The following is a 55,194-nucleotide window of genomic DNA, read 5'->3' as shown; positions in this document are numbered from 1 at the left end:
CCGGAGCGGCCGGTTCTCGATCAAGTCGGGCGCCGGCAAGACGATCGCGGAGGGCCGGATCACGGTCGTCGCGGCCCTGGACGGCTATCGCACCGCCCGCACGACCGTACGGGGCTCCGCCGGTGGCACCGCGACCGTGCGGCTGACCTTGGCCGCCGTGGCCGCGCCCGCCGAGACCTCGCCGTCTCCCACCGCAACGGCGGCAGCGGACGAGGCGCCCGGGCCGGAGACCAGCGTAGCCGCGGAGACACCCCTCGCCCTCGAAGCTGTCAGCGACGAGGACAGCGGTTCGCTGCTGCCGTTCACCCTGGGCGGCCTGCTGGTCGTCGCCGGCCTGGGCACGCTGGCCCTGATGCGGATCCGCCGCCGGAACACGCCGGACGAGCCGGCTCCGCACGCGGCGACTCAGCTGACGGCGCCGGCCGGAGCGGGCATGAGCGACGCACCGACTGCGGTGCTGCACACGAGGCCGCCGGCCGACGGGTTCGCCGGCCCGTACAGCGGGCCTCCGCAGGGCGGCATCCAGCAGCTCAGCCACGACAGATACGGCGGGCCCGCCCTTTAGGGAACCCCTCGGCGAGCGGCGACGGCGAGTCTCGGCAACGGCACTGTCGATGGGGGCGTCGCGAAACGTCCCGGACTCGAGCCGCCGAGCTTCTACCATTCACTGTCAGGATCGCGAGGGTCCCAGCGCGCGGATGTGTGGCGGCCGGCCGGATCGGCTCGACGCTTGCGTGGAGCAGGCGACGAGACCAGGAAGGTACGGAAATGGCGGACGCGATCGGCCGGGACGATCTGGGCCGGCTGGCCGCGGAGGTCGCGGGCCCGGTTTCGCTCCCCGGCGACGAGGCGTACGCGGCGGAGACCGCCACCTGGAACACATCGCTGGTGCAACGCCCGGCCGTCGCGGTCGGTGCCGCCTCGGCCGCCGACGTGCAGGCTGCCGTCCGCTTCGCCGACGCGAACGGTCTGCCGGTCGCCGTGGTCGCCACGGGGCACGGCGCGGTCGTGCCCGCGGACGGCTCGATCATGATCAACCTGCGCCGGATGAACAGTGTCAATGTCGACGCCGAGTCGCGTACGGCGACGATAGGCGCGGCCGTCACCGCCCAGCACCTGATCGACGCGGCGGCCGCGGCCGGCCTGGCGCTGCCGACCGGCTCGTCGCCCAACGTGGGCGTGGTCGGCTACGCCCTCGGCGGTGGGATCAGTCCGACACTCGGGCGCCAGTACGGCTTCGCCGCCGATCATGTGCACGGCGCCGAGATAGTCCTCTCGGACGGCTCGCTTCGACGGATCGACGCGGACCATGAACCGGACCTGTTCTGGGCGATCCGGGGCGGCATGGGGAACTTCGGCGTGGTCACCTCGCTCACCATGGAGCTGGTGCCGGTGACGCGACTGTACGGCGGCGGGCTCTATTTCGCCGGCGAACACGTCGAGCAGGTGGTCCACGCGTTCCGCAGGCTGGTTGCCGACGCCCCGCAGGAGCTGTCGGTCTCGCTCGCCTTCGTGCGGCAACCGTCGTCGCCGTCGGTGCCGGAACCGCTGCGCGGGCGCTTCACCGTCCACGTGCGGATCGCGTACCTGGGGACAGCCGTGCAGGGTCAACGGCTCGTCGCGGACCTGCGCGCCGCCGCGCCGGCCCTGCTCGACACGGTGACCGAGATGCCGTACACGGGGGTCGGCGGCATCCACGCGGACCCGCCCGGGCCGGCGCCGACCTACGAGATGTCGGCCCTGCTCCGCGACTTTCCCGCGGAGGCCGCTCAGGCGCTGATCGCCACCGCCGGCCCCGGCGTCGACACCCCGGTGGGGCTGGTCGAGATCCGCCAGCTCGGCGGGGCGCTCGCCCGCGAACCGCGCGTACCCAACGCCGTCGGCAACCGGGACGCCGCCTTCCAGCTGTCCGCCGCCGCGTTCGGCGCGCCCGGCATGGCGGAGGAGTTCCGTGCGCCGTTGGCCGCGCTCGCCGACGCGACGGCCCCCTGGGCCACGGGCCGTCAGCAGGCCAACTTCCTGACCGGCTACGACACCACGGTCGAGGCGGTGGCACGGGCCTACGACCCGGAGACCTATCGCCGTCTGGCGGAGGTCAAGGCTGCCTTCGACCCGCGCAACATGTTCCGCGTCAACCACAACATCGCCCCGCGGTCGTGAACCCTCGTCGCGAACGTCCCGGGCCGCCGCCGCTCTACCGGCGGCGCCGGGCGTCGGCCTCGACGTCGAGCAGGTCGTTCAGCGTCAGCGCCGAGTTGATCAGGGAGAGGTGGCTGAACGCCTGCGGGTAGTTGCCGATCTGCTCACCGGTCGCGGCGATCTCCTCGGCGTACAGGCCGAGGTGGTTGCTGAAGGTGAACATCTTCTCGTAGGTGAGCCGGGCGTCGTCCAGGCGACCGGCGCGGGCCAGCGCCTCGACGTACCAGAACGTGCACATGTTGAAGGTGCCCTCGTGCCCGGGAAGGCCGTCGGGGGAGTGGATCGGGTCGTACCGGTGGACGAGGCTGTCGGAGACCAGCTCGCGCTCGATCATCTTCAGGGTGGACTGCCAGAGCGGGTCGCTCGGCGTCACGAAGCCGAACGCCGGCATGGCGAGCAGCGCCGCATCCAGCACGTCCTCGTCGTACGCCTGCACGAAGCTGCCGCGTTCCCGGTGGTATCCGCGGGCCATGACCTGGTTGTAGATCCGGTTGCGTTGCTCGGCCCACTGGGTGACGTCCCCGGGGCGGCCGGTGCGGGTGGCGAGGCGGATGGCCCGGTCCAGCGCGACCCAGGACATCACCCGGCCGAAGGTGTAGTTGCGGGGGTGGTGGCGGCTCTCCCAGATGCCGGCGTCGGGCCGGTCCCAGTGGTGGCAGAGCCAGTCGACGAGCCGTACGGTGCTCTTCCAGACCTGGTGTGAGACGCGGATGCCCTGCTCGTCGGCGAGGTGCATGGCGTAGAGGGCCTCGCCGTGGATGTCGAGTTGGAGCTGGTCGGCGGCGCCGTTGCCGATCCGCACCGGCCGGGAGCCGCGGTAGCCCTCCAGGTGGTCGAGGGTCTCCTCGTGCAGGTCGGAGGAGCCGTCCACCCGATACATGATCTTCAGCGGGTCCTGGTGGTCGCCGGCCTCGCGGATCCGCTCGTCCAGCCAGGTCATGTACCGGCTGACCTCCTCGGTGAAGCCGAGGCCGAGCAGCGCGTGCACCGAGAACGAGGTGTCACGTACCCAGGTGTAGCGGTAGTCCCAGTTGCGGGTGCCGCCGACCAGCTCCGGCAGCGCGGCGGTGGGCGCGGCGATCATCGCCCCGGTCGGCGCGTACGTCATGAGCTTCAGCGTGATGGCCGACCGTTCGACCATCTCCCGCCACCGCCCGGTGTAGCGGGAACGTTCCACCCAGCGCCGCCAGTAGTCGCGGGTCCACTCGAACATGCCCTCGACCTCGGCCGGCGGGATGATCCGTGGCTCTGTGCTGGCCGTCTCCAGGACCACGCCGCCGGTGTCACCCTCGTTCAGAATTCCGTACGCGACCAGGTCGCCGTCCTCCAAGCGGATGTCGCCTCGCTGCGAGAACAGCCGCCGCACCGGGTCGACCGGGTTGAAGGCGAGCGTCGCCGACCGGCTGCGGAAGACGTACCCATTCGGGTGCCGCTCCAGGTCGTGCTTCTCCCGTGCGTAGTCGAACCGGGGCCGGCACTCCACCCGGAACCGCATGCTGCCCCGCACCATGTTGACCATGCGGACCAGGCGGTGCGTGTCGGTGACCAGATCGCCGGTGACCGGCATGAAGTCCATCACCTCGGCGACGCCGTCCGCGCTGATGAACCGGGTGATCAGGATCGGAGTGCCCGGCAGGTAGAGCTGCTTGGTGACGTACCGGACGTCGTGCGGGGCGATGCGAAAGTAGCCGCCGCGCTCGCGGTCCAGGATCGCGGCGAAGATGCTCGGCGAATCGAAGCGCGGCGCGCAGAACCAGTCGACCGTCCCGTCGCACGTCACCAGAGCGGCGGTCTGCAGGTCGCCGATGAGCCCGTGATCTTCGATCGCCGGATAGCTCTCCACGCCGCCTCCCGGTCTCCACCGCCTCCTACCCAGTAACCTAGGGGAGGGAATGTCGAGTTCGGCCCGATTCGCGGCCAGCCACCCGCTCGCGCGGCCCGGCGCGCCGCGACGGCCAAGGCCCGATCGGCGAGCCCGTCCGGGTCCCTCTGGCGACGGCCGCGCTTCGGGCTACCTCTCGACCGTCTTCGGCGTCCTCCGGCACCCCGCCGAGCAGGCACGCTCGGCCGACGACCTCGTCTCCGACGGGATCGTCGACCGGTTGTGCCTGCCCGGCCCGGCGTCCGTGCGCCCGTAAACCAGCCACGCCGAGCGCGGTGGTGCTCGCTGTCAGTCGATGGCCTGGTAGACCGTCGCCCAGAAGTCGTGGATGAGCCGCGACGAATCCGGGGTGGACATCCCGACCTGGGTGAGCAGGACTCCGGTGAGCTGGTTGTCCGGGTCGGCGTACGCCGAGGTGCCGGTGCCGCCGTCCCAGCCGAACTGGCCGATGGGCGCGTAGCCGCCACGGTGGGTGCAGACCGCCATGCCGAAGCCCCAGCCGCCGTGTGATCCCTGGCCGGCCGACAGATGGACGATGTCGCGGTACATGGCGCTCCGCGCGGCCTGTTGCGCCGGCGTGAGGCGATTGGTGGTCATCAGCTCGACGGCGGGCCGGGACAGGATCCGATCGCCTCCGTGCACACCGTGGTTGAGCAGCATCTGGAAGTAGGCGTGGTAGTCGTCGACGGTGGAGACCAGCGCACCGCCAGCGCCCTGGAAGGCCGGAGGCTCGCTGAAGCGGCCGCCCGCCGGCTCGTCCCACACGTGGAACTCTCCGGTCTGCGGGTCGGGCCCGTAGAGGGTCGGCAGCCGATCGATCGCCCCGGCGGGCACGTGGAAACCGGTGTCCTTCATGCCCAGCGGATCGAGGACGCGCTCGCGCAGGAACGCCTCCAGCGGCTGGCCCGTCACTCTGGCGACGAGTACGCCGACCACCTCGTTGCTGAGGTCGTACTGCCACCGCTCTCCGGGCTGGTACGACAGTGGCAGCTCGCCGAGGCGGCGCATCCACTCGTCCGGCTCGGGCGCCGGCCCGGAGGCCACGCTGTAGTCGGTCCGCTCGAAGGTCGCGGCCCTGATCGGGGAATCCATCAACTCGAAATCCACCCCGAGCCCGAACGTGGAGGTCAACAGGTCCCGTACGGTGATCGGCCGCCGCGCCGGAACGGTGTCATCCAGCGGGCCGTCGGGCCGCTTGAGAACCTGCCGGTTGGCGAGTTCGGGCAGCCACGGATCCACCGGGTCGTCCAGCCGCAGCCGGCACTCGTCGAGCAGGATCATCGCCGCCGCCATCGTGACCGGCTTGGATGTCGAGGCCATCCGGAAGATCGTGTCCCGGCGCATCGGCGACCCACCGTCATGGCGCATGGTCCCGAGCGCTTCGACGTGCGTTTCACCGCCCCGGCTGACCAGTGCGACCAGCCCCGGAATCTTCCCGGACTCGACGTGCCGTGCGAGCACCTCGCGCACCCTGTCCAGCCCTGACGTGGAGAATCCGCTGTTGCTCTTGCTCATGATCGACCATTCCCTGTTTCGTGACGGTGGGTGTGCGGCGCAGCCCGAGAGCGGGCCACCGGCCCCTTCGAGGCGGCCATGCGACGAGCGTGCACCTTGACCTAAGGTCAAGGTCAACCACGTTGTGATCATGGTTGACCCGCCAACGGCGGTGACAAGGCTGAAGATCGGGAACGGGTGGGCGTTACCCTCGCCTCTGTGACAGCCCGCAACCCGTACCTCAAGGTGGGCGCCACGGTCGTCGGCGGCCGCGACGCGATTCCGGCCACGGGCTTCCGGGCCGTCACCGGCTCGGTGAGCGAGACCGCCGCGGCCCACGGACCGGAGGTCCGCTGACCCGATGGCGGACGGACTCACGATCGGTCAGGCGGCGGCGTTCGTCGGCGTAACGATCAAGACGGTGCGGCACTATCACCGGCTGGGCCTGGTCGCCGAGCCGGAACGCGACAGCTCCGGCTACCGCCGTTACCGGTCGGCCAGCCTGCTCCGGCTGGTCCAGGTCCGGACTTTGGCCGAGGCGGGCGTGCCGCTGGCCGAGATCACCGACCTGCTCGACGCCGGCCCCGAACGGTTCGCCGCCACCCTGGACGACGTCCGTCGCCAGCTCACCGAACGGATCGAGAATCTGATCGCGAGCCGCGACACGCTGCATCGGCTCGCCCACGGCGACCGGGCCCTGCTGCCCGATCGCGCCTGTGCGGTCCTGGACCGCCTCGCCGATCTCGGCTTCGGTCCCGACTACGTGGCCACTCAACGGGAGGCCCTGGTGCTGGCCCGGGCGCTGGTTCCGACGATCTTCGACAGCTTCCTGACCCGGCTCGAACATTCGCTCGATGATCCCGAGTTCGTCGAGCTGACCAAGCGCGGCTGGGAGGCGAGGTCCTGGGATCCGGACGACCCGCGGATCGACGAGCTGGCGTCCGCGCTCGCCGACAAGCTGCTGGCCAACCGCGAGCTGTTGGCGACGCCGGCCGGATTTCAGCGTCAGCCCGACGCCGCCGCCCGGTACGGGCTGGTCAACCACCACCGGGAAGACCAGTTACCGTCCATCGCCCGGTTGAATGTGCTGGTCGAGGCCCACCTGCGCGCGGCCGGCATCGGCATCCCGCATCAGTGACGGCCCCGTCTGGGCCGGAGCGGCGACGAGACACCCGGCACATCGCGGGGAGCGGATGATCGGATCGGACCGCAACGATCGGGCACCGCCGGTGGGTCGCCGGCCAGGATCGATGTCGAGAGGAGGCCACATGATCTCGGCACTCAACCGGCTCGTCGACTTCGTCGAGGAGCACCTCACCGAGGAGTTCGACGCCGACGGATTGGCCAGGGCGCTCGGCACGACCGAGTACCACCTGCGGCGGATGTTCTCGTCTTTGGCCGGCATGCCGCTGTCGGAGTACGTGCGCCGGCGTCGGATGACCGTCGCCGCCGCCGACGTCATCCGGGGTGAGGACGACCTGCTGAGCATCGCGGTCCGGCACGGGTACGGCTCGACCGAGGCGTTCGGGCGTGCGTTCCGGACGGTCCACGGCGCCAGCCCCGGTGACGTCCGCCGCGACGGTGGCCCCCTTCGCACACAACCGCAGCTCAGGTTCCGCCTGACCGTCGAAGGGAGCACCCCCATGGACACCCGCATCGTCGACCGCCCCGCGTTCCGGCTCGTCGGACACGCCACCCGGGTCCCGCTCATCCACCACGGCATCAATCCGCACATCCAGCAGCACATCGCCGCCCTGCCGCCGGAGGAGCACCAGCGGCTGAAGGGCCTCAGCAACACCGAGCCCGGCGGCCTGCTGCAGGTCTCCGACGACGTCGACCCCGACGGCACGGAGGGCACCGAGCTGACCTACCTGCACGGGGTCGCCGTCTCCCGGGACACGCCGGCCCCGGACGACCTCGACGCCATCGAGGTACCGGCCGGCAGGTGGGCGGTCTTCCACACCGCCGGACCCCACCCGCGGGTCCTGCAGGAGACCTGGGCGGCGACCGCCACCGAGTGGTTCCCGTCCAACCCGTGGCGCTTGCGGCCGGGCCCCGCGATCGTCGCGATCCTGGAACGCGCGGACGACTTCAGCACCGCGACCTGCGAGCTGTGGCTGCCCGTCGAGCCCACGGATCCCGCCTGACGAGTCTCCCGCCGGGACCCGACGCCGCTACCGGGCGACGGGTCCCGGCTCGGTCAGACGGGGTGACCCGCCGGCCACCGCCCGTCACCGGCGGAGGGCTAGGGTGATCGGGTGCTGCGTCAGGTCACCGGGATCCGGTACGTCACCCCACTACGCGAGGGCGGTTCGCTGCCCGGCGTGGTCGAGGCCGACGACCTGGGCACCTACGTGGCCAAGTTCAGCGGGGCGGGGCAGGGTCGCAAGGCGCTGGTCGCCGAGGTGGTCTCCGGCGAGCTGGCGCGCCGGCTGGGACTGTCGGTGCCGCGACTGGTGGTGCTGGACATCGACCCGGTGATCGGCCGGGCCGAGCCCGATCAGGAGGTGCAGGAGCTGCTGCGCAACAGCGGCGGCGCCAACCTGGGCATGGACTTCCTCCCCGGCGCGCTCGGCTACGACCCGGTGGCGCATCCGGTGGACGCGGCGCTGGCCTCGCAGGTGGTCTGGTTCGACGCGTACGTGGAGAACGTCGACCGTAGCTGGCGCAATCCGAACCTGCTGATCTGGCACCGGCAGCTGTGGCTCATCGACCACGGCGCCACCCTGTACTTCCACCACAACTGGCCGCGCGCCGGCGCGGTGGTGGGCCGCCCGTACCGGGCCGACGACCATGTGCTGGCCCCGTACGCCACCCGGCTCGCCGAGGCCGACGCCGAGCTGGCGCCGCGGATCACCGCGGACCTGATCACCGAGGTGCTCGCGCTGGTGCCCGACGAGTGGCTGGCCGGGCCGGACTTCGACACCCCCGACGAGGCCCGGGCAGCGTACGCCGACCATCTGAGCCGCCGGCTCGAGCTCAGCGCCTCCTGGCTGCCCACCGGGAGCCCGGCGTGAGGAAACCCTTCGAGTACGCGGTGATCCGGCTGGTGCCCCGGGTGGAGCGGGGCGAGCAGATCAACGTGGGCGTGATCCTCTACAGCCAGGCCCTCGGTTTCCTCGGCGCCCGTACCCATCTGGACGCCGAGCGGGTGCGGGCGTTCGCGCCGGACGTGGACCTGGCCGCAGTCGGTGGGGCGTTGGAATCCTGGGATCGGACCTGCTCCGGCGCCGGCCCGGCGCAACAGATGACGCCGGGGGAGCGGTTCCGGTGGCTGGTCGCCCCGCGCAGCACCATGCTGCAGGCCGGACCGGTGCACATGGGCCTGACCGCCGATCCCGCCGCGGAGCTGGACCGCCTGCTGGACGTCCTGGTCCGCTGACACGTCACCTCGGCGGGCCCGCGACCCGGGTCGGTCGCGGGCCCGGCCCGACGTCACCAGGTCGTGGGCTTGCCCTTCTGGTACAGCCACACGTCGAAGAAGGCGGCGAGGTTCTGCCCGGACTCCCGCTCGGAGAGGGCGATGAAGTCGGCCGTCGCGGCGTGGCCGTACCGGTGGGTGGCCGCCCACTGTCGCAGGATGCGGAAGAAGGCGTCGTCGCCGACCTTGCCGCGCAGCGCGTGCAGGGTCATCGCGCCCCGGTTGTACGGGATGTTGCTGAACATGTCCTCGGGACCGGGATCGGCCAGGACGATCTGCCAGAACGACGACGACGCGGCCCGACCGTAGTTGCTGCTGCTGTTGAACGTCTGGCTGACCGACGCGCCGCCGTTGTACTCGGTGTACATCCACTGGGCGTAGGTGGCGAAGCCCTCGTTGAGCCAGATGTCCGACCAGCGTTCCGGGGAGACGCTGTCGCCGTACCACTGGTGGGCCAGCTCGTGGGCCATGGTGCCGACGCTCGCCGGGCTGGAGAAGATCGGCTTGGTCTGGGTCTCCAGGGCGTAGCCCACGTCGGGCGCCCGGTCGATGATCGCGCCGGTCGAGGCGAAGGGGTACGGACCGAACATCGTGGAGAAGAAGTCGATCATCCGCGGGATCTGTGCCACCGCGGCGGCGGACCCGGAGACCTGCCGTGGGTCGACCGCCACGTAGACCGGGATGCCGTTGGACGTGGTCGACTCGGTGACCACGAAGTTGCCGATGGTGATCGTCGCGAGGTAGGTCGCCATCGGCTCGGTCGAATTCCAGGTGAAGGTGGTCCAGCCGTCCCGGGTCTTCTGCGACAGGAGTTGGCCGTTGCCGACGGCGGTGAGCCCCGCCGGCACCGTCGCGGTGAACCGGAAGGTGGCCTTGTCGGTCGGGTGGTCGTTGGTGGGCAGCCAGGAGGGCGCGCCCTGGGGCTCCCCGGCGATGAAGGCGCCGTCGTCGGTAGGCACCCAGCCTTCGATCGACCCGTCGGGGTCGGTGATCGGGCCCGGTACGCCCGCGTACCGGACGACCACGGTGAACGTGCGTCCGGTCTTGAGCTTCGGACGCGGCGTGACGACCAGTTCCTGACCGCGTCGGACGAAGTCGGGCGCATGCCCGTCGACCGTCAGGGAGGAGATCTCCGGACCGCGGAAGTCCAGGTCGAACCGGTCGAGGTCCTGCGTGGCAATCGCGGTGATGGTGGCGGTGGCATCCATGAACCGGGTCGCCGGGTCGTAGGAGAAGTCGAGGTCGTAGTGCTGGACGTCGTATCCGCCGTTGCCCTGGTCGGGGAAGTACGGGTCGCCGACGCTCGCCGCACCGGCCGAGTACCGGGGGGTTCCCGGGGCGCCGGGTGCCGCGCCGGCCGTGGCCGGAGCGACCACCGACCCGACAGTCACCAGGACGACCGTTGCCAGCGCGGCACCGCGCAAACGTGGGACTGTCATGTGGATCCTCTCCATTGGACTGCCACGGCAGCGGCTGGCCACCAGGGTGTGTAAGCCCTATCCACCCGCACGGACGCGCACGCGTCAAGGTCTGCAGGGCCATCTCGCCGTCACCGTTCGTTCGAATGCTCGAAAACCGGAGAGTCCGAACTTCCACTCCTCGACCCGCGGCCGGAGCCTCCTGCCGCTCGCCATCACGTCATCAACGGATGCCCTCGTTCGGCTGGGTGCGGCGGCAGCAGCATCGACGATGCCCACAATGTGGTACAAATCCCGGAAAGCGGACAGGGCTGGTGGGAGCTGGCGAGCTGATGGCGAGAAGCGAGGCTGCGCGGCTGCTACGGAAGCCAGGGTCGGTTTCAGGAAGGGACCACCGGAGCCACCACTACCGGCGCCGTAGCGACATAGGTGCGCGTAAGTCAGCGCTGCGCGCCTTCCACCACGTCAGATTGGCGGCCACCTGGGCCGTCGGCTCGATGATCTCCCATCCCTCGGCGATCAGCCCGTCGTCGATCCGCCAGATGTCGACGACCGCGATCTCCGGTCCGTCGGGAAGCCAGCGCCGCGAATACACCACGACGTGGTCACCGTCGGCCAGCACCTGGTGGATCTCGACCTGCATGCCGACGAGCGGCACCAGCGCGGCGCGAACGGCGGCGAGCCATTCTCCCTTGGTCGATGTCGTCGAACCCGGCCTGTGGTGGACGAAGTCGTCACTCAGGAACTGGGCGAGCGCGTCGACGTCACCCGTCGCGATCAGCCCTGCCAGCGCCTGTTGGACGATGCTCTTGTTCTCGGTAGTCACCGACGCAGTGTCTCCGCGACCGCCCCGACTGTCGATGAACTCGGATGTCATGGCGTCCGCCCCCATGATGCGTACGCTTCATGATCGTGCACACGGTCGGAGAGCAGTTGCGGCGGTGGCGACACCGGCGCGGCCTCAGCCAACTGGATCTTTCGATCGCGGCGGACGTCTCCGCCCGTCACGTCAGCCTCGTCGAGACGGGTAAGTCCAAGCCGAGCGCCGAGATGATCCTCCGACTCGCGGATCAACTCCACGTGCCGCTACGTGATCGCAACCGGCTCCTGCTCGCCGGAGGCTTCGCGCCCCGGTACGCCGAGCGTCCGCTCGACGACCGCACCATGTCGGCCGTCCACGACGCGGTCCGCAGGGTCCTCCGCGCACACGAGCCGTATCCGGCAGTGGTCTTCGACTGCCGGTGGAACATCGTGATGACCAACCGCGCCGTCGACCCGTTCTTCGCACAGGCGGATCCCGACCTGCTGCGACCGCCCGTCAACCTGGTGCGGCTGGGACTGGACCCGCGCGGGTTCGCTCGCATCGTGGTCAACCTCGCCGATGTGCGCGCGGTGTTCCGCAGCCGGATCTCACGCCAGCTCGCCAGCGCTCCCGACCCCGAACTCGCCGCGCTCTACGACGAACTGTTGGCGCCCGAACCCGACGAGGCGTCGCGCCCGCGGATCGACGCGGACGTCGTGATCCCCATGATCCTTCGCGTGGACGGACGAGAGCTACGGCTGTTCTCGACCATCACCACGTTCGGCACTCCGATGGACATCACGGTCGACGAGATCGCGATCGAGTCCTACTACCCGGCGGACGCGGAGAGCGCGGCGTACTTCACCGGGTAGAGCGGCCTGTGGCGGTAGATCGATTGCGTTGACGGGTCATGCTGAGGCGACCCGGGCAGCGGCCGAGGGGACCCTGTCGCTTGTCACGCGGCGACCCGCCGTCGGGAGCGACGCGCCACGTTCCACCACCAGAGCTGCTGCGCGGCCAGGGTGAGCAGCCCGGCCAGCACGATCGCGGACACGTTGATGACCAGTTGGATCGCGGAGCCGCCCGCCTCGTCCCAGACGCCGTACGCCCCGGCGACCGCGACGTTCGCGGCGGCCGGCACCGTCGTGACCGAGATGAGCACCCCGACGAGGCTGCCGGACTTCTTCGAGGTGAGCGAGAGCATGCCGGCGACCCCGGCCAGCAGCCCGACGACCCAGGAGAGCGCGTCCGGGCGCCAGATGAAACTGGTCAGCGGACGGTCGGCCAGCAGCATCTCCCGGTCGACCAGGCCCACGGCGGTCAGCGCCCAGGTGCTCAGCACCGTGGCCACCATGGCGGCGAGGAAACCCACCACGAGGGCCTGAAGCGACCGCCACACGGTGTCGAACCGCCGGCGCAGGAGCCCCACGCAGATCGCCGCGAGCGGCCCGAACTCGGGGCCGACCACCATCGCGCCGACGATGAGGATCGGCTGGTCGAGCAGCACACCGATCCCGGCGATCATGGTGGCCACGATGATCAGGACCAGGTAGGTGCCGCTCAGTTCGGTCTGCTCCCCGGTCTTCGCGGCCATCTCGTCCCAGACCACCGCGTCGACGCCGCTGCCGGGCGCCTCCCGCGCCGCGCGGTCGGCGGCCACCGAGATGGCCAGCTCGACGTCGTCGGCCGCGATGCCGCCCTGCGCCTCCACGCCCAGCCGTCGCAGGCCCTGCAAAACGCCGTCAGCGCTCTCCCGCACCACGTCGCAGGTGATGAGGTCACCCGCGGGCTGACGGGCAGCGCCCGGAAGCACCACCAGATGCGTCACGCCGCGTTCGGCGGCCAGCAGATCGGTGACAGCCGCCGACTGATCCGGCGTCGCGATCACCCTCAGGTGCAGCACGTTCTCTCCCTCGGCCGACTGGCCGGTCCTCGCTCGCCGTCCGGCCGCCGCGACTCTACCGGTCGACCGGCGGCAGGTGCGGAGCGTGAACGGCCCCGGGGCGTCGTGGTGGGACGCGACGTCGCCGACGCGAACGGAACTCGGTTGCGGGATGACCGGAGGGTCTGAGTAGTGTCGGCGTCATGTCGAGCCCTGAGGCATCCACGGTGGGGGCTTTCGGTCACGCCGTCAGCCCCCTGAACCGCTGAGTTTCCGGTCCGCTTCTTCGCAGTCTCTTCTGCATCGGACGGGACAGTCGCGCGCACCCTCGGGGCGCTGGCCGCGGTGACGAGACGTCTTCCTCTCGTTGTCTGTCACCTCGGAGTTCCTGATGCCTCTGCCGCTCTATCTGCTTGCCGTGGCGGTTTTCGCCATGGGCACCTCGGAGTTCATGCTCGCCGGCCTGGTGCCGGACATCGCTGCGGGCCTCGACGTGTCGATCGGGGCCGCCGGGCTCCTGACCTCGGCGTTCGCGGTCGGGATGATCGTCGGCGCGCCGCTGATGGCGGCGCTTGCGCGCCGCTGGCCGGCCCGGACCAGCCTTCTGTGCTTCGTGCTGGCCTTCGCCGTGACCCACGTCGTGGGCGCCCTCACGGCGAGTTTCACGGTTCTGCTCGTCACCCGGGTGATCGCCGCCCTGGCCAACGCGGGCTTCCTGGCCGTGGCGTTGACCACCGCGGCCACGCTCGTCGCGTCTGATCGGAAGGGGCGCGCGCTGGCGGTGCTGCTCTCGGGTACGACGGTGGCCACCATCGCGGGAGTTCCGGGCGGCGCCGTGCTCGGCACGGTGCTGAGCTGGCGGGCAACCTTCTGGGCGATCGCGCTGCTCTGCCTGCCCGCCGCCTTCGGCGTCGTGAAGGGAATTCCCGGAAGGATCCCTGAGAACGCTCCGGTCGGCTCGTCTCTCCGCGGCGAGATCGCCCAGCTCGCGAAGCCCAGGCTGGTCCTGGTCATGCTGCTCGGCGCCCTGGTCAACGCCGCCACCTTCGCCACGTTCACCTTCCTGGCGCCGATCGTGACGGACACCGTGGGCCTGGACGAGCTGTGGGTGCCGGTCGTCCTGGTGCTCTTCGGCGTCGGGTCCTTCGTCGGCGTCACCCTCGCGGGACGGCTCTCCGATCAGCGTCCCGGCATCGTGATCGCGGCCGGAGGACCGTTGCTGCTGCTCGGCTGGGTCGCGTTGGCGGCCCTGGCTGCCCAGCCGGTGGCGTTCCTGCTCCTCGTCTTCGTGCAGGGAGCATTGTCCTTCGCGCTGGGCAGCACCCTGATCGCCAGGGTGCTCTACGAGGCGGCGGGGGCTCCCACCATGGGCGGGTCGTATGCGACCGCGGCGCTCAACATCGGTGCTGCCGGCGGCCCCGTCGTCGGCGCGGCGACCCTCGGGGCAACTGCCGGCGACCTCGGCCCGGTCCGGGTCAGCGCCGTCCTGGTCGCGGTCGCACTGCTCATCGCCCTGCCGCTCCGGCGATTGGTCGCGCCCCGCGTCCGCCCGGCGATCCGATGACCCAGGAACGCTCTCGTCGACCGCAGAGGGCGGCGACGCCCCGGCGGATCGGTCCCGTCGCCGCTACGGATCGGGATCAGCGGCGTGGCCGTACCAGCCCCGCGTCGAACGCGGCGATCACGAGCTGTGCCCGGTCCCGGACGGCCAGTTTCGCCATCAGGTGCGTGATGTGCGTCTTCACCGTCTTCACCGAGATCACCAGGGCGGTCGCGATCTCGTCGTTCGACAGGCCGCCGCCGATCAGCGTGAGCACCTCGACCTCACGGCCGGTCAGCCCTCGCAGTGCGGGCGTCGGCCGGTCCGGTCGGGGCGCCGTGACGTAGTGGGCGACGAGCCGGGTGAGGATCGACGGCGCGAACAGCGATTCACCACGGTGGGTGCGGCGGATCGCGTCGATCAGCTCGTCGGGGCGGGCGTCCTTGAGCAGGAAACCGGATGCGCCCGCGTGCAGCGCCTCGTAGACGTACTCGTCGAGCTCGAACATGCTCAGGACCAGGACGCGGGCACTGGACAGCGCCGGGTCGGCGCAGATGCGCCGGGTGGCGACGAGGCCGTCGAGGTGCGGCATCCGGACGTCCATCAGGATGACGTCGGGGCGGCTCGTCCGGGCGCAGGCCACGGCGTGCGCACCGTCGCCGGCCTCGCCGACGACATCCAGGTCCGGCTCGTTCTCGATGATCATGGCGAGGCTGCGTCGGAGCAGCGCCTGGTCGTCCACCAGGAGCACCCGGATCCCGCTCACGCCGCCTCGTCCCGGATCCGCGCGGTGACACGGAAGCCTCCGTCGACGGGCTCGGCCGACAGCGTGCCGCCGAGGCTGCCGATCCGCTCCCGCAACCCGGCCAGCCCGTGACCGGCGCCCGGCGAGGCCCGCCACCCGTCGACCGGGCCGGTGTCGGCCACCGTGACCACCACGTACGTCCCGTCCCGGTCCACCCGCACCCCCACGTCCGTCGGCCCGGCGTACCGCGCCGCGTTGCTGAGCGCCTCCCGCACGGTCTTGCAGACGGCGACCTGTACGCCCTGTGACACCGCGCCGAGTGGCGCGACCGTCAGCCGTGCCCGGAGCCCGACGAGCGACGCCCCGTGCACGATGCCGGGCAGATCCTCGAGGCTGTCCACCGGCGCGCGGCGGCCGGCGGCCGATGGCTCCCGCAGGACCGTGAGCATGCGGCGTAGCTCGGCCGTCGCGTGCCGGCTCGCGTCCTCGATGTCGGTGAGCGCCACCGCCACCTCGGCGGGCTTGGGCAGGTGCCGGGTGGCCGCCGCGCGGACGGTGATCAGCCCCAGGCCGTGCGAGACGATGTCGTGCAGGTCGCGGGCGATCCGCAACCGCTCGGCGAGCACCGCCTCGGACGCGGCCCAGGCGGTCAGCCGCGACTCGTAGGCCGCCCGGTCGGCGCGTGACCGGCGTACCGCCCATACCGCGGCAGTGACGGCGCCGCCGACGATCAGCGGCGGCAGGACGACCGCGAGCGGGCCCTGCGCGCCGACCGTACACATGGCCATCGTCAGCACGCTGATCACCACGGCGACCACCGGCACGGCCCTGGACCGCAGAGCGGGGCGCGGATGGGCGTTCACCACGCCGACTGTAGTTCTCAGACCAGGGTCTGAGAGCCCACGGGCCGACGCGGCCGTCGGGATCCGAGAGCGGTCCGATGTGCGCGGGCCCGGATGCCGGTTGACTCAGGCGCATGATCACGATCGATCGCGTCAGCAAGACCAAGGGCAGGACCCAGATCCTGTACGACGTCAGCTTCGAAGCCCGACCCGGCCGGGTCACCGGCTTCCTCGGGCCCAACGGGGCCGGCAAGACCTCGACGCTACGCATCCTGCTCGGCCTGGATCGTTCGCAGAGCGGGACCGCGCTGATCTGCGGCCGCCCGTACCCGAAACTGGACCGTCCGCTCACGACGGTCGGCGCGCTGCTCGACGGCAGCGGCGCGCACCGGGCCCGCACGGCCCGCGCCCACCTGCGCTGGGTGGCCGCCAGCAACGGCCTGCCCGACTCCCGCGCCGACGAGGTCCTGGAGGTCGTGGGCCTGACCGGCCACGCACGGAAGCGCGCCGGCCGCTTCTCCCTCGGCATGAGCCGCCGGCTCGGGCTCGCCACCGCGCTGCTCGGCGACCCCGAGGTCCTGGTTCTGGACGAACCGGTCAACGGCCTGGACCCGGCCGGAATCCGCTGGATGCGCGAGTTCCTCCGGGACAGCGCCGCGCAGGGACGTACCGTCCTGCTCTCCAGCCACCTGATGGGCGAGCTGGCCGAGATCGCCGACGACGTCATCGTGATCGACAAGGGCCGGATCGTGATCCACGGCGACCTCGCCGAGGTCACCGGCGACCATCGCACCCTGGAGGACGCCTTCCTCGCGCTGACCGCCACCGAGGCGGGTGGCCCGTGGTGAGCCTGGTCCGCGCCGAACTCCGCAAGCTGCTCGGCCTGCCCACCGCCTGGGTCGGCCTGGTGCTGGGCACGCTCCTCGCGCCCGTGGTCGTCCTGCTCAACGCGCCGTACACCCGCCGTGCCATCGCCGCCGGCACCCTCACCGACACGTCCGACCTGGGCCTACGCGACCTGGGGATCGGCCTGATCGGTCCGATGGTCCTCGGCGTGATCGTGGTGAGCAGCGAATACACGTCCACGGGTAAGGACGCCCCGGGCGCCCGCCAACTCACCGCGACGCTCACCGCCGTGCCCGACAGGCTGCGTCTGCTCGCGGCGAAGACCACCGCGCTCGTGCTGGTCGTCGCGGCGCAGGCGTCGGTCACCGCGGTCGTCACGCTCACCCTCACCCAGGTGCTGCACGGCGAACACGTGCCGGCACCGGCGCTCACGCGGGTCGCCGCCGCCGTCCTCTACTGGACGCTGACCGCACTGCTGGCGTACGCGATCGCGCTGATCACCCGCAACGGCATCGTGCCGCTGACGCTGCTGATCATCAACAGCTCCGTCGTCTCCGTGTCGTACCTGCTGACGAAGGTCACCGACCTCGCCGCGTACCTGCCGGACATCGTCGGCGCGCGGATGTTCATCCGCGGCGCGGACTTCCCCGTCGCGATCGCCCCGGTGACCGCCGGACTGGTGATGACGGCCTGGGTCGTGGCGTTACTGGCGGTCGGCGCCGTCCTGTTCCAGCGGCGGGACGTATGACCACCGCCCGAGCTGAACTGCGCAAACTGCTGACCCTGCCGTCGCTGCGCCGGACCGCGCTGCTGACCTGGGCCGCCAACCTGCTGCTGACGTTCGCGTACGCGGCCGCCGAGTCCCGCGGTGAGCCGCTCGGCGATGACCCGGCCCTGGCCCCGCTCGGGTACACCCAGGCCGGTTTCCTGGTGCTCGGCGTACTGGCGGCCGTGTCCGAGTACCAGGAGGGCGACCAGATCCGCACGACGCTGCTCGCCATGCCCCGGCGCCTGCCACTGCAGGCCGTGAAGGCCCTCGCGCTGGCTGCCCTGACGCTCCCGGTGGCCGCCGCAACGGCCGCCACCAGCTCCCTGCCGGCCGGTGGGGCCGCGTGGCTGCCGGCCGCGACCGCGTACCTGACGCTCACCACATTGCTCGGCGCGGCGGTCGCCGGCGTCGTCCGCCGCGCAGTGCCCGCCGTGGTGCTCCTGCTGTTCGTGTACGTCATCGCCGGTCCGGTGCTGCGGGCCCGGTTCGGCGCGAGCGCCGCCTACCTGCCGGACACCGCCGCCGTCGACCCGTCCCGCGGCGCCGCCGCCACCATCACCTGGACACTCGCTGCCCTCACGCTCGCCGCTCTCACCTTCGGCCGCCGCGACGCCTGACACTTCCGCTCGGTGAGCGAATCCGCAGGTTCCGGGCCGGCTCGCCCGCGGTGACGCGTTCGGGCGTGGGAGGCACAGATTCCCAGGTCCCGTACGGTGGGGTCGTGGCGGGTAGGCGGCAGCGGCGACGGCGACGTCGCCTGGTGCGTGTGCCGCTGGTCAAGGTCGCGGAGACACCGCCACGCCGTCTGCGTCAGCGCAGCGGCCGGGTGGGTTACTGGCTGCGACGCCCGGAGCCGAGTCTGCTGGCCGCAGCGGTGTTCACGGTGATGTTCCTCGTGTCGGCGATCGTCGAGCAGGACTGGGTGCCGCTGCTCGGGGTTGCGTTGTGCGGCGGCGGTGGGCTGTTCGTGTGGTTCTTTCGCGAGGGAGCCGCCTACAACGCCGAACGCTGGCGGCAGGGGTACGAGGACGTCTATTAGGGCAACGTCTGGCCGCGCCTCGCGGGCGCTTCCGAACCTTCCGGTGGGCTATCCGCGCAGGTCGCGCCGTTGGTAGCCGATCGCTCCGAGCAGGGAGAGCGCGACGGCGGTGGTCAGCATGACGGCTGCGGCGGGCCAGTTCGGCGGTAGGTCCGGTACGGGTGCGAGGTGCGTGAACGGGGACAGCCGATCAACCCACGGTGGAGCGCCGGTGCTGTCGGCGAGGACGTGAAGGAGGAACCCGCCGGCCGCCGGCAGCGCTCCGACGAGCGCGACGGTACGAGGCGCCCAGCCCAGCGCGAGCACCGCCGCGCCCAGGCACAGCAGCGCGACAGCAAGGACGTTGACGGCGCCCGCAAGGGCCGCGCCGAGTCCCAGTGGTGCGTCCACAGCGGCCGAGCCGGCCCAGGTGGCGAAGCCCGCGCTGATGGCGAGAAACACGGTGCCCGCAGTGGTGACGGCGACCTCGGCGGTCAGCAGCCGCGTGCGGGTGACGGGTTGGGCGTACAGCAGGGTCATCCGGCGGTTGTTCTCGTCGGCGGCGGTGGTGGCGATCCGGACGGCGGCGAACACGCCGATCGGGATCGCGAGCAGCGCGAACAGGGCGGCCACGTAGCCGTCGACCGTACCCAGGCCGCCGAACCCGGCGTGGGAGGCGAGGTCGGCGAAGCGGGCGTTGTCGGCGAGGAAGTCGGTCATCGACACGGCGAGCAGACCGATGAGCAGGTAGTACGAGGCGATGCCGGTTGCCCAGCCGAGCAGTGGGCGCGCCAGACGCCGGGTGGCGAAGCCCGGTACCGAACCGAGTAGCCACAGTCGGGGCGGGCGCCCCGCCGGGGCGGCGAGCCAGCCGCCGCGTACGTCGCGACGCCGGGCGGCGAACACAGCCGCGACAAGCAGGCCGACGGCGGCGACCGTGAGCACGGCCAGTGGCATGACCCGGTTCGCCGCGTACGGCTGCGCCAGCGCGGTCAGACCGAACGGCGACAGCCAGCGCAGCCAACCGAGCGCGTCGATGCCGTCGCCCACCATCCGCATCAGGAGCGTGGCACCGAGCAGAGCGACGGCGGCGCCGGTGGCCGCGCCCCGGGCGGGGAGAATCTGGGCGGCCAGGGTGCCGGCGGCGGCGAAGGAGACCCCGACGAGGGCCACGCCCGCACCGTGCAGCACGGCGCCAACAGGCGCGGTGCCGACAGCGATGAGGGCGCCAGCGGTCGCGAGCCCGGCTGCCAGGAGCGCCCCGGCCAGGACGACGAGGTGCCGGGCCACGATCGAGGCCACCGGGGCGCGGCCGGCGGCCAGCAGGTCCCATCGGCCGGTGTCTTCCTCTCCCCGGGTGATCCGGGTGGCGGTGAGGAGCCCCCAGACGCCGACCAGCACGCCGAGCACGGTGCCGGTGCGCCAGACCGTGAACCCGCCGGGATCGTCCAGGGCGACGGGTTCACCGAACAGCGTGCGGACGGCCGGGTTCTCGGCCAGGGCAGCGAGTGCGGCAGCGTCGAGCGCGTCGCCGACGGTGCCCGCATAGGTGGCGGCGACCATCGCGGACATCCCGGCGACCAGCACGATGACGATCGACGCGCCGCGTCGGATCTGTCGCAGCGCGAGCGTGGCGATCACCCGTCCGCCGACATGCCGGGCAGCGCGCGTCGGGTCCGCACCGCCTCTCGCGACGCGGGTGTCGAGGGAGGCCATCAGGACTCCAGCGTGTAGTAGTCGAGGAAGATCTCCTCCAGCGTCGGCTCGGTGATCCGCACCGCGGTCACCTGCGCCTCGGAGAGGGCCCGCAGCGCCACTGCCGGCGGGCCGGTCAGTGTGAACCGCAGTTGGGCCGGGCCCGTGCGCTGCACCGTTTCGACGCCGGTCACCCCGGTCAGGTCCGGCGGCGGGCCGGTGAAGGTGACCTCGACCTGACTGCGGTGCAGCCGGCGAAGATCCGACACCGCGGCGACCTCGACGAGACGACCCGCGCGCAGGATCGCCACCTGATCACACAGCGCCTCGACCTCGGCCAGCTGGTGGGAGCTGAGGAACACCGTCTGCCCGCGCTCGCGGGCCTGGGCCACCGCGGCCTGGAACTCCCGTTCCATCAGTGGGTCCAGGCCGCTGGTCGGCTCGTCGAGGACGAGCAGGGGAGCCCGGGTCGCGAACGCGGCCACCAGAGCCACCTTCTGCCGGTTCCCGGTGGAGTACGCCCGTCCCGGCTTGGACAGGTCCACGGCGAACCGGTCCACCAGCTCGTTCCGGTAGGCCCGGTCGACCCCCGGCCCGACCCGCCCCAGCAGCTCAAGGATCTCGGCGCCGGTCAGGGAGGGCCAGAGCGCGACGTCAGCGGGCACGTACGCGATCGATCGGTGGGCCACCGCCACGTCTGCCGCGTCCGCATCGAAAATCCATGCGCGACCGGCCGTCGGGCGGGCCAGACCGAGCAGCAGCCGGATGGTGGTGGATTTGCCCGCGCCGTTGGGGCCGAGGAAGCCGAAGACCTGCCCGGCCGGCACGGTCAGATCCAGCTCGTCCAGTGCGTGGACGGAGCCGTAGTGTTTCGTCAGGGCGGCAGTGCGGATGGCGGCGACGGTCACGGAATCTCCCTGGTCGGCGACGGACGCGACAGCCGACCAGACTTCCCGGCACACCAGAGCTCAGCGTACGTGCCGGACATCGACGTTGGGAAGAGCGCAACCGGCCGCGGCGGAACGGGTGCCGGTTCGGCGCCACCGGACGCAGCCGGTTGCTGCTCAGCGGGAGGTCCGGCCGGCCTTCCAGGTGTCGATCAGCTCGGGAAGCCGCTGCCACAGGTACGCGTAGAAATCCCTCATCTCGGCCAACCGGCGGTGACCCGGAGTGTCCTCGCCCGTCGCCGCGATGCCCTCCTCAGCGACATCCATCATCAGCTTCACCAGCTGGTTCTGACTGGACATCAGAGTCGCCCACGCGTGCTCACGAAGCCGGAAATGCTCGCGGCGACTCCCCGGGGCCGGAACCCTCTCGATCAGCCCCACCACGGTCAAGGTCTTCACCGCGGTCGACACGCTGCCCGAACTCGTCGCGAGACTCTCGCTCAGGTCCCCGGCCGTCATGGTCTCCTGGTCGGTGAACAGCAGAGCCGCGAGGACGCGCGCTGTCATCCGCTGCATCCCGCCCTGAGCGAGGGCGAGGGCCAAGCGTTCCGCCGGCTCACTCAGCGCCACGGTTCACGTTCCTCTCGTCGCCCGATTCTAACGAAATTCTAACACCCACGAACCTTCAGAGATCTCTGAAACTTCTCTACTCTCGAAGACATGGGATACGTGATTCGGCTGGAGAAGCTGAGCAAGACGTACGGGTCTCGCCGCGGGTTGGTCGACCTGGACCTGACGGTGGGCGAGGGTGAGGTGTTCGGTTACCTCGGCCCGAACGGCGCGGGGAAGTCCACCACCATCCGGCTGCTTCTGGACCTCATCCGTCCTACCGGCGGCAAGGCCTGGTTGTTCGACAGGAACCCGAGCGAGCATGCTGTCGACCTTCACCGGCGTATCGGCTACCTCGCCGGCGACTTCGTCGTCAACCCCCGCCAGCGCGTGAGCGAATGCCTGACCTTCCTGGCCGCTCTGCGCGGCGGCGTACCGCGACAGCGCATCGAAGACCTGGCCGGCCGCCTCGACCTCGACCTGTCCGCTCGGATCAAGACGCTGTCCAAGGGCAACCGGCAGAAAGTCGGTCTCGTGCAGGCGTTCATGCACCGACCTGACCTGTTGATCCTCGACGAACCGACCTCCGGACTGGATCCGCTGGTCCAGCAGACCTTCCTCGACCTCGTCCGGGAGGCCCGGGCCGCCGGGCAGACCGTCTTCATGTCCTCACACATCATGACGGAGGTCGAGGCCGTCGCCGACCGGGTCGGAATCATCCGCGAGGGCCGTCTCGTCGCCCTCGAGGCCGTCGCCCGGCTCCGCGACCACGCCATCCACCGTTTCGACATCACCTTCGCGGGCCCGATCGACCAGTCCGCCTTCGCCGCCCTCCCCGGTATCTCGGACCTGACCATCGATGGCCCGACCGCCCAGTTCGCCCTCGCCGCCAGCCCCAACGACCTCATCCGGGTCCTCGCCCGTCACGAGGTCGCCAGCATCCGGGCCACCGAACCCGACCTCGAAGAACTCTTCCTCGCGCACTACCAGCCCGCCGACGGGGTCCAGGAGAACAGCAATGCCTAACGTCCTGACGAAAACCCTCTGGGACTCCCGCCGGGGTCTCGCCGGCTTCGCCCTCGGCACCGCCCTCGTCGGCGCCATGTACGCGAGCTTCTACCCGCAGATCGCGGACGGCGCGATGGAACAAGCCGTCGAAGGTTTCTCTCCGGCCCTACGCGAAGCCCTCAACATGGAGGACATCGCCAGCGCCGCCGGCTACCTCGGCTCCAGCGTCTTCGGCATTCTCGTGCCCCTCATCGCGGTCATCTACGGCATCGCCACCGGTACCCGCGCCATCGCCGGCGACGAGGAAGCCGGCTACCTCGACCTCCTGCTCTCCCACCCCGTCAGCCGCACCCGACTCGTGCTGCACCGCCTCGGCGCACTCGCCATCGGCTCGTTCACTCTCGCCGCCGTCGTGCTGCTCGCCATGCTCGCCGTCCGCACCGGAGCCAGGCTCGACACCATCACCATCGCGCAGTTCGCCGCCCAATGCGTGGCGCTCGGCCTGCTCGCGACCCTCTTCGGGACCATCGCCATCACCGTCGGCGCCGCCACCGGCAGTCGCGCGACGGCCCTCGCCAGCAGCACCGTCCTGGGTGTCCTCTGCTACGCGGCCGACACCGTCGCCCCTCAGATCGGCGCCGACGGCGCCCGCTACCTCTCCCCGTTCCACTACTACATCGGCAATCAACCACTGCGAAACGGGTTCCAATGGATCGACCTGGGCATCCTCCTCGCCACCATCATCGTGCTCGGTGCCCTCGCCGTCGTTTCCTTCAACCGCCGCGACCTCGCCAGCTGAACCGGCCGCTGCTCTCGGGCCGGCCGGCGCCGCCCGCTTCCCGTCGAGGGGGCGTACGACGGAGGTCGATGGCTGAATTCTGAGATCTGCCGCCGTCGCCCGGGGGTGCGTCGTGCTGACACGATGCCCAGCATGGCGGGGAACGTCGCACGACAGGACATCACGGGGTCGGGACAGCCGCGTCCGGGACGCCGGTGGTGGCGGTTGGCGCGGCTCGTCCTGGTGGTGTTGTGGGTCGCCTGGGCGGCGTCGAGTTGGTGGTCGGCGCCGCGTCAGGCGAGCACGGCGCAGGCCAGTTCGGACCTGTCCGCTGGCCGGATGCTGTCCTACCGGTGGGCCGACGGGTGGGACAGCACCGGCCAGTGGGGTTGGACCAGCGGACGGGCGCCGCGATCCACCGGCCGTGCCGGGCCGTTGTTCCTCTGGCGTACGGGCGACTGGCGGGTGCACTACACCGAGTTCGACGACGGCTCCACAACCCCCGTCTTCCCTGGATCCTTCGACGCGACGCGGTACCCGGGTCCGGAGGCTGCCGCCTTCGACCACGCGTTGCAGTCGGCCAGCCAGCAACCGCGTTGGCAAGGCGCCGACGCCCTACAGCCGTTGCGGGCGCTGCCGATGCTGCTCCTGCTCGGCATCCTGACGGTGCTGGTGTTCGGGCCTGCCCCCGCCCGAGGCACACGGTGGTTCTGGTTCTGGGTGCTCACCGGGGTGCCGCTCGGCCTCGGAGTGATCTGGTGGCTCGCCCGTGAACGCCCCTGGTATCCCGCCGAGTCGCCGCCGCCGGGCCCGACCGGTCGCGATCCGCGGGAGCGGTGGTACGTCGGCCTGCTCATCGGCATAGCCACCTCGATCGTGGCGAGCCTCCTGCTGTACGGGCTGCGACGGGTGCTCGGCGAGGGGTACGTGCCGCAGGGCGCCGGCAGTTGACGGCAACCGACGCACGGCCAAGCGGGACAAAACGGAGCATGCGGGGTCGGCGCTGATTAGGCTGGCGCAGGAGGTGAGCCATCATGTTGACCGACGCTCCGGTGCAGGCGGCCATACCCGCGAGCGACATCGAGAGGGCCAAGGCCTTCTATCGCGACACCCTGGGCCTCGCCGTCCTTCGTGAAACCCAGGACGCCGTCCATCTCGAATCAGGTGGGACGCAGCTCTTCATCTACCCCACCGCCAACGCCGGGCAGGCCCCACACACGTTGGCGGCCTGGTCTGTCGCCGACCTCGACGCCGAGATGGCGGACCTCCGGGGGCGTGGCGTGACGTTCGAAGAGTACGACCTCCCTGGTCTCAAGACCACCAACGGTGTCGCGGAGTTCGCGGCGATGCGCGGCGCCTGGTTCAAGGACAGCGAGGGCAACATTCTCGGCGTGACCCAGTCACGCGAAGGGTGACGCCATCGCCGGCGTCTGCGCACATGCCCGTCCCTGATCGTTGTCTCTGGCGCAACGATCGTGGCCCGTGCCCGTCTTGATCGTCTCCTCCCGTCCGTGAAGGCTGGTTGTCGTCAACCACGCCACCCGCCGAGGACGACGACGTGACGCGACAGCCGTCACGGCTGTCGCGTGGCGGCGTGCGCACCGCGCTACCGATCGGAGACCGACGAGCATGTCCTTCCAGGCGTACCTCGACGCGATCGAGGAGAAGACCGGCAAGACCCCGCGCGCCCTGGTCGACGAGGCCACGGCGCGCGGCTACAACGCGGACGGTGTGAAGGCCGGTGTGATCGTCGACTGGCTGAAGAACGAGTACGACCTCGGCCGGGGACACGCGATGGCCCTGGTCCATGTGATCAAGAAGGGGCCGACGATCAGCACGAAGCACGTCGGCTCGACCGGTTCGCACCGCGACGCCACGGACACCCTGTGGCTGGACGGCAAGGCCACCCGTCCCGCCTGAGCCACCCGGCGAATCGACCCGGGTGTCTGCGCTCAGTCCGGTGCCCCTGGCGGTGCTGCGGTCCGGAGGATCCCGTTGAGGCCTTCCTCGAACAGCAGGTCGTCGTCCCATCGGGTGTCGTCGAGATGGCCGGAGGCGTGGAGGGTCGGGTAGGCGTCGGCGCTCGCGGCGACGTGGTCGCGGGCCGCGGCCCTCGCGTCGGGGTCCGTGGTCTGGCGCCACGTGGCTTCGGTGAGCGAGGCGCCGATGACGTAGTTGGCCAGCGTCCGCGTGGCTACCGCGAGCGGGAATCCGCGGCAGCCGCCGCGCACCAGTGCCGATTGCAGGAACTCGGTGCGGGCCAGGACGTTGGGCCCGAGCATCGGACGTCCGATCAGCCGTGGTGCCCAGGGGTGGCCCAGCATGGCGCCACGCCAGCCTCGGACGAGGACGCGGATGTCCTCTCGCCAGTCGTCGCTCACATCGGGAACGGGCACGTCGCCGAAGATCCGGTCGACGGCCAGGTCCAGGACGTCGTCCTTCGTCCTCACGTGCCAGTACAACGCGGTGGCCGTCACGTCGAGCCGCTGGGCGAGGCTGCGCATCGTCAGGCCCTCGATGCCGTGCGCGTCGAGCACGGCCACCGCCGCGTCCACGATCGACTCAAGGCTCAGCGGCGGTTTGCGCCGGACGCGTGGCGGCTCCGCCCGTAGCCATACCGGCAGCGGAGTGCGGCTGGGCCGTGGCTCCGCCGTGGGCGTCGTCGGCGCATCCGGCTCTGCGGTGGTCATGAAGCCACTCTAGTACGGTAGACAGGCAACTTAACGACGGTAAGCTGACCGAACATAGGAAGGGCTGGTTCCACGGTCGGCAAGGGGGTCACGACATGCCTCTACTGCGAGTGCACCTCGACAGCGACCGGACCACCGCCCGTCGCGTCCTGCACCTGCACCAGGAGGGCAGGAACCATCGCGAGTCGCAGGAAGCGGCCCGGGAACAGGTGTGGCGACAGGGCCGCACCCCGGCCGGCGACCCGATCTTCGTCGGCATCACGAACGGCCGGCGCAACGTCCAGCTGATCTACGACGTCGAGGTCTACTCCGACACCGTTCCGTGAGCACCCGCCACGTTCGTGCCGCCCGAGAGGCGGCTCGCCGGTCAGCGCCGGCCCGGCGCCTCGCTGGACGATTCGGCGTGGGCCCGCTCGCCCTCCTGGTCGAACATGGTGAGGATCTCCACGGGCCCGCCCAGCGCGCCGATCGAGTGGGGCGTCATGGTGGAGAACTCCGCCGCCTCGCCGACGCCGATCGTCACCTGCCGCTCGCCGAGGTGCAGCAGCGCGGTGCCGCTGAGCACGGTGAACCATTCGCGCCCCGGGTGGACGGCCAGGTGCCCGGGGCCGGAGCGCCGCTCGGGGGTGATCCTCATCTTGGCCACCAGGCGGCCCCCGTGCTGTGCGGTGTCGCGGGAGAGCACCCACGTGGTCAGGCCCGGTTCCTGGTGCTGCATGGGCCGGATGATCACGTCGGCGTCGTCGACGGGCTCCACGAGGTGGTCGATCGTGGTGCCGAGCGCCCGTGCGAGCGCGACGAGCTGGTCGAGGTCGATCCGGCGGTTACCGGTCTCGATCCGGCTCAGTGTCGACGGACTGATGCGGCATCGGGCGGCGAGGACGTCGAGGCTCCACCCGCGGGCCTGCCGCAACCCGCGGATGCGCTGGCGGACGACGTCTGACAGGTCGACCTCGGACATGACCGCCACGCTAACCCTCATCTTGCCAAAACTGCAAGGAGTCTTGCCGCTACCGAATCAGCCCCTACCGTTGAACACCGCAACCCTCTCCCCGCACAGGAGGCCCGCCGTGAGCGAGCACCACGACCACCCCGGCCCCGAGGACCAGCCCGCCTTCGGGCCGCAGTGGTGGGAGCAGCACTACCGGAGCCACCCGACGGGCCACGACTCGCCAGGCCCGCAGCTCGTGGCCGAGGCGTCCGACCTTCCCGCGGGGACGGCGCTCGACGCGGGTTGCGGCCGCGGTGCCGACGCCGTCTGGCTGGCCCGGCGCGGCTGGCAGGTGACGGCGGTCGACGTCTCCGCGACGGCCGTCGACGAGGCCACGGACCGCGCCGCGAACCTGGACCCCGAGGCCGCGTCGCGCATTACCTGGGTCGTGGCCGACCTGACCACCTGGCAGCCGCCCCGGCGTTACGACCTGGTGGTCAGCCAGTACGTCCACCCGAGGGTGCCCTTCAGCGCGTTCGTGGCCCGTCTGGCGGGTGCCGTCGCACCCGGGGGCACGCTCCTCGTCGTCGGCCACGACCACGCCGACGAGCACTCGGCCGCCCATGCCCCGGAGCGGGCGTCGATCGGGCTCGACGCGGTGACCGGCGCATTGGCCCCGCAACTGTGGGACGTCGACGTCGCCGAGTCGAGGACCCGGCACCTCACGCACGGCTCGACCGGCACGAGCATCCGGGACGTGGTCGTCAAGGCCCACCGCAGACCGGTGTGACCACGCCTCCCCGCCGCGTTCCGGTCAGCCGCGCCGCCGTGCCGCGGGGCGGCCGGTGGGGCGGCTGACCGCGCCCATTGTGCAACCGGCACGACGGGTCAGGTCGCGTCGCGGCGGCCGAAGGCGATCAGTCCGGCGCCGAGCGCGACGCCCACGTACGCGAGCAGCATGACCAGCGCTCCGGCCGGCGACAGCAGGTACGGGTGGTCGGCGCCCGCGAGCTGCGGCGTCAGGTTCGGCAGGAGGACCGAGGCGAACCGGAGGTGCCACGTCGTCGGCAGGAAGTGCGCGAACACCGGGGCCACCAGGACGAGGCCGCCCAGCGTCACCAGCGCCGACGCGGTCGAGCGCAGCACGACCCCGAGACCCAGGGCCACGATGCTGGTGACCATCACGACGAGCGCCGCGCAGGCCACCGTCGGCAGGGCGTGCGTCCAGCTCGGCCACGGGTTCAGGGGCGCGGGACGGTCGCCCAGCAGGAGTGTCGCGCCGGCGAGGGCGAGCAGCGCGAACAGCAGTCCGCCGATCAGGCCCACCGCGGCCGCCGTCGTGGCCTTCGCGCCCAGCAGGATCCGGCGCTGCGGCACGGCCAGCAGGCCGGGGCCGATGGAGCCGGTGGTGAACTCCGTGGTGATCGACATGGCGGCGATCGAGGCGAGGAAGAACGTCACGAACGGCATGACCACCACGGTCAGGTCGGCCGTCTCGTAGTTCGCCTGCTCCGCCGCGCTCGCGCCGTCGAAGGAGCCGACGAGCAGGAACAGGATCAGCATTCCGAGCAGGGTCGCGGCGGCGCCGCCGGCGAGGAACGCGTACGTCGACCGCAGCGTCCGCAGCTTCAGCCACTCGGCGGCCACGGCGTCGCGCCACAGCTGGGAGCGTCGTACGGCCGGTGCCGGCGCGCGGCTGCTGTCGGCCGTGCCGGGGCGGGTCATTGTGGTCATGACTGTGCCGTCCTCTCGGTGCTGCGGTACTCGACCGCCTCGCCGGTCATCTGCAGGTAGACGTCCTCGAGCGTGGCGCCGCGTGACGTCAGCCCGTGGACGGGAATCGCCGCCGCCGCGGCGGCGGCGGCGATGGCGGGGGCGTCGACGCCGGCCGCGACGAACGTGTCGGTCTCCACGGCGGTGACGGACGCGCCGAGGCCGGTCAGGACGGCGGCGAGGTCGGCGGCCCGGGGGGAACGCACGAGCACGTCGCGTTCGAACCGGTCGCGCATCTCGGTCATGGAGGTCTCGGCGAGCAGGCGGCCCCGGCCGATGATCAGCACGTCGTCGACGGTGAGCGCCATCTCGCTCATCAGGTGGCTGGACAGCAGCACGGTACGTCCCTCCGCGGCGAGGGTCCGCAGGGCGGAGCGGATCCAGCGGATGCCGGTGGCGTCGAGCCCGTTGATCGGCTCGTCGAGCAGGACCACGGCCGGGTCGCCGAGCAGCGCCGCGGCGATTCCGAGGCGCTGGCGCATGCCGAGGGAGAACCCGCCCACCCGCTTGTGTGCCACGTCGGCCAGACCGACCTGGTCGAGGACCGCCCTCACCCGGGCCCTGCCGATGCGGTTGCTCCGCGCCAGGCAGGCGAGATGGTGGACGGCGCTGCGGCCGGGGTGGGCGGCGTTGGCGTCGAGCACCGCGCCCACCTCGCGCATCGGGTGGCGGATCCGGTCGTAGCGCCGGCCGCCTATCAGTGCCTCGCCGGAGGTCGGATGGTGCAGGCCGAGGATGATGCGCAGGGCGGTGGACTTGCCGGCGCCGTTCGGCCCGAGAAAGCCGGTCACCGCTCCCGGTCGGACCTCGAACGACAGGTTGTCCAGTGCCAGCGTCTGCCCGTACCGCTTGGTCAACTTCCGTACCAGGATCATGCGGAAATGGTTCCGCGGCGGGGGATCCGCGCGCGTCTGGCCAGGGTCGGGAACCGATGTCCTACCACGGTCAGACGCCGTGCGCCGACCGTCGATATAGCGTGAGCCCGTGCGCGCCAGACCCACCGGATCCGAGGTACGCCGCACCGCGGTGGACGCCGCGGTCGCCGGCGTACTGCTGTTTCTGGTCGCCTACGCCACCCTCGAACCGCCCGGCCCGGCCTTCACCGGCCCGGTGTGGGTGGCGTGGCTGGCCAGCGCCGCAGTGGCGCTTCCGTTGGCGGTCCGCCGCCGGTGGCCGCTACCGGTTCTCGGCTGCGTGACGGTGGCCGCCGCGACGGCGACCGCGTTCGGCGTGGTGGGAGCCGGTGTCATCTGGGTGAGCTACCTGCCCGTGGTGCTCTCGGTCTACACGGCGGCCACCGTGGCAGGGCACGTGGCCGCGGCGCTCGCCCTGACCGGCGGCCTGGCCGCGCCGGCGGCCACGATCCCGTGGCTGTACGAGCGGGCCGGGATCGGTCCCGCCGACGCGCCGGCCAGCGAGGCGCCGTTGTGGTGGACCGTCGAGCTGGGCATGGTCGTCGTGCCGGTGACCGTGGCGTGGGCCACCGGCCGGCTGGTCCGCTGGCGCCGGGCGGTCCAAGCCGACGTCGCCCGCGGCCTGGCGCGCGACGCGGTGGCCGCCGAGCGGCTGCGCATCGCGCGGGAGCTGCACGACATCGTGGGGCACAGCATCAGCCTGATCGCGGTGAAGGCGACCGTGGCCAACCACGTCGCCGCCGAACGGCCGGAGGAGACGCGGGCCGCCCTGGTGACCATCGAACGCACCAGCCGGTCGGCGCTCACCGAGATCCGTCGGCTGCTCGACGTGCTGCGCTCGGACGGCGAGCCGGCCGCCGAACTCGGCCCGTCGCCCGGTACGGCCGACCTGTCCGAGCTGACCGACCGGCTCCGGTCGGCCGGGCTGCGGGTGGATCTGCGGCTGGACCGCGTCGGCGACCTGCCGCAGGCCGTCGACCTCACCGTCTTCCGCATCGTGCAGGAGTCGCTCACAAACGTGGTGAAGCATGCCAACGCCGGTCGCTGTCGGGTGACGGTGCAGGGGCGCGACGACGGCGTGCACATCGAGGTCGTGGACGACGGCCGTGCGCCGCGGCCGTCCGGGCGGCGGGCCGTCGGGCAGGGCCTGATCGGCATGCGCGAGCGGGTGACGATGTACGGCGGCACGCTGACCACCGGGCCGCGGCCAGAGGGCGGGTTCCGGGTGGTGGCGGACATCCCGTACGCCGCGGCGGGGGAGGCGCTGTGACGGACGCACCGGACCGGCCGTCCTCGACGGACATCGGTGTGCTGCTCGCCGACGACCACACCCTCGTGCGGGAGAGCTTCCGGGTCCTGCTGGACGTGTCGCCCGGCTTCCAGGTGGTGGGTGAGGCGGGCACCGGCGCCGAGGCGGTGCGGCTGGCGCGTCGGCACCGCCCGGACGTGGTGCTGATGGACGTCCGGATGCCCGACATGGACGGCATCGAGGCGACGCGGCAGATCTGCGCGAGCCCGGAGACCGCCTCCGTCCGGGTGCTCATCCTCACCACCTTCGACCTGAACGAGTACGTCTACGCCGCCCTGCGGGCCGGTGCCAGCGGGTTCCTGGTCAAGGACGTCACGGCGGCCGATCTGCTGGCCGCCGTCCGGGTGGTCGCCTCCGGCGAGGCGCTGCTGGCCCCGCGGGTCACACGGCGACTGATCGCCACGTTCAGCGGGCAGGCCCGGCCGGCCTCCGGCCAGCGGCCCGGCCTCGAGGCGGTCACCGAGCGGGAACGTGAGGTGCTGGTCCTCATCGCCCGCGGGCTGTCCAACACGGAGATCGCGCAACGCCTGCACGTGACCCTCGGCACCGTGAAGACCCACATCGGACGCCTGTTAAGCAAGCTGGCCGCGCGCGACCGGGCGCAACTGGTCATCACGGCGTACGAGACGGGTCTGGTGACCCCGGAGCCGCGCTGAGCGCCGGATGCCGAGGAGTGTCGGTGTCGTGTCAGCGCGACGCGCCGCGCAGGTAGGCGAGCACGGCCGAGACGCGGCGGTCGGAGTCGGGGTCGAGGTCGAGCTTGGCGAAGATGTTGCCGACGTGCTTGCGGACCGCCGCCTCGCTGACCACGAGGTGCTCGGCGATGGTGGGGTTGGTGTAGCCCTCGGCCATCAGCGCGAGCACCTCACGCTCGCGTGGCGTGAGCGCGGCGAGCGGACCGTCGTTGCGTCGCCGGGCGAGCAGGTGACGGACGACCTCGGGGTCGACGACCGTGCCGCCCGCGGTCACCCGACCGAGGTTGTCGAGGAATTCGCGGACGTGGCTGACCCGGTCCTTCAGGAGGTAGCCGATCCCGCCACCCGTGGTGGACTCGAGCAGCTCCGCGACGTACGCCTCGGCGATGTACGCGGACAGCAGGACGATCGCGATGTCGGGGTGCCGGGCGCGGATGGCGACGGCGGCGCGGAGTCCTTCGTCGGTGTGGGTCGGGGGCATGCGGATGTCGGTGACGATCACATCGGGCCGGTGGCTGGCGGTGTAGACGAGCAGCGCGTCGGCGTCCGCGACAGCGGCGACGACCTGGTGGCCGGCCTTCTCCAGGATCCCGACGAGTCCCTCCCGCAGCAGGGCCGCGTCCTCGGCGATCACGATGCGCAGCGGCCTTGTCATCTCACGCTGATCGGGCATGTCATTCTCACGTGGGTCGGGCCTCCGGGCGGGCCGGTGATGTCGAGGGTGCCGTCGATGGCGTCGATGCGGGCGGCGAGTCCGGCCAGCCCGGACCCTCGGGTCGGGTCGGCGCCACCGTGGCCGTCGTCGACGACGGCCACGGTCAGGGTGGCGTCGGCCACCCAGGCGTGCACCTGCGCGCTGCGGGCGCCGGAGTGGCGGGCGACGTTGGTCAGGGCCTCGCTGACGAGGAAGTACGCGGCGGTCTCCACCCGTGCGGGAAGACGCCCCGCCAGGTGCAGGTCGGTGTCGACGGGGACGGGGGAGCGGTCGGCCAGCTCGTGGATCGCGGCGGCGAGGCCGTGGTCGGTGAGCACCTGCGGATGGATGCCGCGTACGGTGGCGCGCAGGTCCTCCAGGGCCTGCTCGGCGAGGGTGTGGGACCTGGTGACCAGGTCGAGCGCGGGCCCTTCGTCCAGTTCGAGTTCGGCCCGCCCGAGCGTCATGGTGAGCGCCACCAGGCGTTGCTGCGCGCCGTCGTGCAGGTCGCGTTCGATGCGGCGCCGCTCCGCCTCGAACGCGTCGACGAGTCCGGCGCGGGAGCGGCGCAGTTCGGTGACCGCGGTGACCAGCCGCGCCTCCGGTGGATCGAGCAGGAGCCGGGTGAGCGCGGCCTGGGCGCTGGCCAGCACGGTCACCAGATAGGCGACGACGGCCAGGGACACGACCCCGACTGCCACGGCGGGCCAGGCCTCGCCGGCCGTGTCGATCCGCCAGCCGAATATGTCCACCGCGTCGTAGCGGACCAGGACAGGCGCGAGGAGCAGCACGATCGGGGTCGTGACCGCCAGCGTCAGCACGACGGCGTCGACGAGCCACCCGACCGTCGCGAGCAGGACGGCGTAGCCGATCTCGGACCACGAAACCGGCAGGGTACGCCAGGTGTGCAGCCGTTCCCGCAGCGTCGGCCGCTCGCCACCGGAGACCTGCGGAAACACCAGCCGGAGCCGGGCCCGCTCGATCTCCGCGATGACGGTCGTCACCAGGGGCAGGCTGGCCAGCAGCAGGATCCCGACCACGATCACGGCGGTCACGACTCCGAGCCCGACGAGTGCCGCGAGCACCGCGAAGACGCCGATCCCGAGCGGCACCGTCGAGAGGAGGTAGACCAGAGACCTCCACGGCCAGGCCGAGAGCAGGAAACGCCACGGGTTGCCGCGTACCGCGGACCAGGCGTCGGCGTGGAGGCTCACTTCACCCAGCGTAGGGGCTGCCGGCGCCGTTGACGGTAGCGCCAGCGCTACCCCGGACAGGGCGCACGAGCCAGTGCGCGGGCCCCGGGGACTCGCTGGACTGGACGCATGACGACGCAGACACTGGCGGCACCCGCCGTCGCGCTCGAGAGCGTGACCCGCACGTACCGCTCCCGTGCGGGCAGCGTCCACGCGCTGCGCGGCTTCACCCACGCCTTCGCCCGCGGTACCTTCACCGCGATCATGGGCCCCTCCGGCTCCGGGAAGTCGACCCTGCTCCACCTGGCGGCCGGACTCGACCGTCCCGACCACGGGCGGGTGACCATCGGCGGTACGGCTCTGGACAGCCTCGGCGAGACCGCGCTCACGAAGTTCCGGCGGACCTCGATGGCGTTCGTCTTCCAGTCCTACAACCTGCTCGATGCCCTGACGGCCTTCGACAACGTCGCCCTGCCGGCCCGGCTCGCGGGAGTGCACGTCGACAAGGCGGCGGTGACCGACGCGCTGCACCGTGTCGGGCTGCGGGATCTGGCGAGGCGACGGCCACCCGAACTCTCCGGCGGCCAGCAGCAACGCGTGGCGATCGCCCGCGCGCTCTACGGCAGGCCCAACGTGGTCTTCGCCGACGAACCCACCGGCGCACTCGACCGCAACACCGGCCGCGAGGTCCTGGCGCTGCTGCGCGCCCTGGCCGACGACGAACAGACCGTGGTGATGGTGACCCACGACCCCCTGGCCGCCTCCTACGCCGACGAGACCCTCTTCCTCGCCGACGGGCAGGTCGTCGGCCGACTCCACCACGCCGACGCCGCCACCATCGCCGCGCGCATGAACGACCTGGAGCGGCCGTGAACGCGGCGATGAGCCACCTCTCCCGCCAGACCGTCCGCACGTCCTGGCCCGCCTACCTCGGCGCCCTGGTCGCCCTCGCCAGCGGCGTCGGCCTGATCGCCACCACCGTGAACCTGGTCGGCTCGGTCGACGCCACCCTCACCGCCCTCGGCGGCGCGGCGACCGAGGACCAACGCCGCCAACTCGACGACCTGACCTCGATGTTCGGCATCATGTCGGCGATCTCGCTGTTCATGGCGATCTTCGTCGTCGGCAGCACCTTCGGATTCGTCGTCGCCACCCGCCGCCGGGAACTGGGACTCCTGAGACTCGTCGGCGCCACCGGGCGTCAGGTGCGCCGCCTCGTCCTCGGCGAGTCGGTCGTCGTCGCCACCGCCGCGGTCGTCGTCGGATGCCTCATCGCCACCCCACTGGCGACGCCCGTCCTCGGCCTGATCCGCGGCATCGGCCTCACCGACCTCCACCTGGTCGCCCCTCCGGCGTGGCTGGCCTGGGCGATCGCCGCTCCCATCGGCGTCGCCGTGGCGCTGCTCGGAACCTGGCGCTCCTCCCGCCGCGCGGCCCGGATCCCACCGTCCGCGGCGCTGCGCGAGGCAGCCGTCGAACGCGGCCGCCCCAGCATCCCGCAACTGGTCGTCGGCATCCTCTGTCTCGCCGCCGTACTCACCGCGACCGTCCTGGCCCAGCACGCGGAACCGCTCTTCGCGCTGGTGGCCTCCATCCTGCTGCCCGAGGTCATCGTCATCGCGCTCATGTGCTTCGGCACCCTGCTCGTCCCCCGACTGGCAGCGCTCCTGGCCCTCCCGTTCGCCGGCCGCGACGTGGCCGCCCGGCTGGCCCGCGACGAACTGCGCGCCGCGGTACGCACCACCACCTCGGTCGCCGCGCCCGTCCTCGCGATCTCGGCCATCGCCGGCTCGATGCTGCTCGCGCTGAGCTTCACCGCCGACTGGACATCGGCGCAGGACCGTGCCCAACTCCACGCACCCCTGGTGGTCCGCCCCGGCGCCGGACACGGGACCGACGTCGCTGCCACGCTGACCGCGGACCCCTCGGTGAAGCTGGTCGACGCCCGCCACCGCGTCAGCGTGCCGTTCGGCGTCGACGGCCGCGAACGTCGGGAGGTCGACGCCGTCGACGTCACCACCGCGACGGCGGCACGGGGCCTGCACGCCACGAGGGGCAGCCTCGCCGACCTGCACGGGACCACCGTCGCGGTCTCCGAGACCCAGGTGGTCGACAGCGGCACTGGCCTCGGCGGCCACCTCAAGGCCGAGATCGACGGCCGGACGGTCACCCTGAGGGTCGTCGCCGTCGTGCCCGACGCTCCCGACCTGTACGGCGACATCCTCCTCCCCGCCGACCTCGTCGCCAGGGACCTCGACGACTCGCGGGCCGACGAACTGTTCGTCGTCCTCCGGTCCGGTAGCGGGACCGGCGCGGCGAAGGAGGCCCTGCGCCGAGCCCTGGCCGGCACCGACAGCCAGGTGCTGACCGCGGAGGAATGGATCGCCGACGTCACCGACCAGGTCCGGCGCAGCAACAACGTCGGGCTCACCATCCTGCTCGGCCCCGCCGGGTTCTACGCCGCCATCGCCGTGGTCAACGCCACCCTCATCGGTGCGACCCAACGACGCAGGCAGCACCGCGCACTCGGCCTGCTCGGCGCGACGCGCGACCAGTTGCGCAGCACCGCGCTCTGGCAAGCCACCCTCATCACCGGCGCCGGTCTGGTCCTCGGAGGACTCACCACCGTGTTCCTCGGCTGGCTCGTCCGACGGACGGTCACCGCCGACCTCGCCGGAAGCGGCGTGGACGTCCCGATGACCATCCCGTGGCTGCCACTGGTCGCGATCGTCGTCGCCTGCACCGGCCTGGCCGTGACGGCGGCCACGGCAGGAGCCGTCGGTCTGCCGAAGAGCCGATATCACGGTGGGCGGTAGCTGTGGGGCCGGTCGAGCCGTACCGCATTGTTCGTCCGGTCGATGACTGCGCGTGGCGCCGCCGTCAGATCGATAGATGTTTATGGTTGTCCATGAGTGGACATCACCCCCACCACTGTCACCACGACCCCCGAACCGACGACGAGGTGCCGTACGGCCAGGTCAACGTCGCCTCGTCCGTCGGCCGGCGGGCGCTGCTGGCCGGAAGCGGCGGAATGCTGATGCTGGCCGCGCTGCCGACCGCGGCGCGGGCGGCCACCACCACGGTGGCCGGCGCGCCATCGCCGACAGCGGCCGCCGGTGCCGCGCGGACCTCCCTGATCACCCAGGGCACCATGCTGGTCCACGCCGACATGCACAACCACACCGTCATGTCCGACGGCGACGGCAGCGCCGACGCCGCGTTCGCGTCGATGCGCGAGGCCGGTCTGGACGTCGCCGCGCTCACCGACCACGCCACCCTGTTCGCCATCGACGGGCTCAGCTCCTCGGAGTGGCGGACCACCGCCGACCTGGCCAACGCGGCCAACGAACCGGGTCAGTTCACCGCGATCCGCGGGTTCGAGTGGTCGCATCCGCTGCAGGGGCACATCAACGTCTGGAACACGTCCGACTTCGCCGACCTGCTGCGAGCCAGCAGCCCCGGCAACCTGTACGACTGGCTCACCGGCCGGCCCGGTGGCCTGGCCAGCTTCAACCACCCGGGCCGGGAGACGGGCCGCTTCAGCAACTTCTCCTTCCACGCGGCGGCCCGCAACCAGTTGGTGGGGCTGGAGATGTTCAACCGCACCGACGACTACCTGTTCGAGGGCTGGTCGTCGGGGATGACCTCGCCGTTGGTGGCCTGCCTGAACGCCGGGTGGCGGCCGGGCCTGACCGGCGTCACCGACGAGCACGGCACGACGTGGGGATTCCACGAGGGCAAGGGTCGCAGCGGCCTGTGGGTCACCGAGAACACCCGCGCCGCGGTGTTCGAGGCGATGGCCGCCCGCCGCTCGTTCGCCACCCGCGTCTCCGGCCTGCGGGTGGACGCCACGGCCAACGGCGTACGCATGGGGGGCGTGCTGAACGTGACCTCCGCCGACGTACGGTTCCTGCTGGATCTCGACCGCAGCCCGGCCTGGGACGGCAAGCCCCTGCGGATCCAGGTCCTCCGCCCGGGCACGTCCGCGCCGACCGTCGTCGACGTCATCGACACCGTCAACGGCCGGGTCACCGACTTCACCGTGCCGCTCAACGCGGCGGACGGCACCTGGGTGGTCCTGCGCGTCTCCGACCCGTCCCAGCCCAACGGCAGCCCCGGCCCGGCCGGTCACCCGTGCAACGACTTCGGCGTGGCCTACACCAGCCCGTGGTGGCTACAGCCCTGATCTGAACCGGTCCCCGGCCCGGCTTGCCGACGCTGGCACGCCCGGGCCGGGCACCGACCGGACCTCACTCGCCGGACCGGCGAGGGCGCAGACCGTGCAGGGCGGTGGTGACGATCCTGTCGGCATACTCGGCCGTGAGCGGCCCACTGCGCTGCAGCCACCGGTTGAGCAGCGGTCCCCAGATCATCTCGACGGCTACGTCGAGGTCGAGGTCCTCGGCGAGGTGCCCGGCCTGCTGGGCGCTGCGCAGGCGCTGTCGCTTGGCTTCCTTCAACGGCCCGTCGAGCCGTTCGGCGTACGCGGCCGCCAGTTCCGCGTCGTGCGCGATCTCGGTGGCCAGCGCCCGCATCGGTTGGTCGTAGCGGGGGTCGTTCAGCTCCTCGACCGTGGCGTGCAGTACCGCCGTCAGGTCGGCTTCCAGGTCGCCGGTGTCCGGGAGCGCGGGTGGTTCGCCCTCGTTGCCCTCGCTGAGCATGAGGAACGCGTCGAAGATGACGGCGCCCTTCGACGGCCACCAGCGGTAGATGGTCTGTTTGCCGACGCCGGCACGCGCGGCGATGCCCTCGATGCTGACTTTGGCGTACCCGACCTCCGACAACAGGTCGAACGCGGCGGTGAGGATGGCGCGCCGCGAACTCTCTCTCCGGCGCGCAGGGCTGGGCGTCATGTCGTCACCGTACCAGCAACGAGACGAACCGTCTCGTCTTGACGGAGCGCGGTGGGTGGCCTACCGTTGCCGCCATGACGAGACGGACCGTCTCGTCTCACGATGAGTGGATGGAGATCCTCTGTGCTCACCTCCGACGCCGCCGAACCGCGTACCTGGTTCATCACCGGCGCCAGCCGCGGTCTGGGCCGCGCCTTCGCCGCCGCAGCGCTCGAACGCGGTGACAGGGTGGTTGCCGCGGCTCGTCGCATCACCCGCGACGACTTCGACGAGCATCACGGCGATCGACTGCTGGTCCTGCCGCTCGACGTGACCGACCGCGCGGCGGTCGTCGCCGCCATGGCCACCGCTGTCGAGCACTTCGGCCAGCTCGACATCGTCGTCAACAACGCCGGCACCATGTCCATGGGCATGATCGAGGAGTTCACCGAGGCTGAGGCGCGGGCGCAGTTCGAGGTCAACTTCTTCGGCGCGCTGTGGGTCAGCCAGGCGGCGCTGCCGCACCTCCGCGTCCGGCAGACCGGCCACATCGTGCAGATCTCCAGCATCGCGGCCCTCGGCGGCTTCCCGAGCACCGGAATGTACAGCGCGAGCAAGTTCGCGCTCGAAGGCATGAGCGAGGCCCTGGCCATGGAGGCGGCGGCCTTCGGGATCAAGGTCAGCATCGTGCAGCCCGGCGGCTACTGGACCGACCTCTACACCAGCATGACCTCGACCACCCCGATGGAGGCCTACGCGCCGCTGCGCGCGGAACTGGAGCGGCAGTGGGCGGACGGCTCGATCGACAGCGCCCCGCGGCTGGCCGCCGAGGCGCTGCTGAAATTGGTCGACAGCAACGACCCGCCGCTGCGGCTCCTGCTCGGCAGCATGGTCTACGACCTGGCGTTCGACATCTCCCGCCGGCGAATGGACACCTGGGCGGGCTGGGAGCAGGTCAGCCGGGCCGCCGAGCATGCCGTCGCCGCCGACGACGCCCACTGAGGCCTCGCCAGTGGCCGCGCGGGTTGGCGGTTCCCCCGATTGGTCACACCCACAGTCGGCTTGCCGACAACCCGTAGCCCCGGGCGACCGAGCCGACCAGCATCGACAGGCCATCACCACACGGGGGAGCGCAACCATGACCGATCCGTACCGGACCCCGCAGCCCCAGGAGCCCTACCAGCAGCCGCAAGCCGGGGACACCTACACCGGCGGTACGCAGCAGCCCACCCCCGCCCCGCAGCAGTGGGTCGGTCCCGACGGGCAGCCCCACGCCGCCGTCCCGCCGCCGGCGCAGCCCAACCGGAAGCCGGTCATCGTCGCCGCCGTCGCCACCGCGGCGGTGCTGCTGCTCGGTGTCGCCGGCTACGCCGTCTGGGACGGCTACATCAAGGAGGACTCCGGTGTGGCCGCCTGCAAGGCGATGCGCGACGGAGAGAAGATCGTCGGCGACGACACGTCCGCCGGCGACGACAAGATGACCGAGGCCGAGTACCGGGAGGTCCGGGAGCTGTTCGAGGACTCCCGCCACGAGGACATCCGCGAGCACGGCACGGGTCTCATCGACATCCTCTGGCAGGTGTCGAATCTCCCGGAGGGCCAGGAGATGGGCGCCTTGGCATTCATCGGCCCCATGGGCACCCACGTTTCCGGGCTGCAGACGGCGTGCGCCGACCAGGGCGTGATCGTCAACCTCAACCAGAACTAGAGGCGCGCGCCACAGGCTGCCACGCCCCCGAGCCGCGTGCGCGGAGGCTGCGCGCAACGTGGTGGCGTCCGGCGGGGGAGTCGGGAAGGCTTGCGCCCATGGTTTCGGTATTGCAGAACGTGGCGATCGACTGTGCGGATGCCTATGAGCTGGCCCGGTTCTGGAGCAGGGTGACCGGCCGTCCGCTGCACCCGGAGGACAAACCGGGTGACCGCGAGACGCAGGTGCTGCTGGCGGAGGGCCCGGTGCTCTACTTCAACCAGGTGCCCGAACCCAAGAAGGTCAAGAACCGGGTCCACCTGTGTCTGCGCCCGGAGACCTCGCGTGACCAGGAGGTGGAACGGCTGCTGGGTATCGGTGCCAGCCTTGTCGCCGATCACCGGAACCCTGACGGCTCCGGCTGGGCGGTCCTTGCCGACCCCGAGGGCAACGAGTTCTGTGTTCTTCGCAGCGAGTCCGACCGCGCCGCGACGAGTTCCTGAGGCCCCGCAGGCTCGGCCTCCGGCCCCGACCCGACTCAGGTGAGGTTGCGCGCCTGGTCGGTGACGGCGGCCAGGAGGGCGGTCAGGGCGGGAGCCGGCGGGGTGTCCCGGGTGACGACGACCAGACGGCGCCTGAGCCGGGCTTCGGCGATGTCACGGACGGCGAGAGCGGGATCCTCCGCTGGCAGGGTCAGTGCCGGCATCAGCGCGACGGCTCCGGCGACGCGGACGAGTTCGAGTTGCACGTCCGCGTCGTTGGAGCGGTGTCGGAGGTCGGGCTCGTACCCGCCGAGGGACCGGCAGGTCCCGACGACCATGGCGTGGTGGCCGGTGCCCTCGGCGGACGTGGCCCAGACGTCGGATCGCAGCATGGCGACCGGGACGGGTCCTCCGGTCCCGGCCAGCGGATGCGTCGCCGGCAACACCACCTTCAGCGGCTCGTCGTGCAGGAGCGCGAAGCGCAGCCCCGCCGGACGGGGCCGTGGATGCCCGTCGTACTCGTCGCCGATCACCAGGTCGACCGAGCCCAACCGCAGGCCGGGGAGCGCCTGCTCGAGTTCGAGTTCGAAGATCTCGGCGCGTACCTGCGGATGGTCGACCATCATGCGGGACACGGCCGGCACCAGCAGGCGACGGGCCGCCGACTGCAGGCCACCGGCGCGAACAGTGCCCCGGACCTCACCACTCAGGGCCGCCAGGTCCGCGGCCGCCGCCTCGGCCGCCGACAGCAGCACCCGCGCGTGCTGGGCCAGGAGTTGCCCGGCATCGGTCAGGCGGACGCCCCGCCCGGACTTCTCGAACAACCGCGTACCGACCTCCTTCTCCAGCAGGGCCAGCTGCTGGGAGATCGCGGACGGGCTGTAGCCGAGAGCGGCCGCTACCGCGCCGAGGGTGCCCCGCTCCTCGAACTCCCGAAGGAAGCGCAGGCGACGAAGATCCAACGGGACCATGCAGGAATGCTAACGAGTCGAGTCCATCAATCATCACTGGACCTGATGGGTTCGGTCGTCGATGCTCGACGCCGTGGGTCTCGTACTGTGTCTACTCTCGGCGGCGTGCTTCGGCGCGATGGCGATCTTCGGAAAGCTGGCCTACGAGGCGGGCGTCTCGCCCGGAGCGCTGCTCCTGGTGCGCTTCAGCCTGGCCGCCGCCGTGCTGGCGGTACTGCTGCTCCTGCGGCCGGGTCTGCGACGGGACAACGCCCAGCGGAACGGGGGAGAGGCGACCCGCGAGCCGGCGACAGCGCGCCGCCGCGTGCTCGCCACCGCCGTCGGCCTGGGCGCGGTCGGGTACGCCGCTCAGGCGAGCCTGTTCTTCTCGGCCCTCCAGCGGATGGATGCCTCGCTCCTGTCGCTGATCCTCTACACCTACCCCGTCCTGGTCACCGTGGCAGCGGTTCTGCTCGGCCGGGACCGGCTGACACCGGGACGTGTCACCGCACTGGTGGCCGCGTCCGGCGGAACGCTCCTCGTCCTGCTCGGCGCGGGCGGCGGGAGTTTCCACCCGCTCGGGGCGTTGCTGGCGTTCGGCGCCGCGGTGACCTACACGATCTACATCCTCGTCGCCGACTCCGTCGTGCACCGGCTGCCGCCGGTCGTGCTGTCCGCGCTGGTGATGACCGGAGCCGCCGGTACGCTCGGCGCCCGTGCCCTCGTCGCGGGTGTCGACCTCGACTTCGGGCTCCCGGGGTGGTTCTGGCTGGTCTGCATCGCCGTCGTCTCCACCGTGTTGGCGATGCTCACCTTCTTTGCGGGACTGCGACGGACAGGTCCTTCGACCGCCGCGATCCTGTCGACGTTCGAACCCGTGGTCACCACCACGTTGGCCGCGCTCACCCTCGGCGAAACCCTGGGCGCCGTGCAACTCGCGGGCGCGGCCCTGGTGCTGTCCGCCGCCGCCGTCGTGCAGGTCCGGCCCGCCCCAGCACATCGCCGCGGGCAACCGGCGGTTCCCGATCACGGAGAGGCCACGATCGCCGTGGGCGGCCGCGGTGACAGGAGCCGGCGGGTGGCGGCGGAGGGCAGCTAGCTGGCGCGCTCGGCCTCACCGCGTTCGATGCAGAATTCGTTGCCCTCGGGGTCGAGCAGGGTGACCCAGCCGCCGGGCGTCGTCAGCTCCCCGGTGCGGGCGCTCAGCGTCGGGCCAGCGCCAGCACACTCAGGCCGAACATCAGGACGCCCAGGGGGACGTGGACCGACGGGACGTGCGCGATGCCGAGCACGACCTGGACCGAGGCGAGTACGAGGAAACCCGACGCGTGCCAGACGGGCCGGGGCGAGCCGCCGCCCGGCTTCCACGCCAGCACCGCGGCGAGCACGTACAGCATCGACGCCCCGTACATCACACGGGCGCCGACACCGTGCAGCGTCTCGCCGTAGGACGAGGTCAGCAGCAGTCCGGCGGAGACCGCCTGAAGGAAGATGGTCAGGGTCTGCAGGGCGATCGCGATCTGCAGGAACGAGGCGCCGCGCCGTGTGTTCGTCGCTGCCGCCGTCGTGGTCGTCACCTGGGTCGCCATGTCATGGTCTCCTTGCCCGCCCGGGGGCGGTAGGTCGTTAAGGTCTCACCAACCCGACGACACGGGCGTGCGAAAGGTAAGGCGGGGGGCGGCCGGACGTATGGGGACTGTCGTGACCAGCACCGACGAGATAGCCGGTGAGCGACGACAACTGATCAACGTCGCGTACCGGTTGCTGGGTTCGGTGACCGAGGCCGAGGACGCCGTGCAGGACGCCTACGCCCGCTGGTACGCGCTGCCCCGGAGCCGGCGGGACGAGATCGTGTCCCCCGGCGCCTGGCTGACGACGGTGACCAGCCGCATCTGCCTGGACCGGCTCGGCTCGGCCCACGCCCGCCGGGAACGCTACGTCGGCGCGTGGCTGCCCGAGCCGCTGCCGGACCGCGTCGAGTGGGACCACGCCCGCGGCGTCGGCCCTGGCGACCCCGCCGACCAGATCGTCCTGGACGAGTCGGTGACCATGGCCTTCCTCGTGGTCCTGGATTCGATGACGCCCGCCGAGCGGGTGGCGTTCGTCCTGCACGACGTGTTCCGGTACCCGTTCGCCGAGATCGCCCGCGTTCTCGACCGTACGCCTGCGGCCTGCAAGCAGCTCGCGGCCTCCGCCCGGCGGCGAGCGAGCGGCGCGCGCGCCCCGGTGGCGGCGACCGGTCACGCCGACGTGGTGAGGCACGTCAAGGAGGCATGGGAGACCGGGGACGTCGCCGCCCTCGTCGGTCTCCTCAACCCGGCCGCCGTGATGACCGCCGACGGCGGCGGCCTGGTCGGCACCGTCCTTCACCCGATCGAGGGCGGCGCGCGCATCGCCCAGTACATGGTCGCCATCGCCGAGATGGCTCCCGGGCTCGAACTCCTGGTGCGGTCGGTCAACGGCACGCCGGGCCTGGTGGCCCGGCGGGCCGGCGTGGTGGTGACCGTAGCCTCGTTCGACGTCTCCGACGGGCGCGTGAGCCGGATCTGGGTGGTCCGCAATCCGGAGAAGCTGCGGCCCTGGGCGCTTCCGGATGCGGGATCGTGGAACGGGTAGATGCCCGCGCTCCCGGCGCGCCGGGCCGGTCCGCACGCTGTCGAGCTGCCCCAAATCTGGGGCATGCCCGGCGGCCGAGGCGCCAGGTGCGACCAGCGGATCAGTCCGGGGTCGGTCTCTGGCCCACCACACACGCCAAGATCGCGCAACATCCCGGAAGTAGTGGCCTCCGGCAGCCATCGAGGCCACTACTTCAGCAAAGTTGCGCGATCAAGCCGATCGGAGGCCCCAGCGGGCGGCGGTTTGCGGACGCTGCCGTCGTCGCACCGTGAGTCACGGGATCCGTCACAGGCCGATGCCAGGATGAGGCCATGGCATACGACGAGGATCTCGCCAACCGCGTGCGTGAACTGATCGGCGGTGAGCCGGGGATCGACGAGCGGCGGATGTTCGGCGGCCTGGCGATGATGCTCAACGGCAACATGGCGGTGGTCATCCGTGGTGCGGGTGGCTTGATGGTCCGCGTCGACCCGGCGCAGTCCGCGCAGTTTCTGAGCGAGGACGGCGCGCAGCCCACGGAGATGCGCGGGTGGATCATGCGCGGCTGGATCACCGTCGAGCCCTCGGCCTGCGCCGAGGATGCCGACCTTCAGCGTTGGGTCGGCCGGGGCGTCACCTTCGCCCGCGGCCTGCCGGCGAAGTGATCCCGCCGCACTCAGTCGAGCATTCCGGCCTGATGGGCGAGGATCGCCGCCTGGACCCGATTGGCGAGGCCGAGCTTCGCCAGGATCCGGCTGACATGCGTCTTCGCCGTGGCCTCGCTCATGTAGAGCGTGGCCGCGATCTCGGCGTTGGACAAGCCCCGGCCGACGGTCACCAGCACCTCGCGTTCCTTGTCGGTGAGCACCGAGAGCCGCTGTTCGGCGTCGCGGCGCCGATCGGGCGTCGGCCCGGCGAACTTCTCGAGCAACCTGCGGGTGACCCGAGGAGAGATCATGGCGTCGCCGCGCGCCGCGCTGCGCACCGCGGCGAGCATGTCGGCGGCCGAGGCGTCCTTGAGCAGGAACCCGACGGCGCCGTTGCGCAGCGCGGTGTGCACGTACTCGTCGAGGTCGAACGTCGTGAGGACGACGACATACGGCGGCCGATCGAGCCGTGCGATCCGTTCGGTCGCTGTCAGCCCGTCGGTGCGGGGCATGCGGATGTCCATGAGGACGACGTCCGGCCGGAGCGTCCGGGCACGTTCGACGGCCTCGGCACCGTCAGACGCTTCGCCCACCACCGTGATGTCGGGAGCGGCCTCGAGGATGGTGCGCAGCATCGCGCGCACCATCCACTCGTCGTCGACGATCAGCGTCCTAGTCAATGGGGTCATCGTCCGTCCCGGGTGCGACCGGCATGTCGGCGACCACCTCGAACGCGCCGTCGCGGGTGGGGCCCGAGGTGAGCGTCCCACCAATCAGGCGGACGCGTTCGCCAAGGCCGAGCAGCCCGTGGCCGCCGCCGGCCGGCAGGCTCGCACGGGTGGCGGGCCGTCCGCGGCCGTTGCTGATCGTAACCCGCAGCGACTGCCGCGACTGCTGGATCCGGACGCGGGTCCGCGCCCCCGGGGCGTGCTTGTGCACGTTGGTCAGGGCCTCCTGCACGACGCGGTACACGGCGTGTTCGACAAGGAGCGACGGGCGAGCGCCCGTGTCGTTCTCGACCTCCAGGGTCACCGGTACGCCGAGTTTCCGGGACTCCTCGACCAGCGCCTCCACGTCGGCCAGGCCGGCCTGCGGAGCGAGCGGCAGGTCGCCGTCGCTGCGGAGGACCTCCACGAGGGAGCGGAGTTCGGCGAGGGCTTCACGGCCGATCGCTCCGATCTGCCGGCCCGTACGCACGGCCTCCTCGCCCCGGGACGCCTCCAGGGCGGTCGCCTGCAACACCATGAGCGACACCCGGTGGGTGACCACGTCGTGCATGTCGCGGGCTATCTGAGCCCGCTCGTCACTGCGGGTCTGCGCCACCCGCTCGTACTGTTCGCGTTCGAGCCGCTCGGCCCGTTCCCGGATGCGCTCGACCAGCTTGCGTCGGGTACCGACGTACAGCCCGAGCAGCGCCGGCGCGACGCACACGGCGACCGTCACCGGTACCGCGCCGTCGGCCCCGGCGTACCGCCAGATCGGGACGCCGACCAGGACCACCGATACCAGGATGCTGGCGGTGACCCTCGGCCACGCTGCCGTGCGGGTGGCCAGCGTGTACAGCGCGAGCATGACGGCCACCTGGGCCGACACGAGGGTGTTCGCCGCCAGCGTGCCGGCCAGCAGGACCGCGGGGGAACGGAGCCGCCGCCAGGTCAGCACGCCGACCGCGAGGCCGAGGGGCAGACCGAGCCACACCGGGGGTAGGCGGGGTTCGAATCCGGCGAGGGTGGGTCCGAAGAAGTCCACCCCGAACTGGCCGGTCGCCGTGCACACCGCCACGGCGAACGCGGCCACCGCGTCGATCACGGGGCGGCGGCAGAACCAACGCACCACCTGGTGCAGGTGACGGGACCTCATCGTGCTTCCACGGTAAGGCCGTCGGGTGGACGCCGGCGTCGGCGGAAAGTTGTACGAGGCGATCGCAGATCATCACCGACTTCATGAGCGACCGTCCCGGATCCGCCGATGTCCCCGGGGCCGCCGGCGGCAACGCTGGGCGCATGGGAAGTAAGCGTCTCGATCCGCGACGACTGCAGCTCGTCTTCGGTGCCTTCGCTCTCACCGCGGGCACCGCGACCGCGCTGCGTCCCGATCCGCCACACCCGCTCTTCACGATCGCGGGGGCCTGCGGCTACGCGGTCGCCACCGTGCTGTCGTTCGGCGGCTGGTTCGCGCTGCAGCGTGCCGCGACCGCTGCCCCCGCCCGGACCGTGCTGATCGTCTTCCACCTGCTGTTCGTTCCGGCGCAGTTCCTGTTCCTGCTCGCCCACGAACTGCCGTGGTTGGGTATGGCGCTGTCGTCCGCCATCGTGGTCAGCCTGAAGCCGCGCTTCCCGCGGTTGAAGCGGACGCCACGCAAGGTGTGGCTGACGCTGCACGTCGGTATCGGGGTCGGCTGGCTGGGCGTCGCGACGGGCATGTTGGTGCTGGCGATCGTCGGCGCGTCGGCCGACAGCCACGAGATGCAGCACGGGGCATACCTGCTGCTGCACCGATTCGACCTTCTCCTGGCGATCCCGAGCGCCTTCGCCACCATCGTCACCGGTGTCGTGGTCTCGCTCGGCACACCGTGGGGTCTCATCACGCACAAGTGGGTGCTGGCCAAGCTCGTCATCGCGCTCGCCCTGCCGTTCCTCGCGTCGTTCGAGGGCCCCTGGATCGAGGAGCTGGAGGCCCGCAGCGCGGACGGCGTGATCGAGACCGGCACCACCGGGTTGCTGCTGACCGGTGCGATGGGCCTGTTCACCGTCCTGCTGTGGACCGCGGTGGTCCTCTCCGTCTTCAAGCCCGGCGGCCGCACTCCCTGGGCGCGCCCGATGGGCGAGCGTCGGCGCGGCCCGACGAATGCGACACGCAGCGAGGCCGGCGACCCACGCGCTCCCGCCCTCGCGTCCCCGCATCGTCCCGTACCGGTGAGTCACCCAGAAGGAGGAGGCGCGTGACCAGCGCGTATGCGATCGAGGTCGAGGCGCTGACGAAGACGTTCGGCACGCTCAAGGCCGTCGACGGACTGAGCTTCACCGTCGAGTACGGCAGCGTGGTCGGCTTCATCGGCCCCAACGGCGCCGGCAAGACCACCACCATGCGCTCCCTCGTCGGGCACGTCCGCCCGGACGCCGGCCGCGTGCACGTCGCCGGACGACCCTACCGGGACCTGGCCGACCCACTGGGCACCGTCGGCGCCGTTCTCGAGACCGGAGCCGTGCACCCGGGCCGCAGCGGCCGCAACCACCTCCGGATCCTCGCCCGCCAGGCCGGAATTCCCCGGCGACGTGTCGAGGAGGTGATCGACGGCGTCGGTCTCGGACAGGCGGCCGGTCGTCGAGTAGGCGGCTACTCGCTCGGCATGCGCCAGCGGCTCGCCCTGGCCGCGGCCCTGCTCGGCGACCCCGCCATCCTGATGCTCGACGAACCCGCCAACGGACTGGACCCCGAGGGCATCCGCTGGCTGCGCGAGTTCCTGCGCGGCCTCGCCGCCCAGGGACGTGGCGTGCTGGTGTCCAGCCACGGGCTGCCCGAGCTGGCGTTGATGATCGACGAGGCCGTCGTCGTCGGGCACGGGCAGCTCATCACCCAGCAGCCGCTGGCCGATCTGAGAAAGCTCGGCGGCGGCCCGACGGTGCAGATCAGCGTCCCCGAGCCGGATCGGCTCGCCGCCCTGCTGCGCGAGCAGGGCCACCAGGTCCTCGAATGCGCCGGGCCCATCGTCACCGTCGCCGGCGACGACGCCCGTTCCGTCGGCCGGGTCGCCTTCGACCACGGCATCGGGGTGCACCGTCTCCTCGTCGAGGAGCCCTCGCTGGAAGAGGCCTACTTCCGCCTCACCACCGGAAAGGATTCGATCCGATGAGCGCGCTGACCCGCGCCGAGCTGATGAAGCTGCGCACCGTTCGGTCGACCTGGATGGTGCTCCTCGTCCTCCCGGTCGTGGCCGTCGTGAGCCTGATGGATGCCGCGCTGGACCCCGTGGAGCACAACACGACCGTGGCCGACTTCATGGACGTCTCACTCGCCGTGGTGAGCGTGGTCGTGGCCGCCTTCGCCGCGGCTCTGGTCGGCGGCGAGTTCGCCCGCCGGACCGTGGGACTCGACTACCTGGCGGTGCCGAAGCGTGTGCCTGTGCTCGCCGCCAAGGTGTGGGCGTTCGCGGGCCTCGGCGCCGTCCTGGGGTTGCTGTCCACGCTGCTGGCGACAGCCGTGGTCACACCGATCGCCGTGGGGCGCGACGTCGCGCTCGACGGTGCGGGCGTTGCCGTCCTGCGTGTCCTGGCTGTGGCGGCCGCGATCGGCGTCCTCGGCGCGCTCGGCACCGCCATCGGTGTGCTGGTGCCCCACCCGGGCATGGCCGTGGGGTCCGTCATCGGGTGGCAGGTCGTCGAAATGCTCCTCGGGATGGCCTTCGGTATCGGCGACGTCCTGCCGATCGGCCTCGTCACGGCAGTCGCCCACCGGGCCGGCACCGCGGCGCTGCCGGTCGCGTTCGGCCTCCTGTGCCTGTACACCGCGAGCGTGGTGGGTGTCGCGCTGCTCGTCGCGAGACGCCGCGACCTCGCCTGATGTTCGAGCCCGACAGGCCTGGCATCTGCGTCGACCACTAGCGCCAATTGGTTTGTTATGGAAACCTGTTGGTATGACTGCTGAGCCGATACCCGCGGGCGGCGACCCGCACCGGATGCTCGCGCACGTCCGGCACCTCACGCGGCGGGTCCGGGTAGCCCAACGGGTGACCTGGTTGCCGCTGCTGGTGCTGGCCCTGGTGACGTTCGCGGCGATTCCGTTCCACCGCTACGGCACCCAGGTCCTCGGCTGCACGGTGATCCCCAACGGCCAGGTGTGCGAGGTACGCAACACCGCCGCCGGCGTCTACTGGCTGGTGGCCCTGGCCCTGTCGTACGTGGCGATCGCCTACGGCTACCTGCGCGCCGCCCGGGCACGGGGGCTGGGCGGCCGGGTGATGCCGTACGTCGTCACGGGCATCGCGCTGGCCGTCCTGTCCAGCTCCGGGCTGCTGCTCATCGTGCACGAGGGCTGGGGACGGGCCATCGCCGAGTCGCCCGACCCGCCGAACGGGCTGACGCTGTTCCTGTTCCGCGTCGTCGAGGTGGGCTCCACGATCGGCATGGCGCTGCTGGTGCTGGCCTGGCTGGAGCGCCACCTCGCGCTGCTGCTGTTCACCGTCGGGTACCTTGCGGTGGTGCTGGTGCCGCTCGACTTCGGCTGGAACGCCCACTGGGGCGGGTTCACCTGGGGATTCCTGCCGACGCTGCTCGTTCGCGGCGGCGTGCTCCTGCTCGGCGGGCTCGGCTTCGCCCTCGCGCAACGACCGTGGCGGCATCGGTGAGCGACCCGCTCGACGAGCCAGCGCCCGCCACACACCCGGCCACCGGGCTCGACGACGTGGTGCACCAGCGGGTCCGGCTGGGCATCCTCACCATCGCCCACGAGGCGCGGCGCGTCGAGTTCGGCTTCCTGCGTACCCAGCTGGAGCTGACCGGCGGCAACCTGTCCCAGCACCTGGGCGTGCTCGAGTCGGCGGGGCTGATCGAGGTCGAGAAGGGCTACGCCGGCCGGCGCGCCCGGACCTGGGTCACGCTCACCGACGCCGGGCAGGCCGCGCTCGCCGAGGAGATCGCCCGGCTCAAGCAGCTCATCGTCCGGGTCGAGACGGCCGACGGCCGGTAGCGACCGCCAGCACCAACGCCGGCCGGGTCTCGCCGCGACCCGGCCGGCACTCGGTTCAGATCACGGCCTCACCGGCGGCTCACAGCCGTCGCGGTAGCGCACGCCACCAGGTCGCAGTCGGACCTGGTCGTGCACCGTCCCGGCAACCGGCTCGGTTCGCATCTCCGCGGGCCGGTCCACCACCACGCAGACGTCCTCGCCCGGCCACCACCAGCCGCAGGAGCGGGCCAGGCCGGCCCAGACGCCCAGGTGTTCAGCCTCGTCCCGTCCCTACCGGGCCAGGCCCAGCCGGTGCAGCGTGTCGTAGTAGGCGATCCACGACGCGTCCTGCTGCCCGTACCAGCACACCGGCACCGGCCCGGTGCTGGCCAGCGCGGCGCGCACCGGTAGGCAGTACCCGTGCACGAGGCTGCGGTGCAGCGCTGTGCGTACGCCCTGGTGCAGGACGACGGCGAGCGGAACACCACTGTCGAGCGCGTGCTGCGGGGCCAGTTCGGGCCAGGGTTCCCTGGTCCGGCCGGCCCGCATCGGTGACAGTTCGGGGTCGGTCTGGGTGACACCCGCGCTCAGCGCCCCACGGAGCTGGGAGCTGAGCATGGCGAGATCACTCGCCAGCGGCGGTGTCCCGTGTGGACGGGGATCCCTGATCCACTCGTAGAGCTGGTCGAGGGTGGGCCAGCCGGCGATCAGGGGGAGCGCCTTGTCGGGCGAGTCGACCCATTCGAAGCGGGGTCGTGGCCGGGACATCCGGGCGTAGACGGCGGTCAAGCAGCGCTCGGCCGTCGACCTGTCGGCCGGTTCGGTGGACATGCCGTGGCCGAGCCATTCCTGGCGGATCCGGTCGGCGTGCTGCCACAGCTCACGAACGCCGTGGACGGTCTGTACGGGCATCGCGGCGTCGTCGCGCCGCGTGGGTGCGCTCATCGCACCGGGGCGTCGCCGCCCTTCCGGGAAGAGATCATGGCGAGGACTATGGTCCAGGACGCGGCAGGTGCGCAACCGCCTTCTCGGCGGCCACATGCTTCAGCGGGAGACGTGTCCCCGCCGGCAGCCGTCGCGGGCTCCTTCAGGGAACGCCCGGCCCGGCCCGAGTGGGCGGGAACCCGCCACCCGGACCGGGCCGAGGCGAATGGGGCCTTACTCGCCGCCGAGAGCGGACGCGAGTGCGGACGCGCCGCCGACGATCGGGAGGTCGACTCGGGTCTGGCTGTGGTGCGTGTACAGGCTCAGCTCGGTGCCCGGCGGCGGCCGGAGGGTGAAGACCCGGTCGCTGGAGTACACGACGAGCCCGATCTGGCTGCCTTCGTTGAACACGTAGTCGTGCGGCTGCAGGTCGAAGTCGTGGAGGAACGGGGCTCCCGGCTGGATGCCGAAGCTGCGGTCCAGGCCGAACCGCTTCAGCGGGTCCGACCAGCCCCGCGCGATGATCTTCGGGTTGCCCGACTTCGGGTACTCGACCAGCATCGCGCTGACGATCGCGGCCCGGGCGTCGATCGACATCCGGGTCGAGAGGTGCACCGTCCCGCTCAGGTGTACGGGTTTGGTGAGCGGCGCGGTGCGGTAGGCGAGGCGGTTCGGGGACTGCTCGGCGCGGGCGAAGTTCGTCGCGTCGATCGTCATGTCGTCGACGAAGGTCTCGGTGACCGGCCCGTCCTCGGCGTTGCGTGTGAGCGCGAGCGTGCCGGTGGTGTTGTCGCCACTCGCGCCGAGGAAGAGGCGCGTGGAGGCGGAGCCGGGCGCCGGCCAGCTGTCGTACGGCGTCCAGGTGCCGTCTTCACGCTCGACCACTGCTGCGGGCTCGTCCAGCACGTCGTTGTCCACACCGTGCAGCCAGTAGGTCCACCAGCGGTTGAGCAGGTCCAGCCAGGCGGCCCGGTTGTTCGAGAGCGCCCGGTCGCCGTGCCCGCCCTGGTGCAGCCACACCTGGTGGGGGATGCCGTTCTCCTCGAGCGCGTCGATAAGCTGGGCGGCGTTCCGGAGCTTCACGTTCTGGTCGTTCAGGCCGTGCTGCACCAGGACGCCGCCGGCGATGTTGCCGATGTTCGGCAGGTAGTTGCGCTCGTGCCACCACTCGTTGTACTCGCCGGTTGTCCGGTCCTGACCCCGCCGGACCTCTTCCTTGGTGTAGTCGCACACCTCCGGGTACTTCCGCGAGATGTTGGAGTTGTGGTTGGAGTTCTGGTCGCCCCCGAGGTTGGTGTTGGTCGAGATGGGGGTGCCGTTCATCCGGCGGTAGTCGTAGTAGCTGGAGATCGCCGCGATGGGCACGATCGCCCGCAGTTCCTTCACGCCGGTCGTGGCCACCCCGATCGGTAGCGTGCCGTCGTAGGAGGTGCCGATCATCCCGACCTGACCGGTGGTCCAGGTGGCCTCGACCCGGTTGCCGTCGATGTCGTACGCGTCGGCCCGGCCGTTGAACCAGTCGATGACCGCCTTGAGCGAGTTGTGCTCCTCGGGACCGCCCCCGGTCGTGCACCCGGTCGAGCTGCCCGTACCGAGCATCTGCGCGTGGGCGAAGATGAAGCCGCGTTGCAGGAACTCGTTCTGGTACGTCCCGCCGTTGATCGTCTGGTGTGGCGGCTCGGTGCCGTCGTACGGCTTGTCGGGCAGCGGGAAGTACGGGAACGGGCCGGGATCCGGCGGAGGCGCGTAGCCCGGCTTCTCGGGCGCGTAGAGCGGGACGTGGACCTCGTTGTTGAGGAACGCCCCTCCCTCTCCCCAGTAGGGGCTCGCCTGCATGATGATCGGCAGTTGGATGCCCTTGTCGGTCGATGCCGGCCGCCGGATCTGCACCCGGATGCGGTCATTGGCGCCGTCCCGGTCGGTGTCCATGCCCTCGACCTCGACCCAGACGTTCTGGGTGATGATCTCCTCGCCGGCGTACACCGGCTGGGCTCGGCCGTTCTCGAACACAGGGCGCTGCCCGGTCGGCTGCTCCTCGGCGCCGGCCGCCGGTGTGGCGAACCCGAGCGAGGCCACGAGCGCCAGCACGGCGACGCCGGGCAGCCAGTGTCGTGGTCGTGATCGTCGTTGTCGATCGACGGGGAGATCCATGGTCAGCTCCTTGGTGAGTAGGGCGTGGGCAGGGCGTGTTGGGGCCACCGATCAGTCGGTGAAGTGGGCGGTTGTCAGGCGGGCGGCCCGTCGGCGAAGAACGCGAAACCGGTGGTGGCCGAGGTGCCCGCCACGAAGACGTTCAGGAGGCGGCAGATCGGGGCGCCGAGCGAGCAGTGCGTCGATCGCGTCGACGGCCACACCGTAGGGACACAGTGGACGGTGGCCCTGGGCTCGTGTCGCTGGAACGGTTCGATGGCAGCTCCTCGAGTCGGCGGCTCTCGCGAGCGTATGTTGTATACGAAGACTTGTGCAAGACCTCCGTCGATCTCGTCTTCGCAGGTCACGCAGCATGCTCGTATTAGTGGAGATCACCGCGAATTCGCCCGGGATGCGGCGGTCGCATCGGTCTGTGACGGTGGATGAGCGTCAGAGGTCGGCGACGGCCCGGGCGGTGGCGGGTGGGGCGCCGACCGCCTCGACAGGGATGCTGGCGGCGGTTTCGCTGGTCAGCTGCGCGGAGGTCACCCGGTCGAGGCGGAACCAGCGGATCGCGTTGCGGATCCGGCAGTGCGCGACGAGAAACCACTGTCCCCGGGTGCGCGCGAGGAGCACGGGGTCCACGTGGCGCACGGTCCGCCTGTCGTGCGTGTCGCGGTAGTGCACGACGAGGACACGTTGTTCGTGGAGAGCTCGCTCGACCGTGTGGCGGACCCGGGCGTCACGTGGTGTGTCGGTGTGGTCGATCCACACGCGGTCCTTCACGGCGTTGGCGCGTTGCCGGGCCTGCGCATCCATGACGCTCAGCGCCTTGACCAGCGCGGCGCGGGCGTGGCCGTCGAAGGGCTGCCCGCGGTGGGCTGCCACGGCCGCGGCGAGCCCGCAGACCTCGGCGTCGGTGAAGTTGACCGGCGGCAGCGTGGCGGCCCTGTCGACGACATAGCCTCCACCGGGTCCGGGGCGCGCGTAGACGGGCAGACCCGCGTGTTGCAGGGCCGAGATGTCACGTTTGATCGTCCGTACGCTGACCTCGAAGATGTCGGCGAGACGTTCGGCGGTCCGTCCGGCGCTGCCGGCGCGCCGCAGTTCCTCCCTCAGCGCGTACAACCGGTCGGTGCGGTTCATGCGGAAATGGTGACATACCCGTGACATGGCTGCGCGTGACGATGCCGTCATGAGCACTCCACGCGACCCGATCCTGTTCATCAGCGGCGCCGGGCTTCCGGCC

63 protein-coding genes (2 of these 63 running past the window's edge) are annotated in these 55,194 nt (G+C 71.3%); 37 read left to right on the top strand and 26 right to left on the bottom strand.

The window, feature by feature from the left end; genetic code table 11:
• On the top strand, positions 1-565 hold the end of the coding sequence (locus tag D7193_RS25570) for a carboxypeptidase-like regulatory domain-containing protein (protein ID WP_120782088.1). 602 nt of this gene lie to the left of the window's left edge; 565 of the gene's 1,167 nt are visible here — the last part of the coding sequence; the start codon falls outside the window, past its left edge; it ends in the stop codon at positions 563-565.
• A 203-nt stretch (positions 566-768) separates the two neighbouring features.
• The gene (locus D7193_RS25565) at positions 769-2,160 is read left to right on the top strand and encodes an FAD-binding oxidoreductase (RefSeq protein WP_120782087.1); all 1,392 of its coding nucleotides are present in this window, start codon (positions 769-771) and stop codon (positions 2,158-2,160) included.
• A gap of 34 nt (positions 2,161-2,194) precedes the next feature.
• On the opposite strand, the gene D7193_RS25560 is transcribed toward D7193_RS25565, so the two are convergent.
• Both D7193_RS25560 and D7193_RS25555 read right to left on the bottom strand, forming a co-directional pair.
• The gene (locus D7193_RS25560; RefSeq protein ID WP_120782086.1) at positions 2,195-4,042 is read right to left on the bottom strand and encodes a glycoside hydrolase family 15 protein; all 1,848 of its coding nucleotides are present in this window, start codon (positions 4,040-4,042) and stop codon (positions 2,195-2,197) included.
• Positions 4,043-4,369: 327 nt separating this feature from the next.
• Positions 4,370-5,596 (bottom strand): serine hydrolase domain-containing protein, encoded by a 1,227-nt coding sequence (locus D7193_RS25555; protein ID WP_120782085.1) that lies wholly within the window; start codon positions 5,594-5,596, stop codon positions 4,370-4,372.
• Positions 5,597-5,794: 198 nt separating this feature from the next.
• On the opposite strand from D7193_RS25555, the gene D7193_RS33535 reads away from it, so the two are divergent.
• The 5 genes from D7193_RS33535 (at position 5,795) to D7193_RS25535 (ending at position 8,957) form a co-directional block, all read left to right on the top strand.
• Complete coding sequence (locus D7193_RS33535) at positions 5,795-5,932, top strand: hypothetical protein (RefSeq protein WP_158674859.1); 138 nt, start codon at positions 5,795-5,797, stop codon at positions 5,930-5,932.
• Positions 5,933-5,936: 4 nt separating this feature from the next.
• Entirely contained in the window at positions 5,937-6,713 is a 777-nt protein-coding gene (locus tag D7193_RS25550; protein WP_120782084.1) for a MerR family transcriptional regulator, read from the top strand.
• Between the two features lie 130 nt (positions 6,714-6,843).
• Entirely contained in the window at positions 6,844-7,722 is an 879-nt protein-coding gene (locus D7193_RS25545) for an AraC family transcriptional regulator (RefSeq protein WP_174242724.1), read from the top strand.
• 111 nt (positions 7,723-7,833) lie between these two features.
• Entirely contained in the window at positions 7,834-8,592 is a 759-nt protein-coding gene (locus D7193_RS25540; RefSeq protein ID WP_120782082.1) for a HipA family kinase, read from the top strand.
• On the top strand, positions 8,589-8,957 hold the full coding sequence (locus D7193_RS25535; protein ID WP_120782081.1) for a DUF3037 domain-containing protein: 369 nt from the start codon (positions 8,589-8,591) through the stop codon (positions 8,955-8,957). Before D7193_RS25540 ends, D7193_RS25535 begins: the two co-directional genes overlap by 4 nt.
• Positions 8,958-9,010: 53 nt before the next feature.
• On the opposite strand, the gene D7193_RS25530 is transcribed toward D7193_RS25535, so the two are convergent.
• Both D7193_RS25530 and D7193_RS25525 read right to left on the bottom strand, forming a co-directional pair.
• Positions 9,011-10,435 (bottom strand): M1 family metallopeptidase, encoded by a 1,425-nt coding sequence (locus tag D7193_RS25530; protein ID WP_120782080.1) that lies wholly within the window; start codon positions 10,433-10,435, stop codon positions 9,011-9,013.
• Positions 10,436-10,820: 385 nt separating this feature from the next.
• Complete coding sequence (locus tag D7193_RS25525; protein WP_120782226.1) at positions 10,821-11,240, bottom strand: nuclear transport factor 2 family protein; 420 nt, start codon at positions 11,238-11,240, stop codon at positions 10,821-10,823.
• Positions 11,241-11,320: 80 nt separating this feature from the next.
• On the opposite strand from D7193_RS25525, the gene D7193_RS25520 reads away from it, so the two are divergent.
• Positions 11,321-12,088 carry a helix-turn-helix domain-containing protein gene (locus D7193_RS25520; protein ID WP_174242722.1) on the top strand — a complete coding sequence of 256 codons (768 nt, stop codon included), beginning with the start codon at positions 11,321-11,323 and terminating at the stop codon, positions 12,086-12,088.
• Positions 12,089-12,171: 83 nt separating this feature from the next.
• Here D7193_RS25520 and D7193_RS25515 read toward each other — a convergent pair whose 3' ends face one another.
• The gene (locus D7193_RS25515; protein ID WP_120782079.1) at positions 12,172-13,119 is read right to left on the bottom strand and encodes a DUF389 domain-containing protein; all 948 of its coding nucleotides are present in this window, start codon (positions 13,117-13,119) and stop codon (positions 12,172-12,174) included.
• Positions 13,120-13,489: 370 nt separating this feature from the next.
• Between D7193_RS25515 and D7193_RS25510 the strand changes: the two genes are divergently transcribed.
• Positions 13,490-14,662, top strand: a complete 1,173-nt coding sequence (locus tag D7193_RS25510) for a Cmx/CmrA family chloramphenicol efflux MFS transporter (RefSeq protein ID WP_120782078.1) — start codon at positions 13,490-13,492, stop codon at positions 14,660-14,662.
• 76 nt (positions 14,663-14,738) lie between these two features.
• Here D7193_RS25510 and D7193_RS33955 read toward each other — a convergent pair whose 3' ends face one another.
• Both D7193_RS33955 and D7193_RS33950 read right to left on the bottom strand, forming a co-directional pair.
• Positions 14,739-15,404 (bottom strand): response regulator, encoded by a 666-nt coding sequence (locus tag D7193_RS33955; protein WP_206611975.1) that lies wholly within the window; start codon positions 15,402-15,404, stop codon positions 14,739-14,741.
• The gene (locus D7193_RS33950) at positions 15,401-16,246 is read right to left on the bottom strand and encodes a sensor histidine kinase (RefSeq protein WP_206611974.1); all 846 of its coding nucleotides are present in this window, start codon (positions 16,244-16,246) and stop codon (positions 15,401-15,403) included. Before D7193_RS33950 ends, D7193_RS33955 begins: the two co-directional genes overlap by 4 nt.
• Positions 16,247-16,359: 113 nt before the next feature.
• On the opposite strand from D7193_RS33950, the gene D7193_RS25500 reads away from it, so the two are divergent.
• The 4 genes from D7193_RS25500 (at position 16,360) to D7193_RS25485 (ending at position 18,879) form a co-directional block, all read left to right on the top strand.
• A complete protein-coding gene (locus tag D7193_RS25500; RefSeq protein WP_120782077.1) occupies positions 16,360-17,073 on the top strand; it encodes an ABC transporter ATP-binding protein in 714 nt (237 codons plus the stop codon).
• The gene (locus D7193_RS25495; protein ID WP_120782223.1) at positions 17,070-17,819 is read left to right on the top strand and encodes an ABC transporter permease; all 750 of its coding nucleotides are present in this window, start codon (positions 17,070-17,072) and stop codon (positions 17,817-17,819) included. Before D7193_RS25500 ends, D7193_RS25495 begins: the two co-directional genes overlap by 4 nt.
• Positions 17,816-18,457, top strand: coding sequence for a hypothetical protein (locus tag D7193_RS25490; RefSeq protein ID WP_120782076.1), 642 nt, complete (start codon positions 17,816-17,818; stop codon positions 18,455-18,457). Before D7193_RS25495 ends, D7193_RS25490 begins: the two co-directional genes overlap by 4 nt.
• 104 nt (positions 18,458-18,561) lie before the next feature.
• The gene (locus tag D7193_RS25485) at positions 18,562-18,879 is read left to right on the top strand and encodes a hypothetical protein (protein ID WP_147434451.1); all 318 of its coding nucleotides are present in this window, start codon (positions 18,562-18,564) and stop codon (positions 18,877-18,879) included.
• Positions 18,880-18,927: 48 nt separating this feature from the next.
• Here the strand turns inward: D7193_RS25485 and D7193_RS25480 are convergent, their stop codons facing one another.
• From D7193_RS25480 to D7193_RS25470, 3 genes are all read right to left on the bottom strand, one after another.
• Positions 18,928-20,499, bottom strand: coding sequence for an ABC transporter permease (locus D7193_RS25480; RefSeq protein ID WP_120782222.1), 1,572 nt, complete (start codon positions 20,497-20,499; stop codon positions 18,928-18,930).
• A gap of 74 nt (positions 20,500-20,573) precedes the next feature.
• Positions 20,574-21,461 carry an ABC transporter ATP-binding protein gene (locus D7193_RS25475; RefSeq protein ID WP_206611973.1) on the bottom strand — a complete coding sequence of 296 codons (888 nt, stop codon included), beginning with the start codon at positions 21,459-21,461 and terminating at the stop codon, positions 20,574-20,576.
• A 156-nt stretch (positions 21,462-21,617) separates the two neighbouring features.
• The gene (locus D7193_RS25470) at positions 21,618-22,070 is read right to left on the bottom strand and encodes a GbsR/MarR family transcriptional regulator (protein ID WP_241563401.1); all 453 of its coding nucleotides are present in this window, start codon (positions 22,068-22,070) and stop codon (positions 21,618-21,620) included.
• Between the two features lie 90 nt (positions 22,071-22,160).
• On the opposite strand from D7193_RS25470, the gene D7193_RS25465 reads away from it, so the two are divergent.
• From D7193_RS25465 to D7193_RS25445, 5 genes are all read left to right on the top strand, one after another.
• Complete coding sequence (locus D7193_RS25465) at positions 22,161-23,075, top strand: ABC transporter ATP-binding protein (protein WP_120782074.1); 915 nt, start codon at positions 22,161-22,163, stop codon at positions 23,073-23,075.
• On the top strand, positions 23,068-23,856 hold the full coding sequence (locus D7193_RS25460; protein ID WP_120782073.1) for an ABC transporter permease subunit: 789 nt from the start codon (positions 23,068-23,070) through the stop codon (positions 23,854-23,856). The genes D7193_RS25465 and D7193_RS25460 overlap by 8 nt, the downstream gene beginning before the upstream one ends.
• A 132-nt stretch (positions 23,857-23,988) precedes the next feature.
• Positions 23,989-24,786, top strand: a complete 798-nt coding sequence (locus D7193_RS25455) for a hypothetical protein (protein ID WP_147434450.1) — start codon at positions 23,989-23,991, stop codon at positions 24,784-24,786.
• Between the two features lie 83 nt (positions 24,787-24,869).
• Positions 24,870-25,250: a VOC family protein gene (locus D7193_RS25450; RefSeq protein WP_120782071.1), complete on the top strand. Its 381-nt coding sequence runs from the start codon at positions 24,870-24,872 to the stop codon at positions 25,248-25,250.
• A 214-nt stretch (positions 25,251-25,464) separates the two neighbouring features.
• Positions 25,465-25,755: a DUF4287 domain-containing protein gene (locus D7193_RS25445; protein WP_120782070.1), complete on the top strand. Its 291-nt coding sequence runs from the start codon at positions 25,465-25,467 to the stop codon at positions 25,753-25,755.
• Positions 25,756-25,787: 32 nt separating this feature from the next.
• Here the strand turns inward: D7193_RS25445 and D7193_RS25440 are convergent, their stop codons facing one another.
• Positions 25,788-26,525, bottom strand: coding sequence for a TetR/AcrR family transcriptional regulator (locus D7193_RS25440; protein WP_120782069.1), 738 nt, complete (start codon positions 26,523-26,525; stop codon positions 25,788-25,790).
• Positions 26,526-26,620: 95 nt separating this feature from the next.
• Between D7193_RS25440 and D7193_RS25435 the strand changes: the two genes are divergently transcribed.
• A complete protein-coding gene (locus D7193_RS25435) occupies positions 26,621-26,851 on the top strand; it encodes a hypothetical protein (protein ID WP_120782068.1) in 231 nt (76 codons plus the stop codon).
• 41 nt (positions 26,852-26,892) lie between these two features.
• Here D7193_RS25435 and D7193_RS25430 read toward each other — a convergent pair whose 3' ends face one another.
• A complete protein-coding gene (locus tag D7193_RS25430) occupies positions 26,893-27,486 on the bottom strand; it encodes a helix-turn-helix domain-containing protein (protein WP_120782219.1) in 594 nt (197 codons plus the stop codon).
• A gap of 109 nt (positions 27,487-27,595) precedes the next feature.
• On the opposite strand from D7193_RS25430, the gene D7193_RS25425 reads away from it, so the two are divergent.
• The gene (locus D7193_RS25425; RefSeq protein ID WP_241563399.1) at positions 27,596-28,246 is read left to right on the top strand and encodes a class I SAM-dependent methyltransferase; all 651 of its coding nucleotides are present in this window, start codon (positions 27,596-27,598) and stop codon (positions 28,244-28,246) included.
• Between the two features lie 98 nt (positions 28,247-28,344).
• On the opposite strand, the gene D7193_RS25420 is transcribed toward D7193_RS25425, so the two are convergent.
• Together D7193_RS25420 and D7193_RS25415 are read right to left on the bottom strand one after the other, a co-directional pair.
• Complete coding sequence (locus tag D7193_RS25420) at positions 28,345-29,190, bottom strand: ABC transporter permease (protein WP_241563397.1); 846 nt, start codon at positions 29,188-29,190, stop codon at positions 28,345-28,347.
• On the bottom strand, positions 29,187-30,104 hold the full coding sequence (locus D7193_RS25415) for an ABC transporter ATP-binding protein (RefSeq protein WP_120782065.1): 918 nt from the start codon (positions 30,102-30,104) through the stop codon (positions 29,187-29,189). Before D7193_RS25415 ends, D7193_RS25420 begins: the two co-directional genes overlap by 4 nt.
• A gap of 109 nt (positions 30,105-30,213) precedes the next feature.
• On the opposite strand from D7193_RS25415, the gene D7193_RS25410 reads away from it, so the two are divergent.
• The gene (locus D7193_RS25410; RefSeq protein WP_120782064.1) at positions 30,214-31,413 is read left to right on the top strand and encodes a sensor histidine kinase; all 1,200 of its coding nucleotides are present in this window, start codon (positions 30,214-30,216) and stop codon (positions 31,411-31,413) included.
• A complete protein-coding gene (locus tag D7193_RS25405; protein ID WP_120782063.1) occupies positions 31,410-32,108 on the top strand; it encodes a response regulator in 699 nt (232 codons plus the stop codon). Before D7193_RS25410 ends, D7193_RS25405 begins: the two co-directional genes overlap by 4 nt.
• A gap of 31 nt (positions 32,109-32,139) precedes the next feature.
• Here D7193_RS25405 and D7193_RS25400 read toward each other — a convergent pair whose 3' ends face one another.
• Positions 32,140-32,790: a response regulator transcription factor gene (locus tag D7193_RS25400; RefSeq protein ID WP_206611990.1), complete on the bottom strand. Its 651-nt coding sequence runs from the start codon at positions 32,788-32,790 to the stop codon at positions 32,140-32,142.
• Positions 32,791-32,798: 8 nt separating this feature from the next.
• Positions 32,799-34,055: a sensor histidine kinase gene (locus D7193_RS25395; protein ID WP_120782061.1), complete on the bottom strand. Its 1,257-nt coding sequence runs from the start codon at positions 34,053-34,055 to the stop codon at positions 32,799-32,801.
• Positions 34,056-34,163: 108 nt separating this feature from the next.
• On the opposite strand from D7193_RS25395, the gene D7193_RS25390 reads away from it, so the two are divergent.
• The 3 genes from D7193_RS25390 to D7193_RS25380 all read left to right on the top strand — a co-directional run bounded on the left by D7193_RS25390 (position 34,164) and on the right by D7193_RS25380 (position 38,220).
• Positions 34,164-34,907, top strand: a complete 744-nt coding sequence (locus D7193_RS25390) for an ABC transporter ATP-binding protein (RefSeq protein WP_120782060.1) — start codon at positions 34,164-34,166, stop codon at positions 34,905-34,907.
• Positions 34,904-36,850, top strand: coding sequence for an FtsX-like permease family protein (locus D7193_RS25385; RefSeq protein WP_120782059.1), 1,947 nt, complete (start codon positions 34,904-34,906; stop codon positions 36,848-36,850). The genes D7193_RS25390 and D7193_RS25385 overlap by 4 nt, the downstream gene beginning before the upstream one ends.
• Positions 36,851-36,942: 92 nt before the next feature.
• Complete coding sequence (locus tag D7193_RS25380; RefSeq protein ID WP_174242720.1) at positions 36,943-38,220, top strand: CehA/McbA family metallohydrolase; 1,278 nt, start codon at positions 36,943-36,945, stop codon at positions 38,218-38,220.
• A 64-nt stretch (positions 38,221-38,284) separates the two neighbouring features.
• On the opposite strand, the gene D7193_RS25375 is transcribed toward D7193_RS25380, so the two are convergent.
• Complete coding sequence (locus D7193_RS25375) at positions 38,285-38,887, bottom strand: TetR/AcrR family transcriptional regulator (protein ID WP_120782057.1); 603 nt, start codon at positions 38,885-38,887, stop codon at positions 38,285-38,287.
• Between the two features lie 102 nt (positions 38,888-38,989).
• Between D7193_RS25375 and D7193_RS25370 the strand changes: the two genes are divergently transcribed.
• The 3 genes from D7193_RS25370 to D7193_RS25360 all read left to right on the top strand — a co-directional run bounded on the left by D7193_RS25370 (position 38,990) and on the right by D7193_RS25360 (position 41,056).
• On the top strand, positions 38,990-39,868 hold the full coding sequence (locus D7193_RS25370; RefSeq protein WP_120782056.1) for an SDR family oxidoreductase: 879 nt from the start codon (positions 38,990-38,992) through the stop codon (positions 39,866-39,868).
• 136 nt (positions 39,869-40,004) lie between these two features.
• On the top strand, positions 40,005-40,574 hold the full coding sequence (locus D7193_RS25365; RefSeq protein ID WP_120782055.1) for a hypothetical protein: 570 nt from the start codon (positions 40,005-40,007) through the stop codon (positions 40,572-40,574).
• A gap of 98 nt (positions 40,575-40,672) precedes the next feature.
• Positions 40,673-41,056 carry a VOC family protein gene (locus D7193_RS25360; RefSeq protein WP_120782054.1) on the top strand — a complete coding sequence of 128 codons (384 nt, stop codon included), beginning with the start codon at positions 40,673-40,675 and terminating at the stop codon, positions 41,054-41,056.
• A gap of 35 nt (positions 41,057-41,091) precedes the next feature.
• Here the strand turns inward: D7193_RS25360 and D7193_RS25355 are convergent, their stop codons facing one another.
• Positions 41,092-42,006 carry a LysR family transcriptional regulator gene (locus D7193_RS25355; protein WP_120782053.1) on the bottom strand — a complete coding sequence of 305 codons (915 nt, stop codon included), beginning with the start codon at positions 42,004-42,006 and terminating at the stop codon, positions 41,092-41,094.
• A gap of 73 nt (positions 42,007-42,079) precedes the next feature.
• Between D7193_RS25355 and D7193_RS25350 the strand changes: the two genes are divergently transcribed.
• Entirely contained in the window at positions 42,080-43,084 is a 1,005-nt protein-coding gene (locus tag D7193_RS25350; protein ID WP_241563395.1) for a DMT family transporter, read from the top strand.
• A gap of 103 nt (positions 43,085-43,187) precedes the next feature.
• On the opposite strand, the gene D7193_RS25340 is transcribed toward D7193_RS25350, so the two are convergent.
• On the bottom strand, positions 43,188-43,574 hold the full coding sequence (locus D7193_RS25340; protein ID WP_120782051.1) for a hypothetical protein: 387 nt from the start codon (positions 43,572-43,574) through the stop codon (positions 43,188-43,190).
• Between the two features lie 112 nt (positions 43,575-43,686).
• On the opposite strand from D7193_RS25340, the gene sigJ reads away from it, so the two are divergent.
• Positions 43,687-44,601: an RNA polymerase sigma factor SigJ gene (gene sigJ, locus D7193_RS25335; protein WP_241563393.1), complete on the top strand. Its 915-nt coding sequence runs from the start codon at positions 43,687-43,689 to the stop codon at positions 44,599-44,601.
• 311 nt (positions 44,602-44,912) lie between these two features.
• Positions 44,913-45,245: a TfoX/Sxy family protein gene (locus D7193_RS25330; RefSeq protein WP_120782049.1), complete on the top strand. Its 333-nt coding sequence runs from the start codon at positions 44,913-44,915 to the stop codon at positions 45,243-45,245.
• Between the two features lie 11 nt (positions 45,246-45,256).
• Here D7193_RS25330 and D7193_RS25325 read toward each other — a convergent pair whose 3' ends face one another.
• Positions 45,257-45,907: a response regulator gene (locus tag D7193_RS25325; RefSeq protein ID WP_120782048.1), complete on the bottom strand. Its 651-nt coding sequence runs from the start codon at positions 45,905-45,907 to the stop codon at positions 45,257-45,259.
• Positions 45,900-47,087: a sensor histidine kinase gene (locus D7193_RS25320; RefSeq protein WP_120782047.1), complete on the bottom strand. Its 1,188-nt coding sequence runs from the start codon at positions 47,085-47,087 to the stop codon at positions 45,900-45,902. The genes D7193_RS25325 and D7193_RS25320 overlap by 8 nt, the downstream gene beginning before the upstream one ends.
• An 83-nt stretch (positions 47,088-47,170) precedes the next feature.
• Here D7193_RS25320 and D7193_RS25315 point away from each other — a divergent pair, with 83 nt between their 5' ends.
• From D7193_RS25315 to D7193_RS25295, 5 genes are all read left to right on the top strand, one after another.
• Positions 47,171-48,172 (top strand): hypothetical protein, encoded by a 1,002-nt coding sequence (locus D7193_RS25315; RefSeq protein ID WP_147434449.1) that lies wholly within the window; start codon positions 47,171-47,173, stop codon positions 48,170-48,172.
• A complete protein-coding gene (locus D7193_RS25310) occupies positions 48,169-49,080 on the top strand; it encodes an ATP-binding cassette domain-containing protein (RefSeq protein WP_120782045.1) in 912 nt (303 codons plus the stop codon). Before D7193_RS25315 ends, D7193_RS25310 begins: the two co-directional genes overlap by 4 nt.
• Positions 49,077-49,787 (top strand): hypothetical protein, encoded by a 711-nt coding sequence (locus D7193_RS25305; RefSeq protein ID WP_120782044.1) that lies wholly within the window; start codon positions 49,077-49,079, stop codon positions 49,785-49,787. The genes D7193_RS25310 and D7193_RS25305 overlap by 4 nt, the downstream gene beginning before the upstream one ends.
• A gap of 73 nt (positions 49,788-49,860) precedes the next feature.
• Positions 49,861-50,571 (top strand): hypothetical protein, encoded by a 711-nt coding sequence (locus tag D7193_RS25300; RefSeq protein WP_120782043.1) that lies wholly within the window; start codon positions 49,861-49,863, stop codon positions 50,569-50,571.
• On the top strand, positions 50,568-50,912 hold the full coding sequence (locus D7193_RS25295) for a transcriptional regulator (protein WP_120782042.1): 345 nt from the start codon (positions 50,568-50,570) through the stop codon (positions 50,910-50,912). The genes D7193_RS25300 and D7193_RS25295 overlap by 4 nt, the downstream gene beginning before the upstream one ends.
• Before the next feature lie 60 nt (positions 50,913-50,972).
• On the opposite strand, the gene D7193_RS34755 is transcribed toward D7193_RS25295, so the two are convergent.
• The 5 genes from D7193_RS34755 to D7193_RS25280 all read right to left on the bottom strand — a co-directional run bounded on the left by D7193_RS34755 (position 50,973) and on the right by D7193_RS25280 (position 55,091).
• Complete coding sequence (locus tag D7193_RS34755) at positions 50,973-51,161, bottom strand: DUF6745 domain-containing protein (protein ID WP_338324118.1); 189 nt, start codon at positions 51,159-51,161, stop codon at positions 50,973-50,975.
• Between the two features lie 21 nt (positions 51,162-51,182).
• Positions 51,183-51,803, bottom strand: a complete 621-nt coding sequence (locus D7193_RS25290; protein ID WP_120782218.1) for a hypothetical protein — start codon at positions 51,801-51,803, stop codon at positions 51,183-51,185.
• A gap of 246 nt (positions 51,804-52,049) precedes the next feature.
• Complete coding sequence (locus D7193_RS25285; protein ID WP_120782041.1) at positions 52,050-53,966, bottom strand: CocE/NonD family hydrolase; 1,917 nt, start codon at positions 53,964-53,966, stop codon at positions 52,050-52,052.
• 74 nt (positions 53,967-54,040) lie between these two features.
• Positions 54,041-54,169: a hypothetical protein gene (locus tag D7193_RS34630; RefSeq protein ID WP_277749921.1), complete on the bottom strand. Its 129-nt coding sequence runs from the start codon at positions 54,167-54,169 to the stop codon at positions 54,041-54,043.
• A 226-nt stretch (positions 54,170-54,395) separates the two neighbouring features.
• A complete protein-coding gene (locus D7193_RS25280; protein WP_120782040.1) occupies positions 54,396-55,091 on the bottom strand; it encodes a helix-turn-helix transcriptional regulator in 696 nt (231 codons plus the stop codon).
• A 25-nt stretch (positions 55,092-55,116) separates the two neighbouring features.
• On the opposite strand from D7193_RS25280, the gene D7193_RS25275 reads away from it, so the two are divergent.
• Positions 55,117-55,194, top strand: partial view of an alpha/beta fold hydrolase gene (locus tag D7193_RS25275; protein ID WP_120782039.1) — the 5' portion only. Its footprint extends 639 nt past the window's final position; 78 of the gene's 717 nt are visible here — the first part of the coding sequence; its start codon is at positions 55,117-55,119; its stop codon lies off the right edge, out of view.

The sequence above is a fragment of the Micromonospora costi genome (assembly GCF_003626655.1).
Taxonomy (GTDB): Bacteria; Actinomycetota; Actinomycetes; order Mycobacteriales; family Micromonosporaceae; genus Micromonospora; species Micromonospora costi.
This window is presented reverse-complemented; position numbering and strand designations above follow the sequence as displayed.

Bases quoted from the DNA above. Each gene is read 5' to 3' on its own strand.
- D7193_RS25565 (WP_120782087.1), top strand. From the start codon at position 769: ATGGCGGACGCGATCGGCCGGGACGATCTGGGCCGGCTGGCCGCGGAG.
- D7193_RS25555 (WP_120782085.1), bottom strand. From the start codon at position 5,596: ATGAGCAAGAGCAACAGCGGATTCTCCACGTCAGGGCTGGACAGGGTG.
- D7193_RS25550 (WP_120782084.1), top strand. From the start codon at position 5,937: ATGGCGGACGGACTCACGATCGGTCAGGCGGCGGCGTTCGTCGGCGTA.
- D7193_RS25545 (WP_174242724.1), top strand. From the start codon at position 6,844: ATGATCTCGGCACTCAACCGGCTCGTCGACTTCGTCGAGGAGCACCTC.
- D7193_RS25530 (WP_120782080.1), bottom strand. From the start codon at position 10,435: ATGACAGTCCCACGTTTGCGCGGTGCCGCGCTGGCAACGGTCGTCCTG.
- D7193_RS25520 (WP_174242722.1), top strand. From the start codon at position 11,321: ATGATCGTGCACACGGTCGGAGAGCAGTTGCGGCGGTGGCGACACCGG.
- D7193_RS25510 (WP_120782078.1), top strand. From the start codon at position 13,490: ATGCCTCTGCCGCTCTATCTGCTTGCCGTGGCGGTTTTCGCCATGGGC.
- D7193_RS25500 (WP_120782077.1), top strand. From the start codon at position 16,360: ATGATCACGATCGATCGCGTCAGCAAGACCAAGGGCAGGACCCAGATC.
- D7193_RS25490 (WP_120782076.1), top strand. From the start codon at position 17,816: ATGACCACCGCCCGAGCTGAACTGCGCAAACTGCTGACCCTGCCGTCG.
- D7193_RS25465 (WP_120782074.1), top strand. From the start codon at position 22,161: ATGGGATACGTGATTCGGCTGGAGAAGCTGAGCAAGACGTACGGGTCT.
- D7193_RS25460 (WP_120782073.1), top strand. From the start codon at position 23,068: ATGCCTAACGTCCTGACGAAAACCCTCTGGGACTCCCGCCGGGGTCTC.
- D7193_RS25455 (WP_147434450.1), top strand. From the start codon at position 23,989: ATGGCGGGGAACGTCGCACGACAGGACATCACGGGGTCGGGACAGCCG.
- D7193_RS25450 (WP_120782071.1), top strand. From the start codon at position 24,870: ATGTTGACCGACGCTCCGGTGCAGGCGGCCATACCCGCGAGCGACATC.
- D7193_RS25445 (WP_120782070.1), top strand. From the start codon at position 25,465: ATGTCCTTCCAGGCGTACCTCGACGCGATCGAGGAGAAGACCGGCAAG.
- D7193_RS25440 (WP_120782069.1), bottom strand. From the start codon at position 26,525: ATGACCACCGCAGAGCCGGATGCGCCGACGACGCCCACGGCGGAGCCA.
- D7193_RS25435 (WP_120782068.1), top strand. From the start codon at position 26,621: ATGCCTCTACTGCGAGTGCACCTCGACAGCGACCGGACCACCGCCCGT.
- D7193_RS25430 (WP_120782219.1), bottom strand. From the start codon at position 27,486: ATGTCCGAGGTCGACCTGTCAGACGTCGTCCGCCAGCGCATCCGCGGG.
- D7193_RS25420 (WP_241563397.1), bottom strand. From the start codon at position 29,190: ATGACCACAATGACCCGCCCCGGCACGGCCGACAGCAGCCGCGCGCCG.
- D7193_RS25415 (WP_120782065.1), bottom strand. From the start codon at position 30,104: ATGATCCTGGTACGGAAGTTGACCAAGCGGTACGGGCAGACGCTGGCA.
- D7193_RS25390 (WP_120782060.1), top strand. From the start codon at position 34,164: ATGACGACGCAGACACTGGCGGCACCCGCCGTCGCGCTCGAGAGCGTG.
- D7193_RS25380 (WP_174242720.1), top strand. From the start codon at position 36,943: ATGAGTGGACATCACCCCCACCACTGTCACCACGACCCCCGAACCGAC.
- D7193_RS25375 (WP_120782057.1), bottom strand. From the start codon at position 38,887: ATGACGCCCAGCCCTGCGCGCCGGAGAGAGAGTTCGCGGCGCGCCATC.
- D7193_RS25370 (WP_120782056.1), top strand. From the start codon at position 38,990: ATGAGTGGATGGAGATCCTCTGTGCTCACCTCCGACGCCGCCGAACCG.
- D7193_RS25365 (WP_120782055.1), top strand. From the start codon at position 40,005: ATGACCGATCCGTACCGGACCCCGCAGCCCCAGGAGCCCTACCAGCAG.
- D7193_RS25360 (WP_120782054.1), top strand. From the start codon at position 40,673: ATGGTTTCGGTATTGCAGAACGTGGCGATCGACTGTGCGGATGCCTAT.
- D7193_RS25355 (WP_120782053.1), bottom strand. From the start codon at position 42,006: ATGGTCCCGTTGGATCTTCGTCGCCTGCGCTTCCTTCGGGAGTTCGAG.
- D7193_RS25340 (WP_120782051.1), bottom strand. From the start codon at position 43,574: ATGGCGACCCAGGTGACGACCACGACGGCGGCAGCGACGAACACACGG.
- D7193_RS25330 (WP_120782049.1), top strand. From the start codon at position 44,913: ATGGCATACGACGAGGATCTCGCCAACCGCGTGCGTGAACTGATCGGC.
- D7193_RS25320 (WP_120782047.1), bottom strand. From the start codon at position 47,087: ATGAGGTCCCGTCACCTGCACCAGGTGGTGCGTTGGTTCTGCCGCCGC.
- D7193_RS25315 (WP_147434449.1), top strand. From the start codon at position 47,171: ATGAGCGACCGTCCCGGATCCGCCGATGTCCCCGGGGCCGCCGGCGGC.
- D7193_RS25305 (WP_120782044.1), top strand. From the start codon at position 49,077: ATGAGCGCGCTGACCCGCGCCGAGCTGATGAAGCTGCGCACCGTTCGG.
- D7193_RS25300 (WP_120782043.1), top strand. From the start codon at position 49,861: ATGACTGCTGAGCCGATACCCGCGGGCGGCGACCCGCACCGGATGCTC.
- D7193_RS25290 (WP_120782218.1), bottom strand. From the start codon at position 51,803: ATGCCCGTACAGACCGTCCACGGCGTTCGTGAGCTGTGGCAGCACGCC.
- D7193_RS25285 (WP_120782041.1), bottom strand. From the start codon at position 53,966: ATGGATCTCCCCGTCGATCGACAACGACGATCACGACCACGACACTGG.
- D7193_RS25280 (WP_120782040.1), bottom strand. From the start codon at position 55,091: ATGAACCGCACCGACCGGTTGTACGCGCTGAGGGAGGAACTGCGGCGC.